This is a genomic window from Hymenobacter lapidiphilus, from assembly GCF_003417065.2.
Classification (GTDB): Bacteria; Bacteroidota; Bacteroidia; order Cytophagales; family Hymenobacteraceae; genus Hymenobacter.
Genome location: NZ_QVLT01000010.1, coordinates 57672 through 115342, shown reverse-complemented (window position 1 = coordinate 115342; position 57671 = coordinate 57672). Strand labels below are relative to the sequence as shown.

Annotated in this window: 48 protein-coding genes and 1 pseudogene (2 of these 49 cut by a window edge); 31 read left to right on the top strand and 18 right to left on the bottom strand. The window is 59.9% G+C overall.

What is annotated here, in order from left to right; genetic code table 11:
- On the bottom strand, positions 1-106 hold the 5' portion of the coding sequence (locus D0N36_RS08235) for a YfiM family protein (RefSeq protein ID WP_242478843.1). Its footprint begins 881 nt before the window's first position; the window shows 106 of its 987 coding nt (coding positions 1-106); the start codon lies at positions 104-106; its stop codon lies off the left edge, out of view.
- A 180-nt stretch (positions 107-286) separates the two neighbouring features.
- Between D0N36_RS08235 and D0N36_RS08230 the strand changes: the two genes are divergently transcribed.
- Positions 287-3175 (top strand): alpha-amylase family glycosyl hydrolase, encoded by a 2889-nt coding sequence (locus D0N36_RS08230; RefSeq protein ID WP_242478842.1) that lies wholly within the window; start codon positions 287-289, stop codon positions 3173-3175.
- Between the two features lie 170 nt (positions 3176-3345).
- On the opposite strand, the gene D0N36_RS08225 is transcribed toward D0N36_RS08230, so the two are convergent.
- Positions 3346-4197 carry an N-acetylglucosamine kinase gene (locus D0N36_RS08225; RefSeq protein WP_116940920.1) on the bottom strand — a complete coding sequence of 284 codons (852 nt, stop codon included), beginning with the start codon at positions 4195-4197 and terminating at the stop codon, positions 3346-3348.
- 357 nt (positions 4198-4554) lie between these two features.
- Between D0N36_RS08225 and D0N36_RS08220 the strand changes: the two genes are divergently transcribed.
- Positions 4555-5769, top strand: a complete 1215-nt coding sequence (locus D0N36_RS08220) for a T9SS type A sorting domain-containing protein (protein ID WP_116940919.1) — start codon at positions 4555-4557, stop codon at positions 5767-5769.
- A 437-nt stretch (positions 5770-6206) separates the two neighbouring features.
- On the opposite strand, the gene D0N36_RS08215 is transcribed toward D0N36_RS08220, so the two are convergent.
- The 3 genes and pseudogenes from D0N36_RS08215 to D0N36_RS19570 form a co-directional block, all read right to left on the bottom strand.
- On the bottom strand, positions 6207-7034 hold the full coding sequence (locus tag D0N36_RS08215; RefSeq protein WP_116940918.1) for a SusE domain-containing protein: 828 nt from the start codon (positions 7032-7034) through the stop codon (positions 6207-6209).
- An 85-nt stretch (positions 7035-7119) separates the two neighbouring features.
- Positions 7120-8772 (bottom strand): RagB/SusD family nutrient uptake outer membrane protein, encoded by a 1653-nt coding sequence (locus D0N36_RS08210; RefSeq protein WP_116940917.1) that lies wholly within the window; start codon positions 8770-8772, stop codon positions 7120-7122.
- 118 nt (positions 8773-8890) lie between these two features.
- A pseudogene (locus D0N36_RS19570) lies at positions 8891-11806 on the bottom strand (SusC/RagA family TonB-linked outer membrane protein); the annotation flags it as partial.
- A gap of 961 nt (positions 11807-12767) precedes the next feature.
- On the opposite strand from D0N36_RS19570, the gene D0N36_RS08205 reads away from it, so the two are divergent.
- From D0N36_RS08205 to phhA, 12 genes are all read left to right on the top strand, one after another.
- Entirely contained in the window at positions 12768-14201 is a 1434-nt protein-coding gene (locus D0N36_RS08205; RefSeq protein WP_147320798.1) for an alpha/beta hydrolase-fold protein, read from the top strand.
- A gap of 403 nt (positions 14202-14604) precedes the next feature.
- The gene (locus tag D0N36_RS08200; RefSeq protein ID WP_116940937.1) at positions 14605-16020 is read left to right on the top strand and encodes an anthranilate synthase component I family protein; all 1416 of its coding nucleotides are present in this window, start codon (positions 14605-14607) and stop codon (positions 16018-16020) included.
- A 113-nt stretch (positions 16021-16133) separates the two neighbouring features.
- Entirely contained in the window at positions 16134-16700 is a 567-nt protein-coding gene (locus tag D0N36_RS08195) for an anthranilate synthase component II (protein WP_116940914.1), read from the top strand.
- A 59-nt stretch (positions 16701-16759) separates the two neighbouring features.
- The gene (trpD, locus tag D0N36_RS08190) at positions 16760-17752 is read left to right on the top strand and encodes an anthranilate phosphoribosyltransferase (protein ID WP_116940913.1); all 993 of its coding nucleotides are present in this window, start codon (positions 16760-16762) and stop codon (positions 17750-17752) included.
- A gap of 107 nt (positions 17753-17859) precedes the next feature.
- Positions 17860-18645, top strand: a complete 786-nt coding sequence (gene trpC, locus D0N36_RS08185; RefSeq protein WP_116940912.1) for an indole-3-glycerol phosphate synthase TrpC — start codon at positions 17860-17862, stop codon at positions 18643-18645.
- A gap of 95 nt (positions 18646-18740) precedes the next feature.
- Complete coding sequence (locus tag D0N36_RS08180; RefSeq protein WP_242478841.1) at positions 18741-19358, top strand: phosphoribosylanthranilate isomerase; 618 nt, start codon at positions 18741-18743, stop codon at positions 19356-19358.
- Positions 19359-19407: 49 nt separating this feature from the next.
- Positions 19408-20604 (top strand): tryptophan synthase subunit beta, encoded by a 1197-nt coding sequence (trpB, locus tag D0N36_RS08175; protein WP_116940911.1) that lies wholly within the window; start codon positions 19408-19410, stop codon positions 20602-20604.
- Positions 20605-20708: 104 nt separating this feature from the next.
- Positions 20709-21485, top strand: a complete 777-nt coding sequence (trpA, locus tag D0N36_RS08170; RefSeq protein ID WP_116940910.1) for a tryptophan synthase subunit alpha — start codon at positions 20709-20711, stop codon at positions 21483-21485.
- Positions 21486-21694: 209 nt separating this feature from the next.
- Complete coding sequence (aroF, locus tag D0N36_RS08165; protein WP_116940909.1) at positions 21695-22708, top strand: 3-deoxy-7-phosphoheptulonate synthase; 1014 nt, start codon at positions 21695-21697, stop codon at positions 22706-22708.
- A 181-nt stretch (positions 22709-22889) separates the two neighbouring features.
- Positions 22890-24116 carry an amidohydrolase family protein gene (locus D0N36_RS08160; RefSeq protein ID WP_116940908.1) on the top strand — a complete coding sequence of 409 codons (1227 nt, stop codon included), beginning with the start codon at positions 22890-22892 and terminating at the stop codon, positions 24114-24116.
- Between the two features lie 283 nt (positions 24117-24399).
- Positions 24400-25146: a phenylalanine 4-monooxygenase gene (locus tag D0N36_RS08155; protein ID WP_116940907.1), complete on the top strand. Its 747-nt coding sequence runs from the start codon at positions 24400-24402 to the stop codon at positions 25144-25146.
- A gap of 259 nt (positions 25147-25405) precedes the next feature.
- The gene (gene phhA / locus D0N36_RS08150; protein ID WP_116940906.1) at positions 25406-26155 is read left to right on the top strand and encodes a phenylalanine 4-monooxygenase; all 750 of its coding nucleotides are present in this window, start codon (positions 25406-25408) and stop codon (positions 26153-26155) included.
- A gap of 105 nt (positions 26156-26260) precedes the next feature.
- On the opposite strand, the gene D0N36_RS08145 is transcribed toward phhA, so the two are convergent.
- The 6 genes from D0N36_RS08145 to D0N36_RS08120 all read right to left on the bottom strand — a co-directional run bounded on the left by D0N36_RS08145 (position 26261) and on the right by D0N36_RS08120 (position 32197).
- Positions 26261-26743 carry an Mpo1 family 2-hydroxy fatty acid dioxygenase gene (locus D0N36_RS08145; protein WP_116940905.1) on the bottom strand — a complete coding sequence of 161 codons (483 nt, stop codon included), beginning with the start codon at positions 26741-26743 and terminating at the stop codon, positions 26261-26263.
- Between the two features lie 195 nt (positions 26744-26938).
- Positions 26939-27802, bottom strand: a complete 864-nt coding sequence (locus D0N36_RS08140) for a dienelactone hydrolase family protein (RefSeq protein WP_242478840.1) — start codon at positions 27800-27802, stop codon at positions 26939-26941.
- A 106-nt stretch (positions 27803-27908) separates the two neighbouring features.
- On the bottom strand, positions 27909-29225 hold the full coding sequence (locus D0N36_RS08135) for an ABC1 kinase family protein (protein WP_116940904.1): 1317 nt from the start codon (positions 29223-29225) through the stop codon (positions 27909-27911).
- Positions 29226-29348: 123 nt separating this feature from the next.
- Complete coding sequence (locus D0N36_RS08130; protein WP_116940903.1) at positions 29349-30023, bottom strand: TetR family transcriptional regulator C-terminal domain-containing protein; 675 nt, start codon at positions 30021-30023, stop codon at positions 29349-29351.
- 108 nt (positions 30024-30131) lie between these two features.
- The gene (locus tag D0N36_RS08125) at positions 30132-31451 is read right to left on the bottom strand and encodes a cryptochrome/photolyase family protein (RefSeq protein ID WP_116940902.1); all 1320 of its coding nucleotides are present in this window, start codon (positions 31449-31451) and stop codon (positions 30132-30134) included.
- 32 nt (positions 31452-31483) lie between these two features.
- On the bottom strand, positions 31484-32197 hold the full coding sequence (locus tag D0N36_RS08120) for an SDR family NAD(P)-dependent oxidoreductase (protein WP_116940901.1): 714 nt from the start codon (positions 32195-32197) through the stop codon (positions 31484-31486).
- 214 nt (positions 32198-32411) lie between these two features.
- Here D0N36_RS08120 and D0N36_RS08115 point away from each other — a divergent pair, with 214 nt between their 5' ends.
- From D0N36_RS08115 to D0N36_RS08095, 6 genes are all read left to right on the top strand, one after another.
- Entirely contained in the window at positions 32412-33614 is a 1203-nt protein-coding gene (locus D0N36_RS08115) for an OmpA family protein (protein ID WP_190242579.1), read from the top strand.
- Between the two features lie 65 nt (positions 33615-33679).
- The gene (locus tag D0N36_RS08110) at positions 33680-34441 is read left to right on the top strand and encodes a virulence RhuM family protein (RefSeq protein ID WP_242478839.1); all 762 of its coding nucleotides are present in this window, start codon (positions 33680-33682) and stop codon (positions 34439-34441) included.
- On the top strand, positions 34438-34656 hold the full coding sequence (locus tag D0N36_RS19565) for a Fic family protein (protein WP_242478838.1): 219 nt from the start codon (positions 34438-34440) through the stop codon (positions 34654-34656). Before D0N36_RS08110 ends, D0N36_RS19565 begins: the two co-directional genes overlap by 4 nt.
- Positions 34657-34832: 176 nt before the next feature.
- Complete coding sequence (locus D0N36_RS08105; RefSeq protein ID WP_116940899.1) at positions 34833-38282, top strand: pyruvate carboxylase; 3450 nt, start codon at positions 34833-34835, stop codon at positions 38280-38282.
- A gap of 65 nt (positions 38283-38347) precedes the next feature.
- The gene (locus D0N36_RS08100; protein ID WP_147320797.1) at positions 38348-39070 is read left to right on the top strand and encodes a hypothetical protein; all 723 of its coding nucleotides are present in this window, start codon (positions 38348-38350) and stop codon (positions 39068-39070) included.
- Between the two features lie 102 nt (positions 39071-39172).
- Entirely contained in the window at positions 39173-40513 is a 1341-nt protein-coding gene (locus D0N36_RS08095) for a M20/M25/M40 family metallo-hydrolase (RefSeq protein ID WP_116940897.1), read from the top strand.
- A gap of 28 nt (positions 40514-40541) precedes the next feature.
- Here D0N36_RS08095 and D0N36_RS08090 read toward each other — a convergent pair whose 3' ends face one another.
- Positions 40542-41405: a transporter gene (locus tag D0N36_RS08090; protein ID WP_116940896.1), complete on the bottom strand. Its 864-nt coding sequence runs from the start codon at positions 41403-41405 to the stop codon at positions 40542-40544.
- A 184-nt stretch (positions 41406-41589) separates the two neighbouring features.
- Positions 41590-44061 carry a M1 family metallopeptidase gene (locus tag D0N36_RS08085; RefSeq protein WP_116940895.1) on the bottom strand — a complete coding sequence of 824 codons (2472 nt, stop codon included), beginning with the start codon at positions 44059-44061 and terminating at the stop codon, positions 41590-41592.
- A gap of 294 nt (positions 44062-44355) precedes the next feature.
- Between D0N36_RS08085 and D0N36_RS08080 the strand changes: the two genes are divergently transcribed.
- Positions 44356-45231, top strand: a complete 876-nt coding sequence (locus D0N36_RS08080) for an alpha/beta hydrolase (RefSeq protein ID WP_116940894.1) — start codon at positions 44356-44358, stop codon at positions 45229-45231.
- A gap of 357 nt (positions 45232-45588) precedes the next feature.
- Here the strand turns inward: D0N36_RS08080 and D0N36_RS08075 are convergent, their stop codons facing one another.
- A complete protein-coding gene (locus tag D0N36_RS08075) occupies positions 45589-45930 on the bottom strand; it encodes a tetratricopeptide repeat protein (RefSeq protein ID WP_116940893.1) in 342 nt (113 codons plus the stop codon).
- Positions 45931-46002: 72 nt separating this feature from the next.
- On the opposite strand from D0N36_RS08075, the gene D0N36_RS08070 reads away from it, so the two are divergent.
- The 4 genes from D0N36_RS08070 to D0N36_RS08055 all read left to right on the top strand — a co-directional run bounded on the left by D0N36_RS08070 (position 46003) and on the right by D0N36_RS08055 (position 49246).
- Complete coding sequence (locus tag D0N36_RS08070) at positions 46003-46743, top strand: electron transfer flavoprotein subunit beta/FixA family protein (RefSeq protein ID WP_116940892.1); 741 nt, start codon at positions 46003-46005, stop codon at positions 46741-46743.
- A 111-nt stretch (positions 46744-46854) separates the two neighbouring features.
- On the top strand, positions 46855-47832 hold the full coding sequence (locus D0N36_RS08065; RefSeq protein WP_116940891.1) for an electron transfer flavoprotein subunit alpha/FixB family protein: 978 nt from the start codon (positions 46855-46857) through the stop codon (positions 47830-47832).
- A 108-nt stretch (positions 47833-47940) separates the two neighbouring features.
- Positions 47941-48573 carry a bifunctional nuclease family protein gene (locus D0N36_RS08060; RefSeq protein ID WP_116940890.1) on the top strand — a complete coding sequence of 211 codons (633 nt, stop codon included), beginning with the start codon at positions 47941-47943 and terminating at the stop codon, positions 48571-48573.
- Between the two features lie 124 nt (positions 48574-48697).
- Positions 48698-49246, top strand: a complete 549-nt coding sequence (locus D0N36_RS08055; protein WP_116940889.1) for a YfiT family bacillithiol transferase — start codon at positions 48698-48700, stop codon at positions 49244-49246.
- Positions 49247-49421: 175 nt separating this feature from the next.
- Here the strand turns inward: D0N36_RS08055 and D0N36_RS08050 are convergent, their stop codons facing one another.
- Together D0N36_RS08050 and D0N36_RS08045 are read right to left on the bottom strand one after the other, a co-directional pair.
- Positions 49422-50207 (bottom strand): ABC transporter ATP-binding protein, encoded by a 786-nt coding sequence (locus tag D0N36_RS08050; RefSeq protein ID WP_116940888.1) that lies wholly within the window; start codon positions 50205-50207, stop codon positions 49422-49424.
- 109 nt (positions 50208-50316) lie between these two features.
- On the bottom strand, positions 50317-51048 hold the full coding sequence (locus D0N36_RS08045) for an MlaE family ABC transporter permease (protein ID WP_116940887.1): 732 nt from the start codon (positions 51046-51048) through the stop codon (positions 50317-50319).
- 117 nt (positions 51049-51165) lie between these two features.
- Here D0N36_RS08045 and D0N36_RS08040 point away from each other — a divergent pair, with 117 nt between their 5' ends.
- Positions 51166-51876, top strand: a complete 711-nt coding sequence (locus D0N36_RS08040; RefSeq protein ID WP_116940886.1) for an SDR family oxidoreductase — start codon at positions 51166-51168, stop codon at positions 51874-51876.
- Here D0N36_RS08040 and D0N36_RS08035 read toward each other — a convergent pair.
- Positions 51871-52311, bottom strand: a complete 441-nt coding sequence (locus D0N36_RS08035) for a hypothetical protein (protein WP_116940885.1) — start codon at positions 52309-52311, stop codon at positions 51871-51873. The two genes, D0N36_RS08040 and D0N36_RS08035, sit on opposite strands and share 6 nt — an antisense overlap.
- Before the next feature lie 16 nt (positions 52312-52327).
- Positions 52328-53086: a GIN domain-containing protein gene (locus tag D0N36_RS08030; RefSeq protein ID WP_190242578.1), complete on the bottom strand. Its 759-nt coding sequence runs from the start codon at positions 53084-53086 to the stop codon at positions 52328-52330.
- 37 nt (positions 53087-53123) lie between these two features.
- On the opposite strand from D0N36_RS08030, the gene D0N36_RS08025 reads away from it, so the two are divergent.
- From D0N36_RS08025 to gldG, 5 genes are all read left to right on the top strand, one after another.
- The gene (locus tag D0N36_RS08025; protein WP_116940883.1) at positions 53124-53819 is read left to right on the top strand and encodes an SDR family oxidoreductase; all 696 of its coding nucleotides are present in this window, start codon (positions 53124-53126) and stop codon (positions 53817-53819) included.
- Between the two features lie 142 nt (positions 53820-53961).
- Positions 53962-54870: a gliding motility-associated ABC transporter ATP-binding subunit GldA gene (gene gldA, locus D0N36_RS08020; protein ID WP_116940882.1), complete on the top strand. Its 909-nt coding sequence runs from the start codon at positions 53962-53964 to the stop codon at positions 54868-54870.
- A 9-nt stretch (positions 54871-54879) separates the two neighbouring features.
- Positions 54880-55194: a hypothetical protein gene (locus D0N36_RS08015; RefSeq protein ID WP_116940881.1), complete on the top strand. Its 315-nt coding sequence runs from the start codon at positions 54880-54882 to the stop codon at positions 55192-55194.
- Positions 55195-55229: 35 nt separating this feature from the next.
- Positions 55230-55955, top strand: a complete 726-nt coding sequence (gldF, locus tag D0N36_RS08010; protein ID WP_116940880.1) for a gliding motility-associated ABC transporter permease subunit GldF — start codon at positions 55230-55232, stop codon at positions 55953-55955.
- A gap of 116 nt (positions 55956-56071) precedes the next feature.
- A protein-coding gene (gldG, locus tag D0N36_RS08005) for a gliding motility-associated ABC transporter substrate-binding protein GldG (protein WP_242478837.1) crosses the window boundary here: on the top strand, positions 56072-57671 show its 5' portion. Its footprint extends 131 nt past the window's final position; 1600 of the gene's 1731 nt are visible here — the first part of the coding sequence; it begins with the start codon at positions 56072-56074; its stop codon lies off the right edge, out of view.

Below are 57671 nucleotides of genomic sequence, written 5' to 3'. Positions count from 1 at the left end.
CCTCGGAAGTGGCCCGCGGCACCTGGGCACGTACCGGCCCGGCGAGCAGCGCACTCAGCAGGCCCACGAATAGAGAGGAGCGAAGAGCGAGGGATGGAGAGGGCAAGTGCAGTAGAAAAAATCTGGTTAAATCTACGCTAAATGCGGCTATTGACTTGGTGAACACCACTGCCCGGATGTATCTTTAATGCCCCCTTGTACCAAGGTGCTGTCTCCTGATATAGATTCGAGTTAATGGAGCACCGAAAGGTGTAACCGTTTTTTAAAATTCCTAACCAGTTTTCTTATGCGAATACTTCGACTTTTTCTGCTGTTGCTGGCTTTTGGAGCCGCCCGGCCGGATTCCTGGGCCCAGGTAGTTACTGCGCAGCCCGCTTCGTTCACGGCCGCGCAGGCCGTTACGCTCACCTTTGATGCCACGCAGGGCAATGCAGCACTAGCCAATTTCAGTGGCGACGTGTACGTGCATACCGGCGTCATCACCAACCTGAGCACCAATGCCTCCGACTGGAAGTACATCAAGTTCTCCAACTTCAATGCCCCCGACCCGTCGGTCAAGCTCACGCGCAGCGCCACCAACCCCAACATCTACACCATTGCCATCACGCCCAGCGTGCGGGCCTGGTACAACGTACCGGCCGCCGAGCAGATTCTGCGCCTAGCCATGGTATTCCGCAACGCCGACGGCTCGATTGTGGGCCGCGGCCCCGGCGGCGACATTTTCGTGGACGTGGCTCAGAACGAGTTTGATCTGCGCTTCACCCAGCCCAGCGGGCCCGGCCCGTTCGTGTTCCCCCTGAATTCGCCCACGCTCGTGAAAGGCACTTCGGTGGTGCCCGCCAACCTGGCCCTGCTGCTCAATGGCACCCAGATAGCCACGGCCACCAACGCCACGGCTATTGAGGCCAACGTGACGCTCACGCAGGCCGGCACCAACACGCTGCGCCTCACGGCCACCACCGCCACCGCCTCGGCCGCCACCGAGCTGACGCTGCAGACTCGCGAAGCGGTAACGGTAGCTCAGCTGCCCGCCGGCGCCAACCGCAACGGCGTCACGTATATAAACAACGGCACCTCGGCCATCTTCAGCCTGACGGCGCCCAACAAGAACTTCGTACACGTTATCGGCGAGTTCAACAACTGGACCGCCGCGGCCGCCGGCTACATGAAGCGCACGCCCGACGCCACCGGCCAGCCCGACAACTCGGTGAACGGCCGCTGGTGGGTGCAGATTGATGGCCTGACTGCTGGCCAGGAGTATGCCTACCAGTACCTCGTGGATGGCCAGCTGAAAGTAGCCGACCCCTTCACCGAAAAGGTGCTCGACCCCCAGAATGACCGGTTTATTTCGGCCGCCACTTACCCTGGCCTGAAGGCCTACCCGGCTGGCCAAAGCGGCATTGTGTCGGTGCTGCAGAGCAACGTAACGCCCTACGCCTTCCAGAACAACAACTTCCAGCGCCCTAAAAAGGAGGACATGGTAGTGTACGAGCTGCTCGTGCGCGATTTCCTGGCCAAGCACGATTACAAAACCCTCACCGACACGCTGGCTTACCTGCAGCGCTTAGGCGTGAACGTGATTGAGCTGATGCCCGCCAACGAATTCGAGGGCAACGAAAGCTGGGGCTACAACTCGTCGTACTATTTCGCACCCGATAAGTATTACGGCCCCAAAGACGACCTGAAGCGCTTTATCGATGAGTGCCACAAGCGTGGCATTGCCGTAGTGCTCGATATGGTGCTCAACCAGTCGTTTGGCCAGAGCCCGATGGTGCAGATGTATTTCCAGGACGGCAACCCGGCTTCCAACAACCCCTGGTTCAACCGCACCGCCACCCATCCCTTCAATGTGGGCTACGATTTCAACCACGAAAGCCCCTTCACCCGCTATTTCAGCAAGCAGGTTATCGAGTTCTGGCTGAAGCAGTACAACATCGACGGCTACCGTTTCGACCTGAGCAAAGGCTTCACCCAGAAAGTAACCACCGATGTGGGCGCCTGGAACCAGTACGACCAGACGCGGGTGGACATCTGGAAGGATTACCACGATTTCCAGGTGAGCGTATCGCCGACTTCGTACGCCATTCTGGAGCACCTGGGCAACAACGACGAAGAAAAAACGCTGTCGGATATGGGCTTGATGCTGTGGGGCAAGATGACCGATGCCTATAACGAGGCCACGATGGGCTACCACGACGGTGGCAAATCCAACTTCAGCGGCGGCTATTACAAGCAGCGCGGCTGGAGCCAGCCCAACCTGATTACCTACATGGAAAGTCACGACGAGGAACGGCTGATGTACAAGAACCTGACCTTCGGTAACTCGTCGGGCTCCTACTCAGTGAAAAACCTGTCGACGGCCCTCAAACGCCAGGAATTGGCCGCGGCCTTCTTCTTCACCGTTCCCGGCCCGAAAATGATCTGGCAGTTCGGCGAAGTCGGCTACGACAAGTCCATCTTCAGCTGCCCCGATGGTACCGTCCCCCTTCCTTATAAAGACAACGACCAGTGCAAGCTGGCCAACAAGCCTGCCCTCTGGAACTACTACCAGGAGCCCGACCGTCGCCATCTCTACGATGTGTACCGCAGCCTGATTGCGCTGAAAGTACAGGAACCCGCTTTCGAGAACCCCGCCAGCTTCACCCAGAACCTGAACGGCGCCGTGAAAACCCTGCAGCTCTCCGATCCGCGCCTCAACGTCACCATCGTCGGCAACTTCGATGTAACGACGGCCACGGTGGTGCCCAACTTCCAGAGCGCCGGTACTTGGTACAACTACCTGACGGGCGAAACCCTGGTTGTAACCAATCCCTCGGCTTCGCTCACACTGGCGCCCGGTCAGTTCGCGGTGTACACTTCGCGTAAAATCACGGTGCCCGCCGGCACGGTGCTCAGCACCCGCCGCGCCAGCGCCGCGGTGCTCCAGCTCACGGCCCAGCCCAACCCGGCCGGTGCGGTTGCCCAACTTCGCTACGAGCTGCCCCAGGCCGCCACGGTTCAGATTACGGTTACCAACCTGCTCGGCGCCACGGTGCAAACCCTGCCCGCCACCCGCCAGCCCGCCGGCTCGCGGAGCCTGGAACTGCCCCTGCAGAACCTGGCCAATGGCGTATACATGGTTCGCCTGAGCGCCGGCGCCCAGCAGCAGTCCATCCGCCTAATTGTGAATCACTAGGGTTTTAAGCTGCTAGCTGAGAGCTATTAGCTGTTGGCTTTCGTTTAGGAAATCATACGATTCCGTTCAAAAGCAAGGCCCCGTACTCAACCGAGTGCGGGGCCTTCTTCGTTTTTCAGCTAACAGCTAACAGCTAACAGCTAACAGCTAACAGCTAACAGCTAACACGCTTATGCACCAAGCTCTGCTTCGTGGAAGGCGACCAGATCATCGATGGGGGAGCGGATGATTTTGCCTACTTCCATTCCATGATCCTTGGCTACCTGGGCCAGCGCGTCGCGGAAGTTGTAGCCTACCGAGCCGATGCAGTTGAACGTGTAGTCCTGGTAGTTGGGGTAATGGCGGACAATGTTTTCGAAGAACGTTTCGAAACCCTGCAGCACGATTTCGCGGCAGTAGCTGATGTTGTTATGGTCGTAGGTGAATTTGGCGAAGCTGGCCAGGAAGCGGTTGGGCAGCGGCTGGTTGTAAAGCCGGTCCAGGATATCGTCGCGGGTGAGCTTGAACTCCTCGAGAAAAATCTCCTGCAGGCCCTCGGGCAGCAGCCCGCGCAGGTAATCGCGCAGCAGGCGCTTGCCAATGAACGAGCCGGAGCCCTCGTCGCCCAGAAAGAAACCCAAGGAGTCGACGTTGTGAATGATTTTTTGTCCGTCGTAGAGACAGGAGTTGGTGCCAGTGCCCAGAATGGCTGCAAAACCGGGCTTACGGCCCAGCAGCGCCCGGGCGGCGGCCAGCAAATCGTGGTCGACGGTAACTGTGGCATTCGGAAACGTCTGGCGTATGGCCGCCGCCAGTACCTCGGCCTTCGCCGCCGACGATACCCCGGCGCCGTAATAATGCACTTCGGTTACTTCTGCTCGGGGCAGGTTGTCGGGCAGGTTGTGGTCGAGCGACTGGGCCACGGCGGCCGTTTTCATGAAGTCGGGGTTGTAGCCCTCGGTATTGAAATACACGCGGTTGCCGGCCTCATCGAGTTGGCACCAGCTGCTCTTGGTCGAGCCACCATCGGCAATTAGGATCATGTAAGGGTCTGAAAAGTGAAGAAAAAAAAGCAAGCGCCGGGAGGCCAATGAGGCCATTACGGCCGCAGAGAAGAACGAAACACGGAAAACTTTTCGGTAGAAAAAAATGGCTCGCGGCTGAATTACTTGTCTTTTCGACCAACTCAAAGTGCCGCTATTGATGCAGGATGACCGCTACAAGGCTGATTGTGCTATAAGTGATTGACTGTCAATGCATAAACTATGTATATTTTTTTTAGTATAAATATCGATTTTCCGAGGTAAAACACTATTTTTATAACGCGAAACAAAGTGTTTGGCTATTCGTCGGATGCTGAGTTTTGCGATTTTTCACCCACATTCTTTTCTTCTTTTATTATGAAAAAAGTTTTTACTCTCGCAGCTCTCGGGCTCCTCACGGCCGCTTCTTTCTCGGCCCAGGCCCAGGCCCCCATTACCGTTGATGGCCAGATTACGGCCACCGAAGCCGTTGCCAGCGGCTACCAGTTGGTTGGCCGCCGGCTCGGTGCCTCTCCCGCAACGCGGGGTTTCGGTGATGCTGGTCTGTTATCCGTGTACGCCGCTGCTGACGCCAACAACCTGTACTTCTTTGTGGCTGGTACCCTGCAGGTGAATGCAGACGTTCTGCAAAACTCTATTCAAATGTTCATTGACCGGCCAGGGGTTGATGGGGTCCCAATCGGGACGGCTTTGCCCCTGCCCGCCGCTGCTACGGCCCCAGCCGTAAACACGTCGTTTGAGAAGATGGGAGCTAAGCTTGATCTGGCTGCCGACATAGCAATTGCTGTGTCGCGGAATGATGTAGCTGGTCAGGCAAAGGTTGACGGAGTTGTATATACCCCTACTACCGCTACCGCCGTAGTAGCTACCTCGCTGCCCGGAGGCGCTCCGCTTAATATTACTACCGGTGCTGCTTATAACACCCCAGCCACGCTGGCGGCCCCGTTCGGCGGCTTCGCCAATGCCTCGGTAGCTTACCGCACCAGTGCTAACCTGTCAAGCAACCCGGGCTACAACGGGGGCGCTGCTGCTTCCATTGGCAATGCTCCAGCTAACGGCTTCGAAATTCGGGTAAGCCGCACCGCAATGGGTATCCCCACTGCTGGCGGCCAGTTGCGGATTTTTGTGGTGCAAAACAATCAGGATGGCGGTTTCCTCTCTTCTGATTTTATTCCGCAGGGTGGATTTGTTTCCAGCACCACGAACGCGGGCGCTAATCCTGATTTCACGAGCGCGGCTTTCCCCGGCACGCAGGCTGCCACGCTTAACGTAACGGCTACAGGCCTGACGGTGATTACTTCCACCAAGTCGGCAGCTATTGCCAATGCGCTGAAATTCAATGTATTCCCTAACCCCGCCGCTGGTGCCGCCACCGTATCATACACGGTACCCGGCCAGCAGGAGGTGAGCGTTGAGGTATTCAACGCCCTCGGCCAGCGCGTACGCTCGCTGGCTTCCGGCCGCCAGGGCGGTCTGCAGCAGCAGAACCTCAGCGACCTTGCTTCCGGTGCTTACTTCGTGAAGCTGCAGGTAGGTGGCCAGAGCACCAGCCAGAAGCTGATTGTGCAGTAAATAGCTGCACCTCGCCGATGGTATCCGTATAACACGGTTATATTCTGTGCGTGGTCACAAAGTAAAAGAGCCTTCCGCTAGTAGCGGAAGGCTCTTTTACTTTGTGGATTGCTAGGAGAGAAGCAGATGAAGCTGTTTGAAAATTCTAGTACTTAACCCAAGTTGCGGAGTAGTCTGCTAGCACGGCGTAGGGTGCGAGGCTTAGCTGCGCTGTTCTTCGCAACTTGGGTTACTTACGTAAGTTCTAAAGTCAACAGCCCGTCATGCTGAGCGCAGCCGAAGCATGACGGGCTGTCGACGCTCTAAACAGCTTCACTGCGCAATAGGACCGGGTACAAATAAGAAAGCCGCTGAATTTCAGCGGCTTTCTTATTTGTAAAAGTTAAGCACCAGCAAGCCACGTTGAAATAACCAGTGGCTGGTAAGCGCCAGGTAAACTATTGCTTGATCGTCAGTCTGCCGCCGGTAACGGCACCCGCAGCGTCGGTAGTTACCTGCAGGCTTATTTTGTAAACGCCGTCGGCGGCAATTTTCAAATCGCCTCCGCCCAGCGTGAGTGGGATACCCTGAGTGTAGTCGCCCGTTGCGCCGCCCAGGTTGGTTGCCCAGCCTTTGTTGCGACGGAACTTGAAGTCACCCGCCTTGAGGGCACGCGTAATAACATACGACTTCGTGTCGCAGTCGTAGGTAAGGTTGTCATCGGTTGCGTTATCGTCGCTGGGCCAGCCGTTAGCCGCCGGACCCACGATACCCCAAGTGTTAGCGTTGGGGGGAAGGCATACCTTGTAGGAGGTAGCGGTGAACGGCTGAGCCGTGGAGAAAAGAGGCGCATTGGCAGACAGTTCCGACTTCAGGCGTACTTCCAGTTGCGCGGGCTTGCCGAATTCTAAGCCCAACCCATTGAGAGCGACGTTAAGTCTTTCGACGGTAACCGTTGTGTTCGGGCCAGCACCGGCCTCAATGTTGGCGGGGGCCGCGAAGTTGTTGCCGGCCTTATCCAGCTGAATGGTATAGGTAACCGGCGGATTGTACTGGTTACCGGTGTTCTGCCAGGCAAACGACGTGCTGGGCGTCCAGTTGAAGGTAACGGCCTGCTGGGCCGCGTTTACCTGCGTCAGTACCACGGTGTTGCTCGAGGTTGTCAGCTGAGGTGCAGCTCCCTGGTCGAGCGTAACCTTGGTTTCGTCCTTTTCGCAGGAAGTTGTCAGGGCTAAACCAGCCACGGCCAGCCACCCTAAAGAAAAACGGGTAAGAAAATTGCTCATGGAGTAAAAGAAGAAAACGGTGGGAAAATAACCCTCGTGGGGCCGACACTGTAATAAAAGCGCCGGCCCCAAAAAAGTTCGGCGGTTAGTAGCCTTCGTTCTGTTTCAGGTTCTGGTTAACCGAGAGGTCGGCAGCCGGAATCGGGTAGAGCTTGCGGAAAGTTTCCACAGCCCGGCCAGCCGCTACGCCGCCCTTCCAGGGCCACACGTAAGCCGCTGTCACGAAACGGTCGTAGCGGATGAGGTCGGTACGACGGTGGCCTTCCCAGTGCAGTTCGCGCGCCCGCTCGTCGAGCAGGAACGTAGAGTTGGGAGCAAGCACCTGGCTCGTAACATCGGCCACCGGGCTAGGCGTGGTGGTGGGCAGGCCAAAGGCCCGGCGCCGGATCTGGTTGACATAGCCTAGGGCTAGGTTCGCGTCTCCGGAACCGCCACGGCCTACGGCCTCGGCATAGATAAGCATCATCTCGGCTACCCGGATCATGGGGAAGTCAACACTCGAAAAGTTCTGCGAGCCGCCCAGCGCCTCACCACCCGAGCTGATGTTGCGGAACTTAAGCACGCCTAAGCCCTGCGAAAATTGCTTCAGGTCGTTGATCTGCAGCGTTTGGCCTTGGGTCCAGAACCGACCCCGGCGGTCGAGGGCCGTATCGGGGAACAGATTGAACAGGGCGCTGGTGGTGCGTAGGCCCTGCCAGCCAGTGCTTTGGCCCACCTTGCGCTGCCAGTCGGCCGCTGCACCCGTCGAGCCATTTACCAAGAAGGTGGTGCCGCCGTAGCTGCGGGTAGTGTTCACATCGAACACCACTGGCCAGATAACTTCGGTGCGGGCCACCGTGGCGTCGTTGTCGCCCAGAAATACGCGGCCATAGGCCGAGGCAACCTTACCGGCCGGGGCTTCGGTCAGCTTGTAGCCGGCATCGATAACGCGCTTGGCCTGCACAACAGCATCGTTGTAGCGGGCCGTGCCAGTGTACACCTGGGCATTGAGGTATAAACGGGCCAGCATACCCCAGGCAGCAGCCTTATCCACCCGGCCGTACTCGTTGGTGCGGGGGTCAGCGAAGTTGGCGTCGGCAGCCAGCTCCGTCAGCTCCTTTTCCACGAACGTGAAATACTGGCTGCGGGTGTAGTAAGGCGGCTGGAAGAAGCCTACCGGATCGTTCTCGGTTACGAACGGGCCGTTGCCGAACAGGTCCATGGCGTGCATGTAGGCCACAGCGCGCAGGAAACGGGCTTCGGTGCGGAACTTGCGCACCGTGGCCGCGTCGTCGGCGCTCAGGCGGGCCGAGAGCTTATCGTCGGCCGACTCGCGCAGGAACTCGTTACAGATCGAAATTTCGTAGAAAATGCGGCTATACAGGCCCCGGATCAGGATGTTGGAGGCGTTCCAGTTCATGTTGTGCCAATCCTGCACACCCGGGTCGGTCCAGGCTACTACGGCCTCGTCGGTGGGCAGCTCCTGGGCACTCCAGTACTGGCGAATGTAGTCAGACGAGCCCTCATCGATACCCCCAATGTCAGGACTGTCGGCGGGGCCTTTCTGGCCAGTAGTGGCATAGCCGGCGTACAGCTTGGCCAGTACCTGGCGGTAACCCTGCAGATCGGCAAATACTTTGTCGGGCGTCAGTTCGAAGCGGGGCTCCTGGTCGAGGTCTTTGGTACAGGAGGTACTCCCGGCGGCCAGGGCTAGGCCGGCCGAGGCAATCAGCAGCCCGCGAATGATAGAGTTTTGCATGAGTGGGGGAATTTAGATGCCGAGGTTGAGACCAAACGTGAACGTGCGGCCGGACGGAGTAGAATTCGTTGTCGATGCCGCCCGAAATTTCGGGGTCGATGCCGTCATACTTCGTAATCAGGAATGCATTCTGAACTGCCGCGCTCAACCGAAGGTTCGCTTTGTCACTGAACAACTTACCTACATTGTAGCCGAGCGTAATGTTTTCGGCCCGCAGGAAGGAAGCGTTCTGCAGATAGTAGTCGGAAAACGCCTGCTGCGTAGTGAAGCCGGTGTTGTAAATATCGCGCGGCAAGTTGTTGATGAAGCCGGTTGAACTGTTGGCATTGGCGAAGTTAGCTAAGTTGGCTGCCACCCCATTGTACACGTAGTTGCCCACGTTGGCGCGCAACAGCATGCTCAGGTTCAGCTTGCGGTAGCCCACCGAGGGAGTGAAGCCCAGCGTCAGGCGCGAAGCCGGCTGTTTGTAGTGGTAGAAGTCGCTCTCGTCGGGCGTAACCGTACCGTTGCCGTCGCGGTCAACAAACACGCCCTGCAGCGGCCGGCCGTTGGCATCGTATACCTGCTGCTGCGCATAGAACGAGTTGATGGGGAAACCTACCGACTGCCGCTGAATGCTGGCACCCGTGCGGCCCGGAATCCCACCCGTTTCGTAACCATTGAAGCCAGGTTCCTGCCGTCCCAGATCGGTGATTTTATTTTCGTTGTAGGCCAGATTGAAGTTCAGGTCCACGTTCCAGTCCTGCGAGCGCACGGCCGAACCGTTGATGACGAACTCGATACCGCGGTTGCGCAGCGAGCCGACATTGGCATTGAGCCGGTTGGTGAGGTTACCGCCGGCAGGTACAACTACGTTGGCCAGCAGGTCGGTGGATTTACGCTCGTACACATCAATCGCACCCGTAATGCGGTCATCGAATAAGCCGTAGTCGAGGCCCAGGTTCCAGGTAGCAGTGTTCTCCCAGCGCAACTCGCGGTTGTAGCCCGACGAGCGGTAGGTAATGATGCCCTGCCCGCCAAGCTGGTACTGCGAGGCCGCGTCGCCCAGCACGTATCGGGGCAGGTAATCGTACGCATCCCCAATGTCCTGCTGGCCGGTGAGGCCGTAGCCGGCGCGCAGCTTCAGCTCCGAAATGGTGGTGTTGTCGGCCAGGAAACCCTCGCCCTTCAGGCGCCAGCCCAGGCCCAGGGCCGGAAACCAGCCGCTGCGGTTGCCTGGCGCAAAGCGCGAGGTGTTGTCATTCCGCACGGTAGCCGTGAGCAGGTAGCGGTCCTTCACATTCAGCGTGGTGCGCCCAAAGTAGGAAAGGAACACCAGCTTGGAGTAGTAGCCAGGCACGGTCAGCGTGTCTTTGGGGTTAAACAGCGTGGTCTGGTCGAAGCGCCGGGCCAGGAAGTTGTCGCCCTTGTTTACGAAGCTCTGGTAGGAGTAGCCGCCTTGGACATCGAAACGAGTGTCGCCAAAGTTGCGGCCGTAGGCCAAGTAGGTTTCCAGCAGCTGCATAATTTTGCGCTGGTTGAACTGGCTGTAGCGGCCGTTCAGGCCGGCATTGCCTATAGCTTCGGGGTTGAAGTTGCCGAAATCGGTGGGCTGGTTGGTGGTCGAGCCCTCGCCCTTCGACACATCGGTGCCCAGGTTGAGGTTGGCCCGCAGACCCTCCACGAAAGGCAGCTTGTAATCGAGCTGCACGTTACCAATCAAACGGTCGACGGTGCTGATGTTGTTGGTGTTGCGCAGCGAGGCTACCGGGTTGCTCGGGGCCAGACCCAGCGGCGTGCCCGAGGGCTGCAGGTACTGGAAGTAGCCGCCATACAGGCCATACTGCTCGCCGGTGCCAAACACGGGCTGAGTGGGGTCGAAGAGCGCGGCCGCACCCACTTGGCCATTGCTGATGAAGCGGTTGTCAACCCGCGTGCCCTTGGCGTTTACATTCACCTTCAGCCGGTCTTTCAGCAACACCGGCGAAAGGCTGATGGAGCCCGAGTTCCGCTTCAGGTTGTTGGTGATGACGATGCCATCCTGGTTGAGGTTGCCGTAGGAAACGCGGAAGGGCAGCTTGCCCACCGAGCCGGTCAGGCTGATGTTGTTATCGTAGGTGGCAGCGGTGCGGAAAATCTCGCTCTGCCAGTTGGTGTTGGCCGTGCCCAGCGTAGCCGCCTGCGAAGCCGAACCATTTTCCTGAATGATCTGGCGCAGCTCGTCGGCCTTCAGTACATCGTACTCCTTGAAGCGCTGCGAAACGGACGTCTGCGACGACAGGTTAACCGTCAGCTTCTCGCCCGGCAGGCCGGTTTTAGTAGTTACCAGAATAACACCGTTGGAAGCCCGGTTGCCATAAATGGCCGTGGCCGAGGCATCCTTAAGCACCGTTACCGACTCGATGTCGTTCGGGTTGATGAGCGAGAGTGGGTTGCTGGCGCCCGAAATACCGCCTTTGTCCACGGGTACGCCATCAATAACGTACAAAGGGTCGTTGTTGGCATTGAGCGAGGAGTTGCCGCGGATACGTACCGTGGAGGCCGCGCCCGGAGCGCCGCCGCCAGTCGTGATGCTGACACCGGCAATTTTGCCCTGCACCAGCTGCTCGGGGTTGGTTACCTGGCCCTTCACAAACTCCTTCTCCGACACGGTTACTACCGAGCCAGTCACGTCCTGCTTGCGCTGGGTGCCGTAGCCAACTACCACGGCCTCGTTGAGCAGGGTAGTGTTTTCCGAGATGGTTAGGGCGGGCACAGCCGTATTTTGGCCGGCCGTTACACTGATGCTTTTGCGCTGGGTAGAGAAACCTACAAACGAAATAACGAGCGTCTGCGGACCAGTAGGGGCGTTCTGGATCAGAAACGTGCCATCACCATTGGTCGAGCCGCCCAGAGAGGTGCCTTCAATCAGCACCGTTACGCCCGGCAGGCCTTCGCCTTTCTCGTCGACCACCCGGCCACTGACCGTACCAATTCCCTGCGCATGGGCACTGCTGATGCCCGCGCCCACGCACAGAAATGGCAGCACCACTTTCGCCAGATAAGGGTTTTTCATGTGAAAAGTATTAGAGGTTGAGATGATTTTGTCCGCTCTCGGACGGAATGGGAATTTTCGGATGACGACCCCGGCCATAAACCGTTGGCCGGTGTAACAGTTGCCTATGCACCGTAGCGTTGCCGATAGACAGCACATACGATTATCAAAACACGCAGAAACACCGCAAGATAAACTTCCTCACACTATAAATCTGCGCTCTGCAAGGCCCAAAACGATTTAGTTATAATTGTATTTTAAGGTATCTGTCCGTTCCGGTGCTAAGTCGGGATGAGCATGGGCAGCCGGCAGAGGTACGCTGACCGAAGGCATTTGCACCTCCCTGGCGCTCGAACGTACCCTAAATCAGCTTGTTCAGGAAACCAGAGGCCGGCGCGGATCAGGTGCTGAAAGGGATGAATGCAGGTGCTGTGTTGCCTGCTATTGCCGGATAACGGTCTTCAACTGGTAAATAGCTGCGGTATTTTGCTGTGAAGAGTGATTAAACCCAGAATAAGGTATAATTTGGTTTCTTAATTGATGCTGCGTTGATTGAAACTGCCCTGTTACGGTGCCTGTGGTAGGACACTGGCTGCCGGAAGATGGGTGGATATGGCAAATAGAGGAAAAGTTTAAGTCAACGGAGTAGTGGTATTCCTCTACATATATGACATCATTTAAGCGGTTCTATTTGTACATAACCTAGGATTTTGCGGGAGGCCCATCGTTGCAGTCCCAAACCATGCGAACACACGGCGGCCGGTATGGCCAGGCGGTATAGGTGAGAGCTTACTCACCCATTACACGTGCTTTCGGTAAGCCGTGACAGATGAATTTTCCCGGAAAAATGCAGGACGCTAAAATGTCCTGAAACCCAATAGTTAGCCTGCTCGTTACTGCGGCCGTTCTCCGCTTCTGCTACCCACTGATTCGGGCGTAGCTTGCAACATATTCACCTAGTTGTCAACCAACCGCTCTGCCTGTGCTTCGTCTGCTGCTTTCTATGGTAATGCTGCTGCCTGCTTTCTATGCCAGTGCTCAGACCACCGTGCGCATCACCACCGTGCCGGCCGCCACGCCTGCCGATGCCAGTTTGTTTCTGGCCGGCTCGTTCAACAACTGGACGCCCGCCAGCCCCGCCCACGCCCTGGTACGGCAGCCCGATGGCTCCTACGAGCTAACCCTGCCTGCCTCCGTCACCGGGCCGGTAGAGTTCAAATTCACCCGGGGCTCCTGGGCTACCGTTGAAACCGACGCGGCGGGCCAGGACGTAGCCAACCGCCGCCAGACGCTAAGCGGTGCTCCAGCTACACTGAGCCTGACCGTAAGCGGCTGGAAAGACCTGAACGGTGGCGGCCCACAACCGCCCTGCCAAAGCACCGCCCTGCAGCCGAACGTGCGCGTTATCAGCGAGTCGTTTGCCATGCCGCAGTTGGGGCGCACCCGCCGCGTGTGGGTATACCTGCCCAACGACTACGGTACGGCACCCGCCCGCCGCTACCCGGTACTTTACCTGCACGACGGTCAGAATGTATTCGATGCCTGCACCAGCTTTTCGGGCGAGTGGGGCGTAGACGAAACGTTGAGCCAGCTGCAAGCCCAGGGCCTCGACGCTGCCGGCAGCATTGTGGTCGCCATTGATAATGGCGGTGCCGAGCGCCTGAACGAGCTTTCGCCGTGGCGTAACCCGCAGTACGGCGGTGGCCAGGGCGACCAGTACGTGGATTTCATGGTCCAGACGCTCAAGCCGTACGTCGATGCCAACTACCGCACCCTTACGGGCCGCGAGTTTACGGGCGTGGCCGGCAGCAGCATGGGCGGGCTGATTTCGACGTACGCGGCCCTGAAATACCCGCTGGTGTACGGCCGGGTGGGCGTATTCTCGCCGGCCTTCTGGTTTGCTCAGCAGCCGTTGTTCACCTACATGAGCCAGCACCCGCCGCGGCCCGATACGCGGTTTTACTTCGTGGCCGGGGCCAATGAAAGCGCCACCATGGCCCCGCTGATGCGGGCCGTACACGATTCGCTGGCTAAAGCGGGTGTGCCGGCTGCCAACCTGAGCCTGCAGACGCGCCCCGATGGCCAGCACGCTGAGTGGTTCTGGAAGCGGGAGTTTGCGGCGGCCTACCAGTGGTTGAGCCAGCCGGCCGTAGTAACTGCCACCGGCCGGTCGGTGGCGGGGCTGGCGTTCAGCGCCTACCCTAACCCGACCCGCAACCGCTTCACGGTGCTGCTGCCCGCCGAGGTGCGAGGCAGTACCCGGCTGGAAATCGTGGACGTCCGCGGCCGTACCGTGCGCCGCGAGAAGGTGAAATCGGGGACGGTGCTCGATGTGAGCGGCCTGCCCGCCGGGGTATACCAGCTGCGCGTAACGGTTGGCGCACTGCAGGGCCGGCAGGCGCTGGTGAAGGAGTAGCGGCTTCAATAGGCAGGAGGGAGCGTCATTCAGAGCGCAGCGAAGAATCTCGCGTGCAATGGTAAACCCTGACGGCAAGGTTGCTTTGGCACGCGTCATTCTTCGCGCGCTCTGAATGACGTTCCTGCTGACCACTGAAAAAATTCGGGCTTTTGCTTGCGCCGACGCCAACCGTTGGTAGCTTTGCAACGTTCAACGCCCCAAATCCTATTTTGGCAATGAGTACTTCGATGATGATGCAAGCTTGGTGGTGGCCCTACGGAAATTCCGGACGGGACAACCTGTGCGTGCGTTAGAATCGAATCCTGTTCTTCGCAACTGCTCCAGATGTAACCCGGCCGCCCGCCGGGTTTTTTTGTGCCCGGCGCTGACCTTTCTCCTGCTCACCACAACCAGCCCGCGCATGCAATCTTACTCCCTCACTACCCGTTTCCAGCGTATTCTGGCCGATACCGTGACGCCGGTCGGCCTTTACCTGCGGCTGCGCGACCGGTACGACAACTGCCTGCTGCTCGAAAGCTCCGACTACCACGGCCAGCAGAACGCGTTCAGCTACCTCGCCTTCGACCCGCTGGCCCGCTTCGAGCTGCGGGGCCGCGAGCTGACGCTGCGCCTGCCGGGCGACGTAGTAGAAACCGAAACGCTGGCCGCCCCCTGCCAGGCGCTGGGGCGGCTCCAAGCGTTTGCCGCCGCGTTCCAGACCGAGGATACGGGCCACGATTTCATCACCGGCGGACTGTTCGGTTACCTGGGCTACGAGGCGGTGCAGGCTTTCGAGGACCTCACGCTCAGCCCCGAGAAGCAGCCCGCCGGCCCGATGCCGGACATCCTCTACGGTACCTACCGCCACGTTATTGCCATCAACCACTTCCGCAACGAGCTATACGTGTTCGAGCACACGCTGGCGGGCGAAGAGGTGGACGAGGACGGCCTCACGCGGCTTATCAACCTGATTCGGAATCCGTCATTGCCCGACTTCAAGTTTAAAACTGAAGGGGAGGAGCAGAGCAACCAAACCGATGAGCAGTTTCTGGCGGTGCTGGGGCAGGGCCAGCGGCACTGCAACCTGGGCGACGTGTTCCAGATTGTGCTGTCGCGGCGGTTCGAGCAGGGTTTTTCGGGTGATGAGTTCAACGTGTACCGGGCGCTGCGCTCCATCAATCCCTCACCCTACCTGTTCTACTTCGATTACGGGGCGTTCAAGATTTTTGGCTCCTCGCCCGAGGCCCAGGTGCGCATTAAGGGCCGCGAGGCCAGCCTGTTCCCGATTGCCGGCACCTTCCGCCGCACCGGCAACGATGCCCAGGATGCCGCTCTGGCCCAGCAGCTGGCCGACGACCCCAAGGAAAACGCCGAGCACGTGATGCTGGTGGACCTGGCCCGCAACGACCTGGCCCGCCACGGCGACGCGGTGGAAGTGAAAACCTTCCGCGAAATCCAGTTTTACTCGCACGTTATCCACTTGGTAAGTGAGGTAACGGCCACTCTGACTGAAGGCACTAACTCGCTGCAAGTGGTGGCCGATACGTTTCCGGCCGGCACGCTTTCGGGGGCGCCCAAGCACCGCGCCATGCAGCTGATTGACCAGCTCGAACCCACCGCCCGCGGCTACTACGGCGGCGCCATCGGTCATCTGGGCTTCAACGGCGACTTCAACCATGCCATCATGATTCGCTCGTTTCTGAGCACCGGCGGCCGCCTCTATTTCCAGGCTGGGGCCGGCGTGGTGGCCGCTTCCGACACCAACTCCGAGCTGCAGGAAGTGCATCATAAGCTGGCCGCCCTGCGCAAGGCGTTGGCCGAGGCGGAAGCTGTTTAGCGCCTGCCTTTCAATTCTCAGGGCTGAAGCCCTGGGTAAATCAGCGCCTTGAAACCATCATTTTCCGCTACGCAGCCCAGGACTTCGGCCCTGAGGCCATTGGAATTCTATCCATGACCATTCTCGTTCTCGACAACTACGATTCTTTCACCTACAACCTCGTGCAGCTACTGCGCGAGCTGGGCCACCGCGACAACGTAACCGTGCGCCGCAACGACCAGCTGGCCCTTGACGACGTGGAACAGTACGATGCCGTGCTGCTCTCGCCGGGCCCGGGGCTACCCGCCGACGCCGGGCTGATGCCGGCCATCATCCGCCGCTACGCACCCACCAAACGCATACTAGGCGTGTGCCTGGGCCACCAGGGCCTGGCCGAAAGCTTCGGCGGCGAGCTGTACAACCTGCCCCAGGTGCTGCACGGCCTCGCCACCGAAGCCCGCCTGACGGCCCCCGACCGCCTGTTCGACGAGCTGCCCGAAACCTTTAAAGTGGGCCGCTACCACTCCTGGAGCGTGCGGCCCGAGTCGGTGCCGGCGGAACTGGAGGTAACGGCTGTGGATGAGAACGGCCAGGTGCTGGCCTTCCGCCACCGCGAGTACGATGTGCGCGGCGTGCAGTTCCACCCCGAATCCATCCTCACCGAGCACGGCCACCGGATGCTGGCCAACTGGCTGAAATAAAGCACAACGAAACCGCCTTTCATCAGCGAAATCCAATCATCTGCAATATCTGTGATTCTGTGAAACAACTTCTTGCCCAACTTTTCGACCAGCAGCTCCTCACGCACGCCGAGGCCCACGAGGCCATGTTGCGCATCGGGCAGGGCGAAGCCAACGCCGCCGAAATGGCCGCTTTTATGAGCGTGTACCGCATGCGCCCGATTTCGGTGCCCGAGCTGGCTGGCTTCCGCGACGCGCTCCTGAGCCTGAGCCGCGACCCGGAGCTGGGCACCCGCGACACCATCGATATTGTGGGCACCGGCGGCGACGGTAAGGATACGCTCAACATCAGCACGCTGGCCTGCTTCGTGGTGACCGGGGCGGGCTATCTGGTCACCAAGCACGGCAATATCGGCGTGTCGTCGGTGTGCGGCTCGTCGGATGTGCTGCGGGAGCTGGGCGTGAACCTAGCCGCCGACAACGACGGACTGAAGCGGCAGCTGGAGCGGGCGGGCATTTGCGTGCTGCACGCGCCAGCCTTCCACCCGGCCATGCGCCACGCCGGGCCGGTGCGCCGCGAGCTGGGTGTGCGCACGTTCTTTAACATTCTGGGGCCGCTCGTGAACCCGGTGCGGCCGAAATTCCAGGTGGCCGGTACGTTCAGCCTGGAGCTGCTGCGCATCTACCACTACCTGCTGCAGCAAACCGATACCCGCTACGCCGTGGTCCATGCCCTCGACGGCTACGACGAACTCTCGCTGACCGGGGCGGCCAAGCTGGCCACGCCTGCCGGCGAGCGGGTGGCCACTGCCGCCGACCTGGGCCTGAGCGCCACCCGCCCCGAGGAGCTGGCCGGCGGCCATACCGCCGCCGAATCGGCCCGCTTGTTTGTTGATGTGCTCGAAGGCCGCGCCACCCGCGCCCAGCGCGACGTGGTAACGGCCAACGCCGCGCTGGCCATTAGCTGCCGCGAGCCGGACTTCAGCTTTGCCGAAGCCATGGCCGCCGCCCGCGAATCCCTGGATTCGGGCCGGGCGAGAAAGGCTCTTAAGCTTTTAGCTGAGAGCTGTTAACTGACAGCTTTTGCGTTTTTCTGATTCCGATTCAACTCATACACGTTCATTCAAACCGATGAACACTAGGCTAACAGCTAACCGCTGCCAGCTAAAAGCTCAAAAAAATGACCATTCTCGATAAAATCATTGCCCACAAACGCCGCGAAGTAGCCGACCGCCAGAGCCTGGTGCCGCTGAAACTGCTGGAGCAGAGCCTGTACATGGAGGCCAAGCCGCTGAGTTTGCGCCACTACCTGCTGCGCGACGATTTGAGCGGTATTATTGCCGAGTTCAAGCGCAAGTCGCCGAGCAAGGGCATCATCAACGCACACGCGCCGGTCGAGCGTACCACGCTGGGCTACATGCAGGCCGGCGCGTCGGCGCTGTCGGTGCTCACGGATACCGAGTTTTTCGGGGGGCGCAATGAGGACCTGACCACGGCCCGGCGCTACAATTTCTGCCCCATTCTGCGCAAGGATTTCGTGGTGAACGAGTACCAGATTATCGAGGCCAAAAGCCTCGGGGCCGATGCCGTGCTGCTTATTGCGGCCGTGCTGAGCGGCGAGGAGGTGCTGCGCCTGGGCCGGCTGGCCAAAAGCCTGGGAATGGAGGTGCTACTCGAAATCCATAACGAGCAGGAGCTGACCGACACGCTGCACCCCGACGCCGTGAGCCTGGTGGGCGTGAACAACCGCAACCTGCACGATTTCGCCGTGAGCCTCGACACCTCGGGCGAGTTGGCCCGCCAGATTCCGGACGAGTACGTGAAGGTGACGGAAAGCGGCCTGAACTCGGCCGCCGACATCCGGGCGCTGCGCGAGGTTGGTTACCGGGGCTTTCTGATGGGCGAGGCGTTTATGCGCCACGCCCGGCCCGAGCAGGCCTGCGCCGCGCTGGTGCAGCAGTTGTGACAAGCGGTTGCTGCTCCTGGCCCTGAACTTCACTGCCCCTGTCCCGGTTGGCTTTTCAAAATCACTCCATGACGGCAACTATTACTACCCTGCGTTTGAAAGTTTGCGGCCTGCGGCAGGCCGGCAATATTCTGGAGGTGGCAGGCCTCGAACCCGATTTTCTCGGCTTCATCTTTTCTCCCCTATCCAAGCGCTACGTGGGCGAGGAGTTGAGTGAGGAGCTGCTGAAGAGCCTGCCGGCCAGCGTGCGCAAAGTAGGCGTGTTCGTCGACCAAAGCACGGCCGAAATCATGCAGCAGGTAAGGCGTTACGGCCTCGACTTGGTGCAGCTACACGGCAACGAGTCGCCGGCCCAGTGCGCCGAGTTGCGGGCCGCTGGCGTGGGCGCCATCAAGGCGTTTGCGGTGGGCGAAGCGGTTGATTTTGCTGTTTTGGAGCCCTACGTGCCGGTTTGTGACTACTTCCTGTTCGATGCAGCCGGGCCCCAGCCGGGCGGCAACGGCACCCGCTTCAACTGGCAGCTGCTGCGCCAGTACGCGTTGTCCGTGCCGTATCTGCTAGCCGGTGGCATCGACTCAAGCATGGTGGCCGAGCTGGCCCACCTGCGCCTACCGGGCCTGTACGGGTTCGATGTAAACAGCGGCTTCGAAACCGCGCCGGCCCTTAAAGATGCGGCCGTACTACGCCGGTTTTTCGCCGATTTACGCGCCTGACCACTGCCCCGGAACGGCGCTTTCTCCTCCGATTTTCTTCCCTACAACCATGACTATTACTCCCACCTACCAGCAACCTACCGAGCGCGGCTACTACGGCCAGTTTGGCGGCGCCTTCATCCCCGAAATGCTCTACCCCAACGTGGAGGAGCTGCGCCAGCAATACCTGTCTATCATGGCCGAACCGGCCTTTCAGCAGGAGTACCAGCAGCTGCTGCGCGACTACGTGGGCCGGCCCACGCCGCTGTTCGAAGCCAAGCGACTGTCGGCCAAGTACAACACCCGCGTGTTTCTTAAGCGCGAAGACCTGTGCCACACCGGCGCCCACAAAGTCAATAATACAGTCGGGCAGATTCTGCTGGCCCGGCGGCTGGGCAAAACCCGCATCATTGCTGAAACCGGTGCCGGCCAGCACGGCGTGGCCACCGCCACCGTGTGCGCCCTGATGGGCATGGAGTGCATCGTGTACATGGGCGAAGTGGACATGGAGCGCCAGAAGCCCAACGTGTACCGTATGCGCCTGCTCGGGGCCGAAGTGCGGCCCGCCAGCAGCGGTAGCAAAACCCTAAAAGACGCCACCAACGAGGCCATCCGCGACTGGATTTCAAACCCCGTCGACACCCACTACATCATCGGCTCGGTGGTCGGTCCGCATCCGTACCCCGATTTAGTGGCGCGTTTGCAGGCGGTCATCAGCGAGGAGATGCGCAAGCAGCTGCTGGAAAAAACGGGCTCTGAGCTGCCGCAGTACGTGGTGGCCTGCGTGGGCGGCGGCTCCAACGCGGCCGGGGCATTTTATCATTTCCTGGAAGAGCCGACGGTGAAGCTGGTGGCCGTGGAAGCGGCCGGCCACGGCATCCATTCGGGCCACTCGGCGGCTACGTCGGTGCTGGGCAAGCCGGGCATTATTCACGGCGCACGCACGCTGCTCATGCAGGACGAGGACGGTCAGATTACCGAGCCCTACTCGCTCTCCGCGGGCCTCGATTACCCTGGCATTGGCCCACTGCACGCCTTTCTGGCTGATGCCGGCCGGGCGCAGTTCATCAGTATCACCGATGAAGATGCGCTGCTGGCCGTGGTGGAGTGCAGCCGGCTCGAAGGCATCATTCCGGCCCTCGAAACGGCGCACGCGCTGTCTGCCCTGGGCCAGCTCGGCGCCGGCCCTGATGATGTGGTGGTCGTGAACCTTTCGGGCCGCGGCGACAAAGACCTGGAAACCTACATCCAGCAGGACTTGATGTAGCTTTTTCACGCAGTGTCTCGCAGTGAATAACCGCAGTGTCTCGCGGTAGCCGTTCACTGCGAGACACTGCGTTATCCACCCCGAGACACTGCGTGAAATATCCCATGAACCGAATCCAACAAGCCTTCCAGCAGGATAAAAAACTGCTCAACATCTACTTCACGGCCGGCTACCCGCGTCTCAACGACACAGTGCCCATCCTCAAGGCCCTCGCCGATGCCGGAGCCGACGTTATCGAAATTGGGGTGCCGTTTTCTGACCCCCTGGCCGACGGGCCGGTGATTCAGCAGAGCAGCAGCGTGGCGCTGCAGAACGGCATGAACATGCGGGTGCTTTTCGGGCAACTGAAAGGCGTCCGCGAGCAGGTGCCCAACACGCCGATTCTGCTCATGGGCTACCTCAATCCGGTGATGCAGTTCGGGGTCGAAAACTTCTGCCGCGAGGCCGCTGCGGCCGGCGTCGATGGCGTTATCCTGCCCGATTTGCCGCTCGACGATTACGTGGCCGAGTACCAGGACATCTTCCGCCGCCACAACCTGCGGCCGGTGTTCCTCATCACGCCCCAAACTGCCCCCGAGCGCATCCGCCGCATCGACGAGCTAACCGACTCGTTCCTCTACCTCGTGTCGGGTCCCGGTACCACGGGCGGGGCCAACACCCAGGCCGAGGGCGTGCAGGAGGCCTATTTTCAGCGCATTTCCGACATGAACCTACGCAACCCGCGCCTCGTGGGCTTCGGCATTTCGGATAAGCAGTCGTTTGAAGCCGCCTGCCAGCACGCCGAGGGCGCCATCATCGGCTCGGCGCTTATTCGGGCCCTGGAGGGCGCTGAAGATGCCCCGGCGGCAGCGGCTTCCTTCGTTTCTTCAATTATTAAGTAACTCAGGTTGCGTAGCACGACGTAGGGGCGGGGCTTGTCCCCGCCCGCCGCTGAAACGATGCGTTGCGGGGCTTCATCCGCCGTTCGATAGTCTTGTTCAACGGCGGTCTGGGGCAAGCCCCGCCCCTACGTCGTGCTGCGCAATCTACTCCGCAAATCAGGTCAGTTACTTTCCCGCGAACCTCTGCGAGAAAACCTTCTCCCCATTCAATGATTCTCCAACTCGACCCCCAGATTTCCGAGCAAAATCAGCAGGAAATCGAAGCCAAAATAAAGGTCCTCAACTACAAGTCCACTGCCGTAATCACCCAGCGGGCCCGCTACCTCGTGGCCATTGGCAAGGCCGAAATCGACCTGCGCAGCCTCGGGCAGCTGCCCGGTGTGCAGGATATCCACCGCGTATCCGACGACTACAAGCTGGTGAGCCGCAAGTGGCGCGTGCGCCCCACGGTGCTCGACCTTGGCGATGGGGTGCGCATCGGCGAAGGCACGCTCACGCTGGCGGCCGGCCCATGCAGCATCGAGAGCGAGGCGCAGATGGAAAGCATTCTGCAGCACCTCGTGGATAACGACGTGCGCATTATGCGTGGCGGCGTGTATAAGCCGCGCTCCTCGCCCTACTCGTTCCGGGGCCTGGGCATGGAGGGGCTGAAAATGTTCCACCAGATGGCCCGCGCCCGCGGCATCAAAATCATCACCGAAGTGATGCAGGTGTCGCAGGTGGAGGAGATGCACGACTATGTGGACGTGTTCCAGGTGGGCGCCCGCAACACTCAGAACTTCAACCTGCTCGATGCGCTGGGCGGAGTGGACAAGCCGGTGATGATTAAGCGCGGCATTTCGGGCACGCTAGAAGAGCTGCTTTCGTCGGCCGAATACGTGTTTTCGGGCGGCAACGAGAAGCTGATTCTGTGCGAGCGGGGCATCCGGACCTTCGAAACGGCCTCTCGCAACACGCTGGACCTGAACGCGGTGCCCATCCTCAAGGAGAAAACCCATCTGCCCGTTATCGTCGACCCCTCGCACGGCATCGGCCTGCGCGAACACGTGGCCGCAATGGCCCTGGCCGGCGTTATGGCCGGGGCCGACGGCATCATCTACGAAGCCCACGAAACTCCCGAAAAAGCTGCCTCCGACGGCGCCCAGACGCTTAATTTCGATGAGTCGGCCCGCCTGATTCGCAACCTGCGCAAAGTGTACGCGCTGCGGCAGGAGCTGGAGTAGCCGCTTGTTTTTGGTTGCTCGGTTTTCGCTTTTCGTTGGCTAATTCCAGGGTCGGGCGGCCGTCCTGATTTAGAATTGTGCTAAGCGCGCGGCCGTATAGCGGGTCAGGTTTCTTTCCCGGCTGGTTCGTCATGTGCATTCGGGCCCGTTGCCCCCTTTGGGCGTATTAATCCTCTTTCAAATGCTTGATTTGCTTGTAAAGAACGCCCGTCTCGATTATCACCAAGGCACTGTCGATATTGGAATTGTGGCGGATAAAATCAAGCTGCTGGAAGCCAACATCGACACTCCGGCTCACACTGTAATCGATGCCGAAGGTCAGTTCGTATGCACGGGCTTCTACGAAACCCACATCCACCTCGATAAGGCCTGCATCCTGGACCGCTGCTCGATGCAGCAGGGCACCAAGGGCGAAGCCTCCTCGCAGACGAGCGAGGCCAAGAAGCACTTCACCGAGGAGGACGTGTTTGCGCGCGGCTGCCGGGTAGTGGAAATGGCCATTAAGAAGGGCACTATGGGCCTGCGCAGCTTCGTGGAAACCGACCCCCGGGCCGGTATGCGCTCTTTCAAGGCCCTGAAGCGGGTGCGGGAGAAATACGCGTTTGCCATTGACATTGAGCTATGCGCTTTCGCCCAGGAGGGCCTGACGGACGAAATGGAGACCTACAACCTGCTCCGCCAGGCCCTGCAGCAGGGCGCCGACCTGGTGGGCGGCTGCCCCTATACCGACGCCGACCCAAACCGCCACATCGAGTTGATTTTCGATTTGGCCGAGGAGTTCGATGTCAATGTGGATTTTCACCTCGACTTTGACCTCGACCCCAGCCATACCAGCATCCCTAAAATTGCCGAGCAGACCCGGCAGCGCAACTACCAGGGCCGCGTGTCTATCGGCCACGTGAACAAGCTGAGCGCCATGCCCCCGGCCCAGCGCCTGAAGCTGGTGAAACTGCTTCTGGAGGCCGATATTGCCTTGATAGTGCTGCCGGCTACCGACCTGCTGATGATGGGGCAGGACCACACCCACCTGATTCCAAGGGGCGTGGTAAACGCCAACGAACTGAGTGCGCTGGGCATTACAACCACCATTTCCAGCAACAATATCCTCAATGCCTTCACACCTTACGGCGACGCCTCGCTGGTGCGCATGGCCAACCTATACGCCAACATAGCCCAGCTCAGCACCGACGATGAAATGCGGGCGGCCTACGAGATGATAAGCCTCAACGCGGCTAAACTGCTTTCCCTGCAGGCCCGGCTACAGGTAGGTGGGCCGGCTACGTTTGTGTTGCTGGAAGTCATCGATGCCGTTGACGCCATCCGCACCATCGCCCAGCCGCTGTTGGGCTACAAGAACGGGCGGCCCACGTTTACTAATCAGAAGGCCGTTATTCATCCGCAATCCTGAGCGGCACCCGTAGTTGACTCTGGAGCAGGCACTACTGCTGCTTAAAAGGGCGTGGCAGGCAAAAGGAGGGCAGCGGAAAAAAAACAGTAGCATCAGAAATATATATTTCTATATTTGCAATACCATGTTCAACCTGACTGCCACGCGCTTTATGTCGATTACCGTCTGCAATCTGCAGTATGGTAGCGGGCGGCGTGGTCGGTGCAACAGGTAGGGAAATTGAACATCCTCCTCCTCTGAACCTCAGCAAGGCCCGCTTCCGACAGGAAACGGGCCTTTTTTTATGCCTACTGCCATGCAGCAACATTACGACCAGTACTCGGCCCAGGACCATTTGGTGTGGAAAGTTTTGTTCGACCGCCAGACGGCCCTGCTGCACAAGCGGGCTTGCGGGGCGTTCTGGCAGGGCCTGCGCGCCGCCGGCCTGCACCGCAACGCCCTGCCCGATTTCGTGCAGGTAAGCCAGCGCCTGCAGCAGGCCACCGGCTGGCAGCTGGTGCCGGTCGCCGGCCTGCTCAACGATGCCGACTTCTACGGCCTACTGGCCCGGCGCCGTTTCCCGGCCACGGTCTGGATTCGGAGCATGGCGCAGTTCGATTTCATCGAGGAGCCCGACTTGTTCCACGGCGTGTTCGGCCACGTGCCGCTGCTGATGAATGCGGCCTTCGCCGATTTCCTGCAGTTCCTCGGCCACGTTGCCACGTTACATCTGCACGACGCGGCGGCTATGGTGCGGCTGGAGCGGCTCTACGGCTTCGCGGTGCAGTTCGGGCTGGTGCGCGAGGTTGGCGAAACCCGCCTGTTTGGGGCCGGCCTGCTCTCGTCGTCGGGCGAAATCCACCACTACCTCTCCGAAGTGGCTCCGCGCCAGCCTTTCGAACTGGCCGCCGTGCTCGATACGCCTTACAGCGAGGCCCACCTGCAGGATGGCTACTTTGAGCTCAGCAGCTGGGAGCAACTTACCGAAAGCGTGGCCGACCTGGCTGCCGTACTGGCCGACGCGCCCCGGCCGGTGCTGGTGGCCAAATAATGGGCTGCCAACTCAGCATAAAATTCAGGCTTTCCGGCTTGATATTGGGCTGTTTAATTCCGGCGAGCTACATTTGCACCCGATGACCCGCTTCACTTCCCGCTATTATGCTTATGCCTATTACGCCCCGCAAGGGAGCGGAGCGGCGGCGGCGTGCCGGAATCAGGAGTAGCAAATCCTCTTCCAACGTCTTGTCAGGCCTGCTTCCGCTTCGTGCGGGGGCAGGCTTTTTCTTTTTCCTCTTTTTCCTTTTTTACTGATGAATACGCTCCTCGAAACCGCCTCTGCCCAGCCCCTACTGCGCCAGGAGTACGCCCGCTACACCGCCGCCGACCAGCAGGTGTGGCAGTTGCTCTTCGATAGGCAGATGGAGTTGCTGCCCGGCCGCGCCGCCGATACGTTTCTGGAGGGCGTGCGCCAGGTTGGCTTCACCCGCGACGCCATTCCCGATTTCCGCGAAGTGAACCCACGCCTGCTGGAGCTGACGGGCTGGGAGCTAGTAGTGGTGCCCGGCATTGTGGACGACGCCATCTTTTTCGGGCTGCTGGCAGAGCGCAAGTTTCCGGCTACCACCTGGCTGCGCACCCTCGCCCAACTCGATTACTTGGAAGAGCCCGACATGTTCCACGACGTGTTCGGCCACGTCCCGCTGCTGACGAACCCCGGTTTCGCAGCGTTCCTGCAGGATTTGGGTGCGGCAGCCATGCAACATAGCCAGCAGCCCGGCGCGCTCGAAATGTTCACGCGCCTGTACTGGTTCACCGCTGAGTTCGGCCTGATTCAGCAGCCCGAGGGCCTGCGCATCTACGGGGCAGGTCTGCTGTCGTCGCACGGCGAAGTGAAGTTTAGCTTGGGCGAGCAACCTACCCGCTTGCCGTTCAGCCTGCAAGGCGTGCTGGATACCCCCTTCGAAAAGGACAAATTCCAGGACCTCTACTTCGTGCTCGACAGCATGCAACAGCTGCCCGAGAGCCTGACGACTCTAAGTGGGATGATTGAGGTGAAATAGTGAGGTTGTGAAATGGTGAGTTGATGTTCGATTAGCCTATCGGCGCAAATGGCGCAAGCAGACTAATCGAACATCAGCTCACCAGTTCACTATCTCATAGCGTACCTAATACCGCCAGCCCAGCCGCCGGTATATAAAGTGCAGCAGCCAGAGCGGGCCGATGAGCAGAAACTGCAGGTCTTTGAGGAAAGAAGGCTTTTTGCCCTCAACCTTATGGCCCCAGAACTGACCGGCCCAGGCCAGCACGAACACGATAAGGCACACGGCCCAGAGCGGCAACGCGGCCTGCGCCTGCACCAGCCGCAATGCCAGCGCCATGGCCAGCCACACCAGCACCATTCCCGCCGCCAGCCGCCCCGAAAGCCGCACGTAATATCCCACCGCCAGCACCATCACCAGTGTAGCCCAGTTCAGCCACGGGCTGATGGCCCGCACTCCTGCCGGCACTGGCACCGACCACAGCAGCCCCAGAATGGCGAACATAATCAGCGGTACGCACACCCAATGCACGAGCTTGTTGGTCGGGTTCTGGTGGCTCTCGGCATACTCATCGAGCAGCCGCTGCACCGGTGAAGCGGTGGTGTCCATAAGTATCGGTGGGAAGTGAAAAACAGCAGGTAAAAGGTAGGGATTTACGCGCTTATGCGCCAGCTACTGTTTGGCTTCTTGCCGAAGTACAAACCAAAAAGGCTGCCTCACTGAGGCAGCTTTTTGGTTTGGAAAGCATAAGTAGGACAGGCTTTCGATTATTTGCGTCTGGAAAAAAACGCGCTAATCCGCGGTCTACTTGAGCTTGAGGTTCTTCTTCAGGTAGGCGATGGAAGCGGCGTGGGCATCTTCGGCCATGGCCTTGCTGTACTTGGGGTTGGAAGGGTTGGCGAAGGCGTGGTCGGCATCGTAGGCTTTCACGGTAAGTCCTTTCTTGGCCGCCTTCATGTTCTTTTCGAACTCGGTTACGACTTCCTGATTGATCCACTTATCCTGTTTAGGAAAAATCATCAGCACATCGGTGTTCAGGGTTTTTAGCTTGGCCACGTCCTTTTCGGGCATGCCGTAGTATATCACGGAGCCCACGGCCTGCTTACCGGCAAGCAGCGCCGTTTGCAGGCTCCAGCCGCCGCCAAAGCACCAGCCGATGCTGGCCACTTGGGCCCGCGGGCCGGCATGCAGCAGCGCGCCCTTGATGATGGCTTCGGCCCGCGCGGTTTTCACGGCCTGCATGAGCTTACCCGCCTCATCGGCCGTGGCGGCCACCTGGCCGTCGTAGAGGTCGAGGGCAATGACGTTGGTGCCGGGTAATTCTTTGGCCAAGCGCGCGGCTTCCTGCTTGATATAGTCGTTCAGGCCCCACCACTCGTGGATGACGAACAGGTATTTGTCCGAGCGTATGTTGCTCTTGATTTCGAAGGCCTTGCTCGTGCCGCCGTCGGTGGTTTTGAACTCTATCATCTCGCCGCCGCCGGCGTAACGGAAGGGCAGGGGCGTATCATGGCCGCCCGAGAAATCCTCGTTGGAAGCCAGCATAGCGAAAGTCTCGGTGGCGTTAGAGCTGGCGGCCGGTTTGGCGCAGCAGCTCATAGTCGTTTGGGCCGAAGCCACGGAAACCACGCTCAACAACGCGGCACACAAAGTCCAGAACTTTTTCATGGGGAGAAATAGGGGAAGAAAAATACCCCGGTCCTTTTCGTGTAGCTACACTAATAGGCCGGGGTGGCTCTTAACCGGAAGCAGGAAAATTAGTTTCAGTCAGACTTTATTCAGTCCCGGTGCGGATGCTGGCTTTCAGCTCGGTGAGAAGCGCGTAAAGGCCCACGTAGGTGCGGTTGAGGTAGATGAAGTGCTCGGAGCCGCGAGGTTCGCGCTGCTGGCGTAGCTCGGGCTGCTGCATCAGGTCGTCGCCGAGGGCGTAGAGGGCCTGCATATAGGTGGGGTCACCGAAGTCGAAAGTGGACTCGCGGAACGGGCGGCCCACCAGCTCCAACGAAGCCTGCATCGTTTGCACGTAAAAATTCCGCTGAGCGGGCGCGTCGGCAGCTTGCAGCACGCCGCCTTCTTCGAGCAGCGCGGCCAGTTTGGTGGGGTCGGCCAGCGTTTCGGGGGCCAGCAGGGCGATGAAGAGACGATGGACATCTTCGGGAATCTCCTTCACGCAGCCAAAATCAAGCACGCCCACGGTGCCACCATCATCGGCCCGGAGCAGGAAGTTGCCGGGGTGTGGGTCGGCGTGCACACGGCGCAACTCGTTGAGCTGGAACATGTAGAAATCCCAGAGTGCCTGGCCCAGCTGGTTGCGAATGGCCTGGTCGGGGTTGGTGAGCAGGAACTCGCGCAGGTGTTGGCCGGGCAGCCAGTCCATGGTCAGGATGCGCGGCGACGACAGCTCGGGGTAGTAGCGCGGAAACTGCAGATGGGCCAGATTAGCGCAGTCGGCGGCAATTTCCTGGCCCCGGCGCAGCTCCAAGGCGTAATCGGTTTCCTCAATGAGGCGGGTTTCCACCTCCTGCATGTAAGGTCGCACAGTAGCCTCATCGAGCCCCAGTACGCGCAAGGCCACGGGTTTTACCAACCGGATATCGGAGCGGATGCTGTCGGCCACGCCGGGGTACTGCACCTTCACGGCCAACTCCAGGCCACCGAGGCGGGCGAAATGCACCTGCCCGATGCTGGCGGCCTGCCGGGCTTCGCGGTCGAACTCGTCAAACACCTCAAAAGGCGACTTCCCGAAGGCATCGCGGAAGGCTTTGATGACCAGCGGGCCCGAGAGGGGCGGGGTCTGGTACTGGGCTTGGGCAAACTGGTCGGCGTAAGCGGTAGGCAGCAGGTTTTTCTCCATGGCCAGCATCTGGGCCACTTTCAGCACGGAGCCCTTCATTTCGCTGAGCGTGCCGTAAAGCTCAGCCGCGTTGGCGGCGTGCAAGTCGGCCATCGTACTGTCGGCTCCCACGGCCCGCTTGGCATAATGCTTTACGTAGTTGGCCCCTACGTTGAGGCCGGTTTTAGCAAACCGCGCCGCCCGCGCCACTTTGGTGGTCGGCAGCGAGGTCAGGGATTTAGGAGGGTTGTCGGGCATCGGGAAGGGCTACAAGGAGCAAAGCAGTAGGGGCGGGGCTTGTGCCCGCCCGCCGTCGAACGATATCAACCGAACCGTTCAACGGCGGGCGGGGACAAGCCCCGCCCCTACGCAATAAATATCTTACCGCCGGCGGCTATGCAGCAGGAAGCGCACGAAATCAAAGGCCGAATCGAGCGTGTTGCGACCTACGAGGTCGAAGCTCAGGGTGACGGCCTTTTCGATGGCGGCGTCGGTGCGCTCGAAGTCCACGGTGTCGTCTTTGGCGAAGAACCCGAGCACGAACAGCAGTTGCTGCCAGAAAAAACGCGGGTAACCGTCCTGGATGAGCTTGCGGCTGGCTACTTCGTCAGTGCGGCGGCCTTCGCGCAAGGTTTCGGCCACGAACTCCTCGAAATCCTGCCGGAAATCGTCGAGGACGCGGGGCGTGAGGCCGGGCATGCGGTGCAACGAGCGGCGCACGCTTTGCAGGGCGTAGCTACGGTTGCGCTTCAGAATCTCAATCAGCGTGTAGTAAAAGCCTAGCAGCTTTTCGCGGGCCCCGTACTGCTCCCAAACGGGTTCGCGGGCTGCCGTTTCGCGGGCTTCGCGGCCAAAGTCGGCCCAGATTTCGCGGTCAATAGCGTCGAAATTGGCATACACCCGGTAGAACTCCTGCTCGGGTAGACCCAGCTTCTGGGTGAGCTTGTACACCGATTGGGGCGGGGAGCCCTTCTTGAGCACGTAATCGAAATATGCCTGCTTGATGCGGGCCTTGGGCGTGGCCGCTTCGGGCGCGGCAGTAGTGGGCTGTTTCATATCGGAGGTGTAACAACGAGCCCCATAGTAGGGTTTCGCGGCTGAAGGAATGTGGGAAGCAGACTGATTGAGACAGCATGACCGTCTGGATAATGGCAAAACCAGTCTTTACCCCGCCGCCCGGTACGCGGTGCGCAACGTGTCGATAGCTCGCTGGCGGGCAAACTTATGGTCGACGATGGGGGCGGGGTAGGCGTCGGTGCCGTACTCGGGTACCCACTGCTTCACGTAGGCCAGGTCGGGGTCGTAGGTTTCGAGCTGACTTTGGGGGCTGTAGACCCGGAACCAGGGCGCGGCTACCACGCCGGTGCCGGCCATCCATTGCCAGTTGCCCACGTTTTGGCTCATGTCGTAGTCGAGCAGGGTATCGGCAAAATACCGGTCGCCCCAGCGCCAGTCGATGAGCAGGTGCTTCACCAGAAAGCCCGCCGCCGTGATGCGGGCGCGGTTGGGCAGATAGCCGGTGGCGTTTAGCTCGCGCATGCCGGCATCCACGAGCGGGTAGCCCGTCTGGCCCGCGCACCAGGCCGCGAATTCGTCCTCGTTGTTACGGTAGGGCACCTGGCGCAGGCGTGGGTCGAAGCTTTCGGTGGCCGTGCCGGGATAATGCCAGAGCAGCATCATGAAGTAGTCGCGCCACACCAGCTCGGCCAGCAGCTTGGGATTTAGCTCCCGGGCCTGGCGCATCAGTTCGCGCACGCTCAGCGTACCGAAGCGCAGGTGTACCGAGCGGCGGGTGCTGCTATTAACGAGCCCCGGCTTGTTGCGGGTGAGGTGATAATCGCGCACCAATGCCTCATCCGGTAACTCGGCCGCCGGCACAAACTGCTCGCACCGCTCAAAGCCCATGTCGGCCAGCGTGGGCCGGGTTGGGGCCTCGGGCAGGGAAGCAAGGTTTGCAGCCGTGAATAGTTCGGCCGAAGGATAGGACTGGAAGTCCTTGTCCTGCACCTTTTCCAGCCAAGCCTTGCGGTAAGAACCAAACGTGCGGGACGGCTTGCCCGACTTACCCAACAGCTCGTTTTTAGCGAAAATCACCTGGTCCTTGAAGGCGTAGAACTCCGCCCCGTGCTGCCGGGCCAAGGCCGCTATGGCCCCATCGCGTTCGGCAGCGTAGGGCTCGTAGTCTTCGTTGGTATAGATGGCGGCTACCTCATGGCTGGTCAGCAGCTGCTCCAGCACCTCCAGCGGCCGACCGTAAAACGCCAGAAAAGAGCCCCCGGCCGCCGCCGTTTCGTGGCCCAGGCGCTCCACCTGGTCGTAGATGAACGTGACGCGGGCATCCTGGCGGGTGGGCAGCAAATCCAGGATTTCGCGGTCGTAGATGAACAGCGGCACCACCGGATAGCCACTTTGCAGGGCCGCCGTCAGGCCTGCGTTGTCGTGTACGCGCAGGTCGCGCCGGTGCCAGAAAAGAACGAATTTCATCTGGGGTCTGAAATGAAGTTCAACCAAAAGCCCTACTTCAACCGGCCCATGCCGCCATCAACGGGCAGCACCTGGCCAGTGATGAAGGAGCTGTGGTCGGAGAGTAGGAAAGAGGTCATGTAGGCCAAATCCTGGGGCTGGCCGATGCGCTGCAAGGGGTGACGCTTGGCGCTGGCTTCCTGCTTTTCGGGGGTGTTGAGCAGGGCGGCGGCCAGCGGCGTATCGGTGAGCGAAGGCGCCACGCAGTTGACGCGCACGTTGCTGGCGGCGTACTCGGCGGCCAAGGCGCGCGTCAGGCCTTCCACGGCGGCCTTAGCGGTGGCAATGCTGGCATGGAACGACATGCCCGTGTCGGCGGCCACGGTGCTGAACAGCACGACCGAGGCGCCATCGGCCTTTTTGAGGCGCTTCATGCAGGCCTGTAACACCTGCACCGCCCCCAGCACATTGAGCTGGAAATCGGCCTGGAAATCGGCCACCGGAATCCGCTCGAAGGGCCGCAGCTTGATGGAACCGGGGCAGTACACCACGCCGTGCAGCACCTCGGGCAACCCGTCGAGGGCCGTGCCCAGCGGCTGGGTTACGTCAAGCTCCACGAAGGTTGTGCCCAGCTCGGCCAGCTCGGGCGAGTGGTTGCGCGAGGCGGTGTAGAGGTGGGCGTTGAGCTTGCTCAGCAGTTGGGCTGTAGCCAGGCCAATGCCCGATGAAGCCCCGATGATGAGGATGTTCTTGTCCGCGAATTCCATGCTTGAGGGATTGAATAAGGAGTATGGGCAGAGAACTAGGCCACGCAGGGAAGGTTTACAGCCGCAGCCTGCGAAGGGGCGCCACAGGAATAATATAAGCCTTCTGTGTGATATAATTAAAATGAGAAATAATTTTGCATTTTGGTGTAACGTAAGCAAAATAGTGGTTAAATTGGAAGATTCATTCGCTTATCACAGAGCTAAAATCATGCTTATGAAACGCTTTTCCGCTTCCCTGCTGCTATTACTGGTGATTGTGCTTGGTTCATCGGCACCCGGCGTGGCCCAGGAGTTGGTGGGCATTGTTGGCAACGTGATGGCACCCAACAATCAGGCCCTCGAAAAGGCATCGGTGCTGGTCGTTTACGGGCCCACCCAGGCCCGCACCACTGCCACCACCGACGAAGCTGGCAACTTCGCCTTCAAAGGCCTGTTGGTAGGCGGCCCTTACTCAGTACAGGTCAGTCAGACCGGCTTCCAGCCCCAGAAAATCGAAAATATCTTCCTGCTGGCAGGCAAAACGGCCAACGGTACGTTCGTGCTTTTTCCCGAGGAAAAAGGGCCGAACCAAACTCCCAACCGCGACTATCTGACCTATATCCAGCAGTGCCGCATCATTCCGCCAGGCGACGCGGTAACTGCGGCGCTGCCACCAACTGCACCCGCTACCCCAGCAGCCCGCTCGACAGCCGTGAGCCGCCCGCCGGCCGTGGCTCGGCCGGCGGCTACCCCGGTGGCTGCTACTACGCGCCCGCGGCCGGCCGTTGCTCCACCAGTTGCTACGCCACCACCAGCTATGCCACCGGCCGCACCCAGGCGTGATGTGGCGGCAGCCCGGCCCCGGACGTCCTACCAGCCGGGGAGTCGCCGGGCGGGCAGCATTGCCCCGCCTCCGGTAGATGGCCACTACGACGTCAAATCGGGCTACTATATCTACCATACCGGTGCGCCCACCACGCTGCGCCTGCCCAACGGGCAGCAGCTACGCAGCGTGGGTAGCCAATCCACCGAAAGTCAGCTTCATCAGTTCCTCAACAACCCTCGGCAACAGATTGATACGGTGGACCGCACCCGTGGCTGGATCAGCTTCGACCGGGTGTTTTTCACGACCGGCCAAGCTACGCTCACGCCCGAATCGAGGCACCAGCTGAAAAACATTGCGCTGATGATGCAAAGCTATCCGCAGGCCCGCCTCAAAATAGGCGGCTACACCGACAGCGTGGGCACTTACAAGATGAACCGCGAGTTGAGCGAAGCCCGCGCCCGCACTGCCTGGACTGCTCTGGTGGAAATGGGCGTGAGCCCGTCGCGCCTCGAAGCCCGCGGCTATGGCCCCAACTACCCGATGGCCTCAAACCAGACGCCCGCGGGTCGCGCCATGAACCGCCGCCTGAGCCTGCGGGTGCTTACCAAGTAAGTTTGAGGAGCAACTGGAATGCAATACCTTAAGGCGCTGCCCTACCAACCCACTGCCTCGTTTTCATGGACTCCTCTCCTGGCGTTTTACTCTACCAATCGGCCGACGGCCTTACCCGCCTCGACGTGCAGCTGCAGCAAGAAACCGTCTGGCTCAGCCAGATGCAGATGGCTGAGTTATTTGGGCGCGACCAAAGTGTTATCAGTCGCCACTTGCGTAATGTTTTCCAGACTGGTGAACTGGAAGAGGAAAGCAATATGCAAAAAATGCATATTGCTTTTTCCGATAAACCCGTGGCTTATTACAACCTCGACGTTATCATCTCAGTCGGGTACCGGGTAAATTCCCGCCAGGGAACCCAGTTCAGGCAGTGGGCTACGCGGACGCTGCGCGAGTTTCTGGTGGAGGGATTCGTGCTGAATGAGCAGCGGCTGCGTGAGGATGCCCGCCAGCTGCGGGAGTTGAAGCGGCTGCTGGCCTTGCAGGGCGAAATAGTAGCGAATCAGGAACTCACGCCCGACCAAAGCACGGCCCTGCTGCGGGTGCTCAGCGACTACGCCCGTGCCCTCGACGTGCTCGACCAGTACGACCACCAGCGCCTGCGCGTCGCAGCTACCTCGCCCGATACTACCTTTGAGCTAACCTATGAGGCCGCCATGCGGGCCGTAGACGGCTTGCGGCAGCAGTTCGGCGGCAGCATGTTATTCGGGCGGGAGAAGGACAAGTCGTTCGAAAGCTCGGTGCGCACGATTTACCAAAGGTTCGCGGGCGAGGAACTCTACCCGAGCGTGGAGGAAAAGCGGCCAACCTGCTCTATTTTGTCGTGAAGAACCATTCGTTTTCTGACGGCAATAAACGCATTGCGGCCTTCCTGTTTGTCTGGTTCATGGACAAAAACGGCTGCCTCTACAAACCCGACGGCTCGCGCCGCCTCGCCGACAACGCCCTGGTGGCCCTCACGCTGCTTATTGCTGAGAGCAGGCCCGAAGACAAAGACGTAATGGTAACGCTGGTGGTAAACCTGATCAACCGCGAAAACTAACTAGCTGTGAGCTCGAAGCCCGCCCGAAGGCCCTGCCGGTGGCGCTCTTGGATGGGTAGGACGGGCATGGCGGGGTATCAAAAATTTCGCTATCAGCAAAAATTCGCTAACGTTTTCCGCTGCGTTCCGTAGCTTGCGGCATCTTCTCCCGCGTTCCTGTTTTCTTACTGCCTCACATGAATATCCGTCGATTACTGGTCGCCAACCGCGGCGAAATTGCCATCCGCGTGCTGCGGGCCGCCACCGAACTGGGCATCCGCACCGTAGCTATCTACACCTACGAAGACCGCTACTCGCTGCACCGCTACAAGGCCGACGAAGCCTACCAGGTGGGCCGCGACGACGATCCGCTCAAGCCCTACCTCGACATTGAAGGCATCATCCGCACGGCCAAGGAAAACCAGGTCGACGCCATTCATCCCGGCTACGGTTTTCTGAGTGAAAACGCCACGCTGGCCCGCCGCTGCCGCGAGGAAGGCATCATCTTCGTTGGGCCCCGGCCGGAAGTGATGGAGGCGCTCGGCGACAAGGTGGCCGCAAAGCGCGTGGCCGTGGAATGCGGCGTGCCCATAATCGAAAGCAGCGAGCAGGACCTAACCGACCTCGATGTGGCCCTGGTGGAAGCCCACCGTATCGGCTACCCGGTGATGCTGAAGGCCGCCTCGGGTGGCGGCGGGCGCGGCATGCGCGTCATTCGCGACGATGAGGAGTTGGAGCGCGGCTTCTTCGAGGCCCGCAACGAGGCGTTGAAGGCTTTCGGCGACGACACAGTGTTTCTGGAGCGGTTCGTGGAGAACCCCAAGCACATTGAGGTGCAGCTGGTGGCCGACAACTACGGCGGCCTCACGCACCTCTACGAGCGCGACTGCTCGGTGCAGCGCCGCTACCAGAAAGTGGTGGAAGTAGCCCCCTCGCTGCACCTGACGCCCGAAATGCGCGAGCAGCTCTATGAGTACGCCCTGCGCCTGGGCCGGGCCGTGAGCTACAATAACGTGGGTACCGTCGAGTTTCTGGTGAACCCTGAGCTCAACCGCATCTACTTCATCGAGGTGAACCCGCGCATCCAGGTCGAGCACACCGTAACGGAGATGATTACGGGCATCGACCTCATCAAAACTCAGCTTCACGTGGCGGCCGGCTACCGGCTCACCGACCCCGAAATCAACCTCGGGCCGGGCGTGGTGCCGATGAAAAACGGCTACGCAATTCAGTGCCGCATCACCACCGAAAACCCCGAGCAGGATTTCAAGCCTGATTACGGCACCATTACGGCTTACCGCTCGGCGGGCGGCTTCGGCATCCGCCTCGACCAGGGCTCGGTGTACAGCGGCGTACGGGTGTCGCCGTTTTTCGATTCGCTGCTCGTGAAAGTGTCGACGCAGGCGCCCACGCTGGCCGATGCGGCCCAGAAGATGGCCCGCACCCTCGACGAGTTCCGGATCCGCGGGGTGAGTACCAATATTCAGTTTCTGCAGAATATCATTGCCCACCCGGTTTTCATGGCCGGCGAGGCCAATGTCGACTTCATCAAGGAGCATCCCGAGCTGTTCCGCTTCGAGCAGCGCCGCGACCGGGCTACCCGTATGCTGCGCTTTCTGGGGGATGTGATTGTGAACGGTCACCCCGACGTAGCCGGCAGTCTCGACCCCAAAAAGGAGCTGCGCAAGCCCCGCCTGCCCGAGTCGGACCCCAGTGGCCCGCCGCCCGCCGGCACCAAGCAGCTGCTCACCGAGCTGGGTCCCGAGGGTTTTTCCAAGTGGCTGCGCGCCGACCCGCAAATCCACTACACCGACACCACACTGCGCGACGCCCACCAGAGCCTGCTGGCCACCCGCATGCGCACCTTCGACATGCTGAAGGTGGCCGGCCGCTACGCCCACGAGCACCCGCAAACCTTCTCGCTGGAGTGCTGGGGCGGCGCTACGTTCGATGTGGCGCTGCGCTTTCTGCACGAAGACCCGTGGGAGCGGCTTGCCAAACTGCGCGCCGCCGTGCCCAATATCCTGCTGCAGATGCTCATTCGGGGCGCCAACGGCGTGGGCTACAAGGCCTACCCCGACAACCTGACCGAGCGGTTCGTGCAGCAGGCCGCCGAAACCGGTATCGACGTATTCCGCATCTTCGATTCGCTGAACTGGATGCCGGGCATGGAAGCCTGCATCAACTTCGTGCGCACCAAAACCGACCGGCTCGCCGAGGCCAGCATTTGCTACACCGGCGACCTGCTCGACGTGAGCCGCCACCAGAAGTACAACCTCGACTACTACCTGCGCCTGGCCCGCCAGATTGAGGACGCCGGCGCGCACATCCTCTGCATCAAGGACATGGCCGGCCTGCTCAAGCCCTACGCCGCCCAGGAACTGATTACGGCCTTGCGCGACACGGTCAGCCTGCCCATTCACCTGCATACCCACGACACCAGCAGCCTGCAGCCCGCCACGTACCTGAAGGCGGTAGAAGCCGGCGTGAACGTCATCGACGTGGCTCTAGGCTCGTTGTCGGGCCTCACGTCGCAGCCCAACTTCAACTCGGTGGTGGAGATGCTGCGCGGCCAGCCCCGGCACCGCGAGTTCAACCAGAAGTCGCTCAACGAGTTTTCGACTTACTGGGAAACGGTGCGCGAGTACTACTACCCATTCGAGTCGGGCCTGAAGGCGGGTACTTCGGAAGTATTCCAGCACGAAATTCCGGGCGGGCAGTACTCCAATCTGCGCCCCCAGGCGGCGGCTTTAGGTTTGCTCGACAAGTTTGAAACCGTGAAAACAACCTTCGCTGACGTCAACCAGCTCTTCGGCGACATTGTGAAGGTGACGCCGTCGTCGAAAGTGGTCGGCGACATGGCCCTGTTCTTAGTGTCGAATGATCTGACCACCGCCGACGTGCTGGAAAAGGGCGAAACGCTCAACTTCCCCGAGTCGGTGCGTCAGCTGTTCCGCGGCGACATTGGTCAGCCCGAAGGCGGCTGGCCCGCCGATGTGCAGGCCGTGGTGCTCAAAGGCGAACCCGCCTTCACCGACCGGCCCAACGAGCACCTGGCTCCGATTGATTTCGAGCAGGAGCAAGCCAATTTCAAGGAGAAATTTGAGGTCGAAGGCAAGTTCACCGACGTGCTCTCATGGTTGCTGTACCCCAAGGTGTTCGAGCAGTACTGGGACTTTCGCCAGCAGTACGGCGACGTATCGGTGGTGCCCACGCCGGTGTTCTACTACGGCCTGCAGCCAGGCGCGGAAACGCTCATCGAAATTGCCCGCGGCAAGAGTATCATCGTGGGCCTGCAGAGCATCGGGCCGGTAGATGAGGACGGCAACCGCACGCTGTTCTTCACCCTCAACGGCCAGACCCGCAACCTCAAAATCCGCGACCGGTCGGTGGAGGTCAAGCGCATTCTAAACACCAAGGCCGACAAGACCAACCCCCGTCAGTTGGGCGCGCCGTTGCAGGGCCTGCTGAGCCGGGTGCTGGTGAAAAGCGGCGAGCAGGTGCGCAAGAACACGCCCCTGTTCATCATCGAAGCCATGAAGATGGAAACCACTATAACTGCCCCCGACGACAACACCGTGCAGTCGGTAAACCTGGCCGAAGGCACGCTGGTAAACGCCGATGATTTAGTGCTGACGTTGGGGTAGAGGAGTTGCAGTATGACATGGAAAATCTGTAGCTTTAGCTGTCTTATTACTTCCGCCTTTCAGCCATGAACCATCGAAGCATTATGCTGCTGGTGTGCCTGGCACCCTTGGGTGCCGCTGCTCAGCAGACTGCTGAGCAAACCGGGCAAGCCGCTCAAATGAACCTGAATGCGCTTGCCACAGGCATTCCGGCAGTGCTGCCCCACAACAGTTCAGAAGGGCTGAATGGCTCTCCTTACCTCGAACCGCGCTGGCTGATGGCCCGCCTGCGCACCAGTGCCAGCAAGCCGCTGGCTCCGGTAGCCCTTAAGTATGACGTGCTGGCCCAGCGGCTGCTGATGCGTCCGGACGCAGCCCGCACCGATTCCCTTCAACTGGACGACCAGCTGGTCGTGGGCTTCGAGTTGAATGCGCCAGCTACCGCCACTGCCCCGGCACGTATCCGTCACTTCCGTCGCTTTACCGAGACAGCCGACCGTCAGCAGCAGGGCGAGTATGTGGAGGTACTGCATGAGGGCCGCTACACGCTTCTCAAGCGTTACACCAAGCAGTTTGTACCAGCAAAAGAACCTCAGGCATACAGTTACGGCCCACGTCTCGACCAGATACGGGATCAAAATCAGTACTTCCTGCTGCGTCCTGATAAAACGCTTGTGCCCCTGAAGCTAACGCTGAAAACGCTGCAGGCTGCTGCCCCCGAGCTGGCCCTAAAAACGGTGCCTGGGGCCACCAAAGCCAGCACCGATGTGGAGTGGGCCGCAGTGCTGGCCGCTGCCGAAAAGAAATAGCGGTTGAGCGGTGATGGCTACCAAGCCGGAGTAAAAGCGTAAGTAAATAGGGAGCCCGCGCCGGATTATATTAAATCCGCGCGGGGCTCCCTATTTTGCGTCATGTATAAAGCTATTGCTCTCGTTCTGCTGCTGGGGCTTGCCGGCCGCCCTGTACTCGCTCAGAAGAAACCCCTCAAGCTTCCTGTGGCGCCTGGCGTGGCTGCTGCTACGGTGGAGCGGGTAATCAGGACGCTGGCGGCCGATGATATGCAGGGCCGGGCCTCCGGAAAGCCCGGTGCCGAGAAGGCAGCCAATTTTCTGGCGGCCGAGTTTCAGCGTATTGGCCTGGAGCCGTTGCCGGGTCTGCCGGGGTTCTCGCAGTCGTTTCCGGTGTATGAGGCCCGCACCAAGGCCATGCTGGTTTCGGTGGGCGGAACGGTGGTGCCGGCCGGCCGGTTTGTGCTGGTTTCGGGCCAGCCCAAGCTCAACTGGATGCACTACGATGAGCCCGCGCCCCGCATCGTAACAATCGGGCCCAAGGATAACCTGATGAAGGAAATCCGGCCTCTGCTCAACCCCCAGGTTAATACCATTGTATTTGTCGATACGACTCAGAAGGCAGCGTTTAAGCGGGTTGCCAGTTTTCTGGAACGCGGAGGACTTCGGCCCGATAAGCCCGCGCCTTTTTCTACGCTGCTCGTGCTGGGCACCGCACCGGCCGGCCCGCTTAAGTTTCTGGTAACGGCCACCACCGATATCCGCACGGTAGAGCTGCGCAATGTGGTGGGTGTACTGCCGGGCCTGGATGAAAAACGCGAGAACGAGCGGGTCATATTCAGTGCCCACTACGACCACATCGGCATCTTGCCTGCCTTGGCCGGCGACTCTATTGCCAACGGAGCCGACGACGATGCCAGCGGTACGACGGCCGTAGTGGCCTTGGCCGAATACTTCAAGCAGCAGCGCAGTAATGCCCGCCCGCTGCTGTTCGTGGCCTTCGTGGCCGAAGAAATCGGGGGCTTCGGAGCCGGCCACTTTGCCCGCCAGCTAGACCCCGCGCAGGTAGTGGCCATGTTTAATATCGAAATGATTGGTAAGCAGGCCAAATTCGGCCCCAACTCCGCCTTCATTACGGGCTTCGATAAGTCTGATTTTGGACCGTTGCTTCAGCAGAATGCCAAGGGCACGGTGTTTCGGTTTGAGGCTGATCCGTACCCCGAGCAAAACCTGTTCTACCGCTCCGACAACGCCACGCTGGCCCGCCTGGGCGTGCCGGCCCACACCATCAGCACCGACCAGATTCCGACCGACAAGCTTTACCATTCCGTCAACGACGAAGTGGAAAGCCTCGACCTGCCCAACATGACGGCCGTTATTACGGCTATTGCCCGCGCTGCTGTGCCCATCATCAATGGCCAGCAAACGCCTACCCGCATTGCGGGCGAGGAAGCGAAAAAATAAAGGAGCAGGATACCGACTTTCGGTGCCTTTACTTGCCCAGTCGTGCGCTCAGGCCGGCACCAATGTTGAAGCCACCGGCCGCCGGTGTAAGGCCGTGGCCGGCGGTTACATCGAGGCGCAGGCCGGGTAGGGGGCGGTAATAAAGCCCCGAGCTAAGGCCCGGCCGCCACCCCCGCTGGCGTTGCCAGGTAGCGTAGGTTTCGGCCAGAAATCCGAAGTGGGTACCTGCCCCGAGCGGGCCGTTGAGCGCCAGCGTTGTCAGGTATTCGCCTTGCTTGGTGCCCTCGGCCTTAAAGCCCCGCTGCCGAAACCCGAAGTTGCCTTCGAGCCCGAACCGCTGCCCCAGCTGCTGCGAGAGCAACAGGCGGGCACCGGGCTCCAGCTGCTTGCCCGCAAAGCTGGCGTCGCCGTTGCGCAGGTTCATATCGAGGAGTACTACTACCTGCGAGCGGGCGTTTTGCGTGCTGGAAGCCAGGAATTTAGCTCCTACATTGAGTGGCGCAAATCCGGCCGGTCCGACAGAGGGGGCGGTGGGCACATCACCCGGCCGGCGACTGGCAACCGGGTCGGGTAGGTAGTTCTGGGTGGCGCGCAGCTCGATGTGGTTGAAAAAGCCCACCCGGAGCGTGTTACCCCACACCTGGCGGCCGGCATAGCCTACGCTACTGCCATCGTTGTAGCGCGTCAGGCTGGTTTCCAGCTGAAACTGGCCGGGGTACAGCATGTTGGTGGTAATCGTTTGCCCGGGCCGGTCGGGGCGAATGAGGCGCACAAAAGGCGACTCCATATTAGGGTTGAACTCGGCATCGGCGGCGGCCGACTGGGCCAGGGTGCGAACCGGGGCCGCCAATAAAAGCAACGCTCCGGTAGTCAGCAAAGTGGTTTTACGCATGGCAGCCAAGACGCCCACCAGCCATAAATGGTTCCGCCCGTTAGTGCTTAGTTATTAGCACTTTGTGTTAATTTTATAGTGGTTTGTGCTCAGCTGATAATCCCTTGATTAAACGCCTAAAAAAAGAAAGTCTCCACCGTGGTTGCGGTGGGGACTTTCGCATACAGCGCTAAACGCTAAACTGCTACTGGGCAGCTTTAATGGCTTCTTCTGCTGCCTGCACAACGGCCTGCTGGTCGGCTGGCTTGCCCTGCTTCACCTTTGCAAGCATAGCCAGGATGGGCTCGGCTACTCCGTACTGCTTGTACTGAATGGCCATTTTCTGAAGCCGGTCCACGCCTTCCCGTAGTATAGTAGGGTCGGAGAGGCGGGCCATGAAACCCACGAGGCTTTCCAGCATCTGAAACTGCGTCTGGGGGCCGGCGGCGTCGAACTGGTTGCGCACGTAGGACCAGTTGCTGGCGTCGCCGGCTTCGGCGTACACACTGGCAATGGCAGCGGCCACATCGGCTTTGGCACCTGCTTCCAGAGCCTTGGCGCGGGCCAGGGCCTGCTTAGGCTGCACAGCCGCCAGCCCCTGAAGCGCGGCCGCCTGCACGGCATACGACTGGCTGTTGAGCGACCTGGCAAACAGTTTCTCGTCCTTCTTGTCGCTAACGGCCGCCAGGGCCTGCAGCATAGCCGCTTGGTTGTTGGTGTTTTTCTCCTGAGCCAGCTGCTTCCGAATGAGTGGGGCAGCAGCTCTGGCTACTGCTTTATCATCGAGCTTGAGCGAACCCAGGGCGGCGCGGCGGATGAATTCGCTCTTGTCGCTGAGGGCTGCAAACAGCAGCTGGCGGGCAGCGGCATCGGTGGGCGGCAGGGCGGCAGCGGCGGCCACGGCCTCGCGCCGGTCTACGTAGCGCGGGGCGTTGCGGTACTGGTAGGCAAACTGGCCGAAGGGCTTGTTGTCCTGCTTCTGCCATAGCGTCACCTTGTCGGCGTCTACGTTCACGAGCTCGGGCTGGCTGGCAGCTGGCAGGCGGATGATTTCAGTGGCTTTGCGCAACACCACGTTGTGGCGGGTGGGCTTACCGTTCTGATACACGTCAATGGCCATCGGCAGCTCAAACATCTGGCCGGGCTGGGTTTGCTTGATGGTGATGACCTGCTCTTTGTTGAGCTGGTCGTAGTTGTAGTCGATGGAAACCATCGGGTGGCCCGCGCCGAAGTACCATTGGTTGAAGAACCAGTTCAGATCCTGGCCCGACACGGCCTCGAAAGCCAACCGTAGCTGATGGGCTTCGGCGGTGCCGAATTTGTTGTCGGTGAGGTATTTCTGCAGGCCCTTAAAGAACACCTCCTCGCCAAGGTGGTTGCGCAGCATGTTGAGGATCTGGCCGCCTTTCTGGTAGCTCACCAGATCGAACATGTCCTCCTTGTCGGTGTAGTGGAAGCGCACCAGGTTTTTCTGGGCGTCGCGGGGGCTGCGCAGGTAGTTGCGCATGTTCTGGTAGGCGTGGGCGTCGCCGGCCTCCTGGCCATACTTGTGCTCGGCCCACAGCGCCTCCGAGAAGTCGGCAAACGACTCGTTTACCGTCAGGTTGCTCCAGCTTTCGGCCGTTACCAGGTCGCCAAACCACTGGTGGAACAACTCGTGGGCAATAACCGACTCGCCCCGGTCGTACTCGGCATCCAGCGCCTCGCGGGCATCTTTGTGCAGAAAGTCGCCGTGCAGCGTGGCAGTGGTGTTTTCCATAGCCCCGCTCACGTAGTCGCGCACTACAATCTGCGAGTACTTGTTCCATGGGTAATCCACGCCGAGCTTCTTGGAGAAGAACTCGAGCATTTCGGGCGTGTTGCCGAAAATCTGCTTGGCGAAGGGCGCGTACTTAGGCTCGAGGTAGTAGTTCACTTCCTTGCCCCGCCAGATATCCTTGGTAATCCGGAAGTCACCTACGGCCATCATAAACAGGTAAGGCGCGTGGGGCAGCTCCATTTTCCAGGTGTCGGTGCGGGTGCCGTCGGCGTTGGTTTTCTGGCTGGCCAGCGCCCCATTGCTCAGTGTCACGTACTTCGCGGGTACGGTCATGGCAATTTCCTGGGTCGTTTTCTGGTTGGTGGCATCAATGGTTGGAAACCACACCGACGAGGCTTCCGTCTCGCCCTGGGTCCAGATTTGCACCGGCTTGCCGGCTACGCTGCTATCGGGGTTGATGAAATACAGGCCCTTGGCATCGGTGATGGCGGCGCTGCCCTTCACTTTCAGCTCATCGGGCTTGGCCACATACTCGATGTACACGGTGTAGTCCTGGCCAGCGGGGTAGGTTTTGTCGAGCTGGATGTGGAGCTCCTGACCGGTGTTTTTGAAGGTAAGTGCTTTGGCATCACCCTGGCCTACCATCGTCACCGAGCCAATATCCATGCCTTTGGCATCGAGGCGCAACGAGTCGGTGGGGTAGGCGTGGGGCTGCAGCGTAAGCCACTCCTTACCGATGAGCTGGCGCTTGGCATAGTCGAAGCGCACATCGAGCTTAGTATGCACCAGGCTGTTGATTTTGGTGCGTGAGGCGCGGTAGGCCGCCAGAGCCACCGAATCGGGACGGGCGGGGCCTTGCTGGGCCAGGGCCGGCGTGGCAAATAGCAGCCCAAGAGCCAGCAGGAAAGGTTTGTTCATGATAATATGAAGGAAGAAGAATGTTGGTGCTAGTTGCAAACTTTTCGGCACAGATGCACAGCCGGCGCAGGAGTTCCCATAGAGGCGTAAAGCGGCGGTAAGGTTGCTCCGCACAGCACTGGAGCAATGCTGCGGCTGGTGCGCTCCGGGGCAGAGCCGGCGAGGTGGACCCTGACGGCGACGTAGCAGTGGCTGCCGGCCCGGCAGGCCAGGCGGGGCCAATGGCAGGAATGGGAAAAGCAGGAGGGGGGATAATCCGTACTTTCAGGAAAAAGCTAATCTGTTTCTAAACGTATGAAAACTCTTCGCCTGCTGGCGGGCCTGCTGCTGCTGACCTCCTTTACAGCCCACGCGGCCCGCGTCGATACGCTCGATATTGCCAGCGCGGCCATGCAGCGCAGCTACCGGGCAGCCGTGGTAGTGCCGGCCAGCTACACCAAAAACAAGAAGGCCCGCTATCCGGTGCTCTACCTACTGCACGGCGCCTACGGCCACTTTGCCGACTGGACCACCAGAACGCCCGACAAAACTCTGCTCCACCGCCTCGCCGACCAGTACAACCTGCTTATCGTAACACCCGAGGGCGAAACGTTCAGCTTCTACCTCGACTCGCCGGTAAATCCGGCCAGCCAGTTCGAAACCTACATTACCCGGGAGGTAGTCGGTAAAATTGACCAGACGTACCGCACGGTAGCCCGCAAAGAGGGCCGCGTAATTACGGGACTTTCGATGGGCGGACACGGAGCACTGTACCTGTCGGCGCGGCACCCAGAGCTGTTCGCGGCGGCCGGCAGCATGAGCGGCGCCCTCGATCTGAGTATCACCAACCGCAAGCTAAATCCGCAGGAAGCCCAGCAACGCCAGAGTCTGTTCGATCCTATTCTTGGTCCGGAAGGCCCCGCTCCCAGCGTTTATAGCGCCAATTCGGTGGTGAACATGGCCGATAAGCTTCTTGCCAACGGCCTGCCCCTCATCATCGACTGCGGCGTAGATGACTTTCTCATCGATATCAACCGCGAAGTCCACCGCCGCCTCGTGTACAACCATACCCCCCACGACTACATCGAGCGGCCCGGCGCCCACACCTGGGCGTACTGGCAGAATGCACTGCCGTATCAGGTACTTTTCTTTCAGAAAGTGCTGGAAGCAGGAGGCGTGGCGGTGAAGTAACCTTTGTGGAGCAGAACGCCGCGTATTTCCCCCTCCCTGCGCACCCTGGAGTTCCTGCGGCCGCTTCGTTGCGGCATAACATCTGGTAGAGATATTTCGACAAGCGGACCCCAGATAGCGTATGACCTTTTTGGTAGCATCAAAAGCCTCTTAGCTAACCTGCGTCTATCAGCACGTTGTAGGGGCGGGGCTTGCCCCCGCCCGCCGTCAGAACGATGCGCTGAGCGAATATTTGAGGCCCTGCAAATCTCGTTGCAACGGCGGGCGGGGACAACCCGCCCCTACAGCGTGCTGATAGACGCATGGCGTCGCTTGGGTTTTCTAAGGGTCCAATCCACACGCTCTAACCACCAGTCATTAGTCCTCATCCTCATAATCGAGGCCCAGCAGTTGGTTTAGAGCCTGCTGAATTTCGCTGGCGGCGTGCATCTGACCATCTTTGCGGGCTACGCGCAGGCCCTTCTGGTAAACTTTTTCGGCTTCGTCGGGCTTTTGCAGGTGCTGCAGCATCTTGCCGGCGTGGTAGTACGTACCCACGTAGTCGGGGTGCTGGTCAAGCAGCGTCTGGTAGTAGCGCATGGCCGTTTCGGGTTCCGTTTCGCGGTACTCGGTTGCCAGCGCATAGATGGTAAACGCGTCGGTGGGGTCGTCTTCGTAAAAGGCCAGAAGTTGTTGCAAACGGCTCGGCGCGGTTTCCATAGGGCAGGAGTTTTGAGTATCTTCGCCCAAATTTGACACTTTCTTTAGTTTCTTCCATATAAGCAGCCGTAGATGAAGTTTCTCGTTTGCATCAGCAACGTACCCGACACGACCACCAAAATCACCTTCACGCCCGATAACAAGGAGTTCAATAAGGCCGGGGTGCAGTTCGTGATTAACCCTTGGGACGAATACGCCCTCACCCGCGCCATCGAGCTGAAAGAAGCTCAGGGCGCCGGTACCGTTACCGTGCTCAATGTGGGCGAAGCCGACACCGAGCCCAACATCCGGAAGGCCCTGGCCATTGGCGCCGACGACGCTATCCGCGTGAATGCGCACCCTAAGGACGCCTTCTTCGTGGCCAAGCAGATTGCCGCCGTTGCCAAAGATGGTGGCTACGACGTCATCCTGATGGGCAAGGAAAGCATTGATTACAACGGTTTTCAGGTACACGGTATGGTGGGCGAGCTGCTCGGCATCCCGACGGTAGCCCCAGCCATGAAGCTCGATATGAGCGGTAACACGGCCACCCTGGAGCGCGAAATCGAAGGCGGCAAGGAAATAGTGGAGGTGAATGCGCCTTTCGTGGCTTCCTGCCAGCAGCCCATGTGTGAGCCCCGCATTCCCAATATGCGTGGCATCATGACGGCCCGCACCAAGCCGCTGAAGGTAGTAGAGGCCACTGCGGATGCTGCCCGCACCGAGGTGGAGACATTCGCGCTGCCCCCTGCCAAGCAGGGCGTCAAGCTCATCCCGGCCGAAAATGCCGGCGAGCTGATCCGGCTGCTTCGTAATGAGGCGAAAGTAATCTAGTTTGTAGAGCTCAGATGTTAAAGACTGGAGCTGAGTCAATTATGACAATATGCAACCAGTTTTTAACGTAAGAATCTAAGCTCCAGGTACTAACATCTAAGCGCTAAAATAATGTCTGTATTAGTAGTTGTTGAGTGTGACGGCGGCGAGGTAAAGAAGTCCTCGCTGGAGGTGGCTTCCTATGGCAGCCAGGTGGCCCAGATGCTGGGCACCACCGCCACGGCTATTGCCGTGGGTGAGGTTACCGAGGCCAACCTGGCCCTGCTCGGCGAGCAGGGCATCAGCAAGGTGTTGTACGACGCTGAGCCCCGTCTCAAGGATTTCGTAAACGGAGCCTACACCAAGCTCATTGCCGCGGCTGCCCAGAAAGAGGAAGCCAAGGTGATTGTGCTGGCCAACTCCAACATCGGCGCCGCTGTAGGTTCGCGCCTCTCCATCCGCCTCGAAGCCAGCATTGCCACCAACGTAGTAGAGCTGCCCAAAACCGATGGTGGCAAGTTCGTGGTAAAGCGCGGTGCCTTCTCGGGCAAAGCCTTCGCCGATGTAGAGCTGGCCGGTGACCGGAAAATTATTGCTGTCAAGAAGAACTCGATTGAGGCCCTGCACGAAGCCGGCAAAACGGCTCCGGTAGAGTCGTTCTCGGCCCAGCTGACGGACGCCGACTTCGCTGATGCCCCCAAGGAGGTTATCATGCAGGATCAGGCCGGCGGCGTGCTGCTGCCCGAGGCTGACCTCGTAGTATCGGGTGGCCGCGGCATGAAAGGCCCCGAAAACTGGAACCTCATTGAGGATCTGGCTAAAGCCCTTGGCGCAGCTACAGCCTGCTCCAAGCCCGTATCGGACGTTGACTGGCGCCCTCACCACGAGCACGTGGGCCAGACCGGCATCACCGTATCGCCTAATCTGTATATTGCCTGTGGCATTTCGGGCGCCATCCAGCACCTGGCCGGCGTCAATTCGAGCAAAGTCATCGTAGTCATCAACAAAGACCCCGAGGCTCCGTTCTTCAAGGCGGCCGATTATGGCATTGTGGGCGACGTATTCGACGTGCTGCCCAGGCTTACCGAGGCTGTAAAGCAATTAAACTAGCATAAGCGTGTGCTGAAGGCCGGGACGGAAGAAAACACGTTTCTTTCGTCCCGGCCTTCAGCACACGCTTCTGTCTGGTCCATCAGCACCATCACGAAGACTTCGCCAGTGAAAAAAATACCGCTCGAAATCCTGGGCCTCTCATCCAGCCAGTCGCAGTCGGGCTCGTTCGCGCTTATTCTGGGCGAGAAGACCGGCAACCGCCGCCTGCCCATTATTATCGGCATGTTCGAGGCGCAGAGCATTGCTATCCAGATTGAGAAAATCAGCCCCAACCGGCCGCTGACGCACGATTTGTTCCGCTCGTTTGCCGAGCAGGTGCACGTGGCCGTACTTGAGGTGGTGATTTCTGACCTCAAGGAAGGCGTGTTCTATTCCAAAATCGTGTGTTCCGACGGGGCCAGCACGTTCGAGCTGGATTCGCGGCCATCCGATGCCATTGCCATCGGCCTGCGCTTCGGAGTGCCCATTTTCACGGTAGAAAGCGTGCTCAGCGAAGCTGGCATCATCCTCTCCGACCTCGACGAAACCGATACCGACGACTCGGACGACGATGATGACGACGATGATACCGACACCGACACCGACAGCGACGAGCCCCGGGCTACCCCGCCGCCGCGCGAGCCCAGCGGCCAGGTGTCGCTCGACGAGCTGACCAAAATGCTGGCCCAGGCGCTGGAGCGCGAGGACTACGAGAAAGCGGCCAAAATCCGTGACGAGTTGAACAAGCGCGACGACTAAGCCCCGGCCACTGTGCCGCCCTGCAGTTAACTATTCAAAACCCCGCCCCAACGCTTTGTTCGGGTGGGGTTTTGCTTTGCTGCGTACCTTACCGACCATAACTGTACTCTCTTTTCCGGCTCTTATGCAAGATTTCGCTCCCGGTTCGCCCGACCTGCGCTACCCCATCGGCCAACCTGTGCTGCCCGACGCTCCGCTTGAGCAGGGCGCCCGCACGGCCTACATGGCCCATCTGGCCACGCTGCCCGACCTGGTGCGGGCCACTGTAGCCGGCCGCACGCCTGCCCAGCTCGACCAGCCCTACCGCCCCGGTGGCTGGACAATGCGCCAGTTGCTGCACCACCTGCCCGACTCGCACATGCAGGCGTACACGCGCTTCAAGCTGGCCCTCACCGAAGACAACCCCACCATCAGACCCTACGATGAGGCGGCCTGGGCCGAGCTACCCGATAGCACGGCCACGCCCCCGGCCGTGTCGCTGGCGCTACTGGAGGCGCTGCACATCCGCTGGGTACGGCTGCTGCGCCACCTCACCGACGAGCAGTGGCAGCGCACCTATTACCACCCCGATTCCGACCGCACCTTCACCCTCGACCAGGCCCTGGTGCTCTACTCCTGGCATGGCCGCCACCATCTGGCGCATTTGCGGGGCAATGAGCCAGTGACTGGTTAAACTGATGTGGTGGCGACTGAGAATAGAGAAAACCGCCCGTACAAAGCGTGAAGTGCCCGGTAAACACAAAGCCCCTGACGTATGAACGTCGGGGGCTTTGTGTTTACCGAGGTACTTTTGGGAGGTTACGCTTTCAGGGGTATGCCGGCTACAGGGTACAGCTGGCTCTGCGCTTCTACGGGTTCACCACGCCGCTGTGCGTTTCATCGTCGATGCGCTTGGCGGCGCGTACCAGGCTGCTGCTGAAGATGAACTCCTTAAGCTCGGGGACCTGAGCATTCAGGATTTCATCCTTGTTACCATCCCAGAGCTTGAGGCCTTTATACAGGAAGATGATATGGTCGCCGATTTCAATCACCGAGTTCATATCGTGGGTGATGATGACGGTGGTGATATTGTATTCGTAAGTGATTTCCTGGATGAGCTCATCAATTTTGAGACTCGTAAGCGGGTCGAGGCCGGAGTTGGGTTCGTCGCAGAACAGGTAAGTGCAGTTGGGCGCAATGGCGCGGGCAATGCCCACACGCTTCTTCATGCCGCCCGAAATTTCGGAGGGCATCTTCTCGCCCGCGTTTTCGAGCCCCACGCGCTTGAGGCAGAACTCTACCCGGTCGCGACGCTCTTCGCGGCTCATCTCGGGTGTCAGCATCTGCAGCGGGAACTCCACGTTCTTGGCTACCGTCATCGAGTCGAATAGCGCCGAGCCTTGGAACAGCATCCCAATTTTGCGCCGGATTTCCTGCCGCACCTGCACCTTGTTGTTGGAGAAAACGGTGCCGTCGAAGGTGATGCTGCCCAGATCGGGCTGCATGAGGCCTACCACACATTGTAGCAGCACCGATTTGCCGGTGCCCGAGCCACCGAGCAGCAGGTTGCATTTACCGGTTTCGAAGGTGCAGCTGATGCCCCTGAGCACCGGATTACCGTCGAAACTCTTTTCAATATTATGAATCTCAATCATACAAATCGGGAACTTGGGGGCTGGGAGTCGGAGGGCCTTGGATGCCGTTGCGGTTCTGCTCCGGTCTGAGCGTCGTTCCGGTTGCGAAGTTCCTACGCTCTGAAATCAGTTACAACAACACGGCCGCCAGCACGAAGTCGGCAATGAGAATGGCAATGATGGAATTATTTACGGCCGTGGTGCTGGCCGTTCCTACTTCGAGGGCGCCACCTTCGGTGTAGTACCCCTTGAAGGCCGAAATGGCCGACACCAAGAAGGCAAATACGACCGACTTGGTGAGGGCAAAGAAAATGTTGTAGGGAATAAAATCGGTTCGGATGCCTTCAATATACTCCTGGCCCGAGATGGAGCCAGTGAGCGAACCAGCCAGGTAACCACCGATGATGGACAGGGCCATGGCCAGAATCACGAGTAGCGGGAACATGAAGATGGCGCCCAGAATGCGTGGCAGCACCAGATAGGAGGCCGAGTTGATGCCCATCACTTCCAGCGCCGAAACTTGCTCGGTGATGCGCATGGTGCCCAGGCCGCCGGCAATGCTGGAGCCTACTTTACCGGCCAGCACGATGCTGGTAATGGTGGGAGCCAGCTCCAGAATTGTCATTTCGCGCACCATGTAGCCGATGGTACTCTTCGGAATGAGCGGGTTGGTGAGGTTGTAGGCAATCTGCACGCAGGTTACGGCCCCGATGAAGGCCGAGACAATGGCTACAATGAAAATAGAGTTCACCCCAATCGTCACGCACTCATCGATGGTGCGCTTCCAGAGCACGGCAAAGCGTTCTTTGCGCACGAGCATGCTCTGGATGAAAAGTAGAAACTGACCAAAAGATTTGACCATAAAAGGGAAAAACAGAAAGTAAAATCGGATACTTGTGCCGGGATACTGCGGGTCGGAAGCTCGGCCGCCAGCCGGTGCTGGTTTCCCTACGTAAAAACGGCTATGCTAAACAAAGGAATGCAAAAAAATATCGTCGTAACGGGCGGCACCAAAGGAATTGGGCGGGCGCTGGTGTTCCGCTTTCTGCGGGCCGGCTACCCGGTTGTTACCTGCGCCCGCTCGGCCGAGGGGTTGGCCGAGCTGCAAACCGCCGCCGCTGCCCTGGTACCCGGGGCGGTGCTGCACACTTACGCCGCCGACCTGAGCGAGCAACAGCAGACGCAGGCATTTACCGACTTCGTACAGGAGCAGGGGGCAGTGGCGGTACTCATCAACAATACGGGCGCTTTTATTCCCGGAAGGTTGCAGGATGAGCCCACCGACGGCTCGCAGCTACGCCAAATGCTGGCCGTGAACCTGCTCAGCGCCTACGACACGACGCTGGCGCTGCTGCCCGGCATGCTGGCGCAACGCGAAGGACACATCTTCAACATCTGCTCCACGGCCAGCATCACGGCCTACCCGAACGGTGGCTCCTACGGTATTGCCAAGCACGCGCTGCTGGGGTTCAACAAAAACCTGCGCGAAGAGCTGAAGGAAAGCGGCCTGCGGGTAACCGCCGTGCTGCCCGGCCCCACGCTCACGGCCAGCTGGGAAGGCGTCGACCTACCCGCTGAGCGATTCATTAAGGCCGAAGATGTGGCCGATGCCATTTTTGGCGTCTTCAGCCTCTCGGGGCAGGCTGTGGTAGAAGAGCTGCTGATTCGGCCCCAGTTGGGCGATTTATAGCGTGTTTGCGTGGGCTGGCCGGTGTATGTAGCGCATGTATACAAAGTCGAGCAGCACGGCCCACAGGCTCATCGTCAGCAAACTACTCAGCCACGGCAGCAGCGGCCGCCAGCCCAGCCCCAGCGCCGCCGCCCACAGGCCCAGGCTAAAGGCATAGCTCAGCTTGAGAACACCGAGGCGGGTTTTATTGGGTTTGCGGGCGAACCACGCTCCATAGAGCCCGACCAACGCCACGCTGCTGCCAACGAGTAGCTCCGTGCCTCCTGTCCAGTGCTGCACTTTAAACAGCAGCCCCAAAAACAGGCCCACTACCGCGCTGGCTACCGGAAAGGCAAATCGGCTGCGCCGCAGTTGTCCGTTCCAGATAACCCACAATAGCAGACCGTAAGCGGCTATGATCAGCAGGAGCTGCCAGGAAGGAGAGGAGATAAACATGACGGATCAGGCGCAGTTACTCGGGCCGAAGCTGGCCGCGGCCGGTAACAGCCAGACCGAGCGTTGTGGGAGCGGGCAGGGCGTAGAACACGGTGCCGGTGCCGGCATGGGCGCCTACCAGTAGCCGCGAGGAGCGGAGGCGGGCATTGCCGTCGCTGCCGGAGTTGGTTTGTAGGTACGCGTCGCGGAGCAGGAAATCCTGGGCGTAGAAGCTGCCGCTGCCGCCCAGCGTGTGGTGTAGCTCGTTGGCCGAGCCGGTCAGGTAAATATCGCCTAGCTCGTACTGGTCCATGTTTACGTAGCGGCTGATGAGGTGCAGGCGCATATCACCGGCCCCCACGAGGTGGGGCGAAATGGTATCCTGCCGAAATGGGCCTTCGGTGCGGATATCTGCCTGGCCGCGCAGAAACAGGTCGGTGAGCTGGGGCAGGTGCAGCGTGACTTCGCGGGGCGCGTCGTAGCGGCGCACCCAGTTGCAGCGGCTGCTGTTGCGCACCGTCAGCATGCCATCCGTTACTTCGAGGCGGATATCGTCCTGCAGGTTTTTGCCGGCCCGCACTTCGGCGTAGGTGGCCGTGTCCTGCACCAGCACAACGGTGATATTGTCGTAGGTGGTGAGCCGCTGGAACGGGGGCAGACTGCGGCGCTCAGTGATGATGTTGCCGGTGCTGGTGAAGCAGCCGGCTTCGTTGTCTTTTTGGCAGCCGGCCAGCGCGGTGGTGAGGGCCAGAACCACGGCTGCGCGCAAAACCCGGCCGGGGGCGCTACCTTGCATCTTCAAACGGAATCCCCACATTTTAGCACTTCGCGCGATGGATTTGAGCGGTAAGGTAGCCATTATCACAGGTGTCAGCAAAGGTATAGGGCTGGCCACCGTCGAGGCCCTGCTGGCCAAAGGTATGCACGTAGCCGGCTGGGGCCGCACCGCGCCCACCGATTTTCAGCACCCGCGCTTCCATTTCATCGAGTGCGATGTGCGCAACGAAAAGGCCGTGCAGAAGGCTTTCAAGGCTACCCAAAAGCAGCTGGGGGAGGAGGTGCATGTTCTGGTGAACAACGCCGGATTAGGAATTTCGGGGGCCGTTGACGGCTTTTCGGCCGATGACTGGCGCCTGATGTTCGATACCAATGTGCACGGCACCTTCTATTGCACTCAGGCCGTACTGCCTGCCATGAAAAAGCAGCAGTTGGGCCACATATTCAACATCAGCTCCATTGCCGGCACCACCGGCATCGAAAACATGGCCGGCTACTGCGCCAGCAAGTTCGCGGTGCGCGGCTTCTCGCAGTCATTGTTCAAGGAAGTGCGCAAGGATGGCATCAAGGTTACGTGCATCTACCCCGGCTCCACCCAAACCAACTTCTTCGACGACATCCCCGGCGTGGAAGCCAACGAAGGCATGATGCAGCCGAAGGACATTGCCGACACGATGGTGTACGCCCTGGAAACGCCGTTCAATTTCCATTTGGTGGATATTGAAATGCGCCCTTTGCAGCCGAAGAAGTAGGAATAATGGAAGCATGAAAAAGAACGTCATTCAGAGCGCAGCGAAGAATCTCGCATGCTGACGACGCAACTACAGTCGTTCAACGAACCCATGCGAGATTCTTCGCTGCGCTCTGAATGACGTTCCAACCAGCAACTGATACATGGTAGAAGTTCAGCACCTGACCAAAACCTTCGGCTCGCAAGCGGCTGTTGACGACATCAGCTTTTCGGTAGGCAAGGGGGAAATCCTGGGCTTTCTGGGGCCGAACGGGGCGGGTAAGTCCACGACCATGAAGATTGCGCTGGGCTACCTGCCGCCCTCGGCTGGGACCGTGGTGGTGGAAGGCTTCGACGTGCGCACGGCCCCGCTGGAAGTGCGCCGCCGGGTGGGCTACCTGCCCGAGCACAACCCGCTCTACCTCGATATGTATGTGCACGAATACCTCGAATTCATCGGGTCGGTGCACGGGCTGGGCGGCAGCAGCCTGCGCCAGCGGGTGCGCCAGCTGGTGGATAGGGTAGGGCTGGGTCGCGAGCAGAATAAGCTCATCGGGGCGCTCAGCAAGGGCTACCGCCAGCGCGTGGGTCTGGCCCAGGCGCTCATTCACGACCCCGGCGTGCTCATCCTCGACGAGCCCACCACCGGCCTCGACCCCAACCAAATCGGTGAAATCCGCCAGCTCATCCGCGAGCTGGGCCAGGACAAAACCGTCATCTTCAGCACCCACATCCTGCCCGAAGTAGCCGCCCTGTGCAGCCGTGCCGTTATCATCAGCCGCGGCCGCCTCGTGGCCGATTCGCCGGTGGCCGAATTGGGCGCCCGCGCCAAAGGCGAAACCATCATCCGCGCCGAGTTCGAGCAGCTAATTGATACGGCTCCGCTGCTGGCGCTGCCCGGCGTGCAGGCCGCCGACCTGGAAACCGGCACCACCTACCGCATCCGGGCTCGTGCCGGCACCGACCAACGTGGGGCGATTTCGCGCCTCGCCACCGCCCAGGGCTGGGTGCTGCTGGGTCTGCGGCAGGAAGAGCAGAGCTTGGAACAGGTGTTCGGGGAATTGACGCAGTAGTTGAGTTCTATGGAAGAGCTGAGTAGGGTCAAAAACTGGCTGGAGACAGGAAAACAAGTTGGTAAAACTTGCTCACTGATTGAAAACGAAAAAACCTACTGGGTATCTGTTGCGGTGCAGAAGTGGCAGGGAGAATATAAGTTATATGTTGATAAAACAGAAGAAACTAGAATGGGTAATTTTGAAGATTATGAGACAGAGCAAACTGCCAAAACCAAGCACTTCGAAGAAATTCAACAGCTGCTCAATGGTATGTGTTCCGTTGGTCTCCATGAATTAACTCCTCAAAAGGGTCAAAAAATATTTAACCCAGAAATTAATTAACCGCCTCTCTTTTAACCCTCTCATTAATTAGGTTCATGCTTGCCATCCTGCGCAAAGAATTCAACAGCTTCCTGAACTCGCCCGTGGCCTACGTGGTGCTGGGCGTGTTTCTGGTGGCTACCGGGCTGTTCGTGTGGGTTTTCCCCGACAGCTCGGTGCTCGACTATGGGTTTGCCGACTTGCAGACGCTGTTCAACATCGCGCCCTGGATTTTCCTGTTCCTGATACCGGCCCTCACCATGCGCACGTTTGCCGAGGAGAAGAAGGCCGGCACAATGGAGCTGCTACTGACGCGCCCGCTCACCGACACCCAACTCATCGGCGGCAAGTACCTGGCCTGCCTGCTACTGGCATTGCTGGCGTTGCTGCCCACGCTGCTCTACTACTACTCGGTCTACCAGCTCGGCGACCCGGCAGGCAACATCGACTCGGCCGCCACCGTGGGGTCCTACCTGGGGCTGGTGCTGCTGGCGGCGGTGTTTGCGGCCATCGGCGTGTTTGCCTCGGCCCTCACCCGCGACCAGATTGTGGCCTTTCTGGCGGCCGTGGTGGGCTGCTTCCTGGTGTACACCGGCTTCGATTCGCTGGCTTCAGTATTCGACGGGACTCCGGCCTACTACATCGGCCAACTCGGCATTGCGGCCCACTACCGCGACCTGAGCAAAGGCCTCATCGACTCCCGCGACCTGCTCTACTTTTTCACCCTGACCGCCGCCATGCTGCTAGCCACCCGGCTGGCGCTACAGAGCCGAAATTGGTAGGTTTTTGGGAGCTGTTAGCCATTAGCTGATAGCTGGTAGCTTTCTCGAACTAATAGCCCGTAAGGAGTTTTATTAGCCGCTGAGAGTAATTATGAACGACTTTTCAAGGTGTATTTGTGAGCACGGAATCAGAACAGGAGCTGACAGCTAACAGCTCTCCGCTAAGAGCTCAAAAGAAAAACGACCTGACCCGGTTTGCGCTGCTGCTGGGGGCGCTGCTACTGCTCAGTTTTCTGGGTAGCCTGTTCTTTTTTCGGCTCGACCTGACGGAGGACAAGCGCTATACCATGTCGGGGGCCACGAAGGAGCTGCTGGAGAAGCTACCGCAGCCCGTGACCGTGACCGTGTACCTGGATGGCGACTTCCCGCCCGCCTTCCGCCGCCTGCAGCAGGGCGTGCGCGAAACCCTGACCGAAATGCGCGTGTACGGTGGCGCCAATCTGCATTTTGTGTTTATCGACCCCTCGGCAGCGGCCACCGAGCAGGCCCGCAACGAGTTCTACCAAACCCTGTTCAAAAAGGGCCTGACGCCCACCAACCTCGGTGCAAACGACAACGGTAAGCGTACCGAGAAAATCATCTTCCCCTGGGCCGTAGTGGCCGCCGGGGGCAAGGAGGAGAAGGTACTGCTGCTGCGCGGCAACCAGGCCGAGTCGCCCGAAGTGCGCCTCAACCAGAGCATCGAGGGGCTGGAGTACGAGCTGGCCAGCGCCATCCGCCGGCTCAGCCCCGGCAAGCGCCAGCGCATCGGTGTGGTGGAAGGCCACGGCGAGTTGACCAACATTGAGGCCGGCGACCTGATTGGCTCCCTGAGCCGTGACTACGACGTTTTTCGGGTGAGCCTGGACAAGTCGCGCCCCAAAGACCTGGCCTCGCTCAGCGCCCTCATCGTGGCCAAGCCAGCCCAGCCCTACACCGAACCCGAGAAGTTCAAGCTCGACCAGTTCATCACCCACGGCGGCAACGCGCTGTTTTTCGTGGATGCCATGCGCGTCAACCTCGACAGCGCCAGCCGTGGCGGTATGCTCGCTTTCCCGCTCAGCCTGAACTTGGAGGATATGCTGTTCAAGTACGGCCTGCGCATCAACCCCGATTTGCTACTCGACCTCAATTCGGGCGTCATTCCACTGGTGACGGGCATGAACGGCGACAAGCCCAAGGTCGAGCCCATGCCCTGGCAGTTCTACCCGCTCATCAACCAGTTCAGCCCGCACCCCATCACCCGCAACCTCGACGCGGTGTACACCAAATTCGTGAGCAGTATTGATACGGTGAAGGCCGTGGGCGTCCGTAAAACGCCCCTGTTGTTCACCTCGCGCTACACGCGGGTGCTGCCCTCGCCGGTGCCCGTCAATCTCAACGACGCCCGCATGCCGCCCGACCCTAAGCTCTACACGGCCCAGAACAAGCCGGTGGGCTACCTGCTCGAAGGACGGTTCCGCTCGCTGTTCGCCAACCGCGCCGAACCCGGCACCAACCGCTTCCTGCCCGATACCAGCCCCGAAAACCGCCCTGCCAAAGTGCTCGTCATCTCCGACGGCGACTTCGTGCGCAACGATATCGACCCCAAAACCGGCCGCCCCATGCGCTTAGGTTTCGACCGGCTCGCGCCCACTGAATTCGCCAACCGCGAGCTGGTCCTCAACGCCGTCGATTACATGCTCGATCAGTCGGGCCTGATTGCCGTGCGCGGCAAGCAAATCACGCTCCGCCCCC

Bases quoted from the DNA above. Each gene is read 5' to 3' on its own strand.
- gldA (WP_116940882.1), top strand. From the start codon at position 53,962: ATGGTAGAAGTTCAGCACCTGACCAAAACCTTCGGCTCGCAAGCGGCT.
- D0N36_RS08030 (WP_190242578.1), bottom strand. From the start codon at position 53,086: ATGCAAGGTAGCGCCCCCGGCCGGGTTTTGCGCGCAGCCGTGGTTCTG.
- D0N36_RS08215 (WP_116940918.1), bottom strand. From the start codon at position 7,034: ATGAGCAATTTTCTTACCCGTTTTTCTTTAGGGTGGCTGGCCGTGGCT.
- D0N36_RS08040 (WP_116940886.1), top strand. From the start codon at position 51,166: ATGCAAAAAAATATCGTCGTAACGGGCGGCACCAAAGGAATTGGGCGG.
- D0N36_RS08015 (WP_116940881.1), top strand. From the start codon at position 54,880: ATGGAAGAGCTGAGTAGGGTCAAAAACTGGCTGGAGACAGGAAAACAA.
- D0N36_RS08110 (WP_242478839.1), top strand. From the start codon at position 33,680: ATGGACTCCTCTCCTGGCGTTTTACTCTACCAATCGGCCGACGGCCTT.
- D0N36_RS08095 (WP_116940897.1), top strand. From the start codon at position 39,173: ATGTATAAAGCTATTGCTCTCGTTCTGCTGCTGGGGCTTGCCGGCCGC.
- D0N36_RS08145 (WP_116940905.1), bottom strand. From the start codon at position 26,743: ATGGACACCACCGCTTCACCGGTGCAGCGGCTGCTCGATGAGTATGCC.
- D0N36_RS08055 (WP_116940889.1), top strand. From the start codon at position 48,698: ATGCAAGATTTCGCTCCCGGTTCGCCCGACCTGCGCTACCCCATCGGC.
- D0N36_RS08160 (WP_116940908.1), top strand. From the start codon at position 22,890: ATGCTTGATTTGCTTGTAAAGAACGCCCGTCTCGATTATCACCAAGGC.
- D0N36_RS08090 (WP_116940896.1), bottom strand. From the start codon at position 41,405: ATGCGTAAAACCACTTTGCTGACTACCGGAGCGTTGCTTTTATTGGCG.
- phhA (WP_116940906.1), top strand. From the start codon at position 25,406: ATGAATACGCTCCTCGAAACCGCCTCTGCCCAGCCCCTACTGCGCCAG.
- D0N36_RS08200 (WP_116940937.1), top strand. From the start codon at position 14,605: ATGCAATCTTACTCCCTCACTACCCGTTTCCAGCGTATTCTGGCCGAT.
- D0N36_RS08070 (WP_116940892.1), top strand. From the start codon at position 46,003: ATGAAGTTTCTCGTTTGCATCAGCAACGTACCCGACACGACCACCAAA.
- gldF (WP_116940880.1), top strand. From the start codon at position 55,230: ATGCTTGCCATCCTGCGCAAAGAATTCAACAGCTTCCTGAACTCGCCC.
- D0N36_RS08065 (WP_116940891.1), top strand. From the start codon at position 46,855: ATGTCTGTATTAGTAGTTGTTGAGTGTGACGGCGGCGAGGTAAAGAAG.
- D0N36_RS08035 (WP_116940885.1), bottom strand. From the start codon at position 52,311: ATGTTTATCTCCTCTCCTTCCTGGCAGCTCCTGCTGATCATAGCCGCT.
- D0N36_RS08220 (WP_116940919.1), top strand. From the start codon at position 4,555: ATGAAAAAAGTTTTTACTCTCGCAGCTCTCGGGCTCCTCACGGCCGCT.
- D0N36_RS08025 (WP_116940883.1), top strand. From the start codon at position 53,124: ATGGATTTGAGCGGTAAGGTAGCCATTATCACAGGTGTCAGCAAAGGT.
- D0N36_RS08075 (WP_116940893.1), bottom strand. From the start codon at position 45,930: ATGGAAACCGCGCCGAGCCGTTTGCAACAACTTCTGGCCTTTTACGAA.
- D0N36_RS08135 (WP_116940904.1), bottom strand. From the start codon at position 29,225: ATGCCCGACAACCCTCCTAAATCCCTGACCTCGCTGCCGACCACCAAA.
- trpC (WP_116940912.1), top strand. From the start codon at position 17,860: ATGACCATTCTCGATAAAATCATTGCCCACAAACGCCGCGAAGTAGCC.
- D0N36_RS08050 (WP_116940888.1), bottom strand. From the start codon at position 50,207: ATGATTGAGATTCATAATATTGAAAAGAGTTTCGACGGTAATCCGGTG.
- D0N36_RS08085 (WP_116940895.1), bottom strand. From the start codon at position 44,061: ATGAACAAACCTTTCCTGCTGGCTCTTGGGCTGCTATTTGCCACGCCG.
- D0N36_RS08080 (WP_116940894.1), top strand. From the start codon at position 44,356: ATGAAAACTCTTCGCCTGCTGGCGGGCCTGCTGCTGCTGACCTCCTTT.
- D0N36_RS08120 (WP_116940901.1), bottom strand. From the start codon at position 32,197: ATGGAATTCGCGGACAAGAACATCCTCATCATCGGGGCTTCATCGGGC.
- D0N36_RS08130 (WP_116940903.1), bottom strand. From the start codon at position 30,023: ATGAAACAGCCCACTACTGCCGCGCCCGAAGCGGCCACGCCCAAGGCC.
- trpB (WP_116940911.1), top strand. From the start codon at position 19,408: ATGACTATTACTCCCACCTACCAGCAACCTACCGAGCGCGGCTACTAC.
- D0N36_RS08100 (WP_147320797.1), top strand. From the start codon at position 38,348: ATGAACCATCGAAGCATTATGCTGCTGGTGTGCCTGGCACCCTTGGGT.
- D0N36_RS08115 (WP_190242579.1), top strand. From the start codon at position 32,412: ATGAAACGCTTTTCCGCTTCCCTGCTGCTATTACTGGTGATTGTGCTT.
- aroF (WP_116940909.1), top strand. From the start codon at position 21,695: ATGATTCTCCAACTCGACCCCCAGATTTCCGAGCAAAATCAGCAGGAA.
- D0N36_RS08105 (WP_116940899.1), top strand. From the start codon at position 34,833: ATGAATATCCGTCGATTACTGGTCGCCAACCGCGGCGAAATTGCCATC.
- D0N36_RS08230 (WP_242478842.1), top strand. From the start codon at position 287: ATGCGAATACTTCGACTTTTTCTGCTGTTGCTGGCTTTTGGAGCCGCC.
- D0N36_RS08045 (WP_116940887.1), bottom strand. From the start codon at position 51,048: ATGGTCAAATCTTTTGGTCAGTTTCTACTTTTCATCCAGAGCATGCTC.
- D0N36_RS08140 (WP_242478840.1), bottom strand. From the start codon at position 27,802: ATGAAAAAGTTCTGGACTTTGTGTGCCGCGTTGTTGAGCGTGGTTTCC.
- D0N36_RS08225 (WP_116940920.1), bottom strand. From the start codon at position 4,197: ATGATCCTAATTGCCGATGGTGGCTCGACCAAGAGCAGCTGGTGCCAA.
- trpA (WP_116940910.1), top strand. From the start codon at position 20,709: ATGAACCGAATCCAACAAGCCTTCCAGCAGGATAAAAAACTGCTCAAC.
- D0N36_RS08155 (WP_116940907.1), top strand. From the start codon at position 24,400: ATGCCTACTGCCATGCAGCAACATTACGACCAGTACTCGGCCCAGGAC.
- D0N36_RS08210 (WP_116940917.1), bottom strand. From the start codon at position 8,772: ATGCAAAACTCTATCATTCGCGGGCTGCTGATTGCCTCGGCCGGCCTA.
- D0N36_RS08125 (WP_116940902.1), bottom strand. From the start codon at position 31,451: ATGAAATTCGTTCTTTTCTGGCACCGGCGCGACCTGCGCGTACACGAC.
- D0N36_RS08195 (WP_116940914.1), top strand. From the start codon at position 16,134: ATGACCATTCTCGTTCTCGACAACTACGATTCTTTCACCTACAACCTC.